General features: G+C 64.7%; 59 protein-coding genes (2 of these 59 only partly in view). 25 read left to right on the top strand and 34 right to left on the bottom strand.

Annotation, left to right across the window (positions count from 1 at the left end; translation table 11 throughout):
- On the top strand, positions 1 to 802 hold the 3' portion of the coding sequence (locus AC1DB0_RS13170; RefSeq protein ID WP_476757032.1) for a TRAP transporter substrate-binding protein. The gene continues 218 nt to the left of window position 1, outside the view; 802 of the gene's 1,020 nt are visible here — the last part of the coding sequence; the start codon falls outside the window, past its left edge; the stop codon is at positions 800 to 802.
- A 4-nt stretch (positions 803 to 806) separates the two neighbouring features.
- On the opposite strand, the gene AC1DB0_RS13165 is transcribed toward AC1DB0_RS13170, so the two are convergent.
- Together AC1DB0_RS13165 and AC1DB0_RS13160 are read right to left on the bottom strand one after the other, a co-directional pair.
- Positions 807 to 1,760 carry a M14 family metallopeptidase gene (locus tag AC1DB0_RS13165; protein WP_346552697.1) on the bottom strand — a complete coding sequence of 318 codons (954 nt, stop codon included), beginning with the start codon at positions 1,758 to 1,760 and terminating at the stop codon, positions 807 to 809.
- Positions 1,761 to 1,770: 10 nt separating this feature from the next.
- On the bottom strand, positions 1,771 to 2,769 hold the full coding sequence (locus AC1DB0_RS13160) for a Bug family tripartite tricarboxylate transporter substrate binding protein (RefSeq protein WP_476757031.1): 999 nt from the start codon (positions 2,767 to 2,769) through the stop codon (positions 1,771 to 1,773).
- Between the two features lie 146 nt (positions 2,770 to 2,915).
- On the opposite strand from AC1DB0_RS13160, the gene AC1DB0_RS13155 reads away from it, so the two are divergent.
- The 3 genes from AC1DB0_RS13155 to AC1DB0_RS13145 all read left to right on the top strand — a co-directional run bounded on the left by AC1DB0_RS13155 (position 2,916) and on the right by AC1DB0_RS13145 (position 5,039).
- Entirely contained in the window at positions 2,916 to 3,782 is an 867-nt protein-coding gene (locus tag AC1DB0_RS13155) for a MurR/RpiR family transcriptional regulator (protein ID WP_476758682.1), read from the top strand.
- Positions 3,783 to 3,963: 181 nt separating this feature from the next.
- Positions 3,964 to 4,218: a hypothetical protein gene (locus tag AC1DB0_RS13150; protein WP_054422307.1), complete on the top strand. Its 255-nt coding sequence runs from the start codon at positions 3,964 to 3,966 to the stop codon at positions 4,216 to 4,218.
- 227 nt (positions 4,219 to 4,445) lie between these two features.
- Positions 4,446 to 5,039 carry a BPSL1445 family SYLF domain-containing lipoprotein gene (locus AC1DB0_RS13145; protein WP_054422306.1) on the top strand — a complete coding sequence of 198 codons (594 nt, stop codon included), beginning with the start codon at positions 4,446 to 4,448 and terminating at the stop codon, positions 5,037 to 5,039.
- Between the two features lie 72 nt (positions 5,040 to 5,111).
- Here AC1DB0_RS13145 and AC1DB0_RS13140 read toward each other — a convergent pair whose 3' ends face one another.
- Positions 5,112 to 5,345 carry a hypothetical protein gene (locus tag AC1DB0_RS13140; protein WP_054422305.1) on the bottom strand — a complete coding sequence of 78 codons (234 nt, stop codon included), beginning with the start codon at positions 5,343 to 5,345 and terminating at the stop codon, positions 5,112 to 5,114.
- Between the two features lie 116 nt (positions 5,346 to 5,461).
- A complete protein-coding gene (locus AC1DB0_RS13135) occupies positions 5,462 to 5,932 on the bottom strand; it encodes an Lrp/AsnC family transcriptional regulator (protein WP_006226939.1) in 471 nt (156 codons plus the stop codon).
- A gap of 159 nt (positions 5,933 to 6,091) precedes the next feature.
- Here AC1DB0_RS13135 and AC1DB0_RS13130 point away from each other — a divergent pair, with 159 nt between their 5' ends.
- The 5 genes from AC1DB0_RS13130 (at position 6,092) to AC1DB0_RS13110 (ending at position 9,433) form a co-directional block, all read left to right on the top strand.
- A complete protein-coding gene (locus tag AC1DB0_RS13130) occupies positions 6,092 to 7,003 on the top strand; it encodes a DMT family transporter (protein ID WP_342066522.1) in 912 nt (303 codons plus the stop codon).
- A 76-nt stretch (positions 7,004 to 7,079) separates the two neighbouring features.
- Positions 7,080 to 7,304: a hypothetical protein gene (locus AC1DB0_RS13125; RefSeq protein ID WP_175169855.1), complete on the top strand. Its 225-nt coding sequence runs from the start codon at positions 7,080 to 7,082 to the stop codon at positions 7,302 to 7,304.
- 340 nt (positions 7,305 to 7,644) lie between these two features.
- Positions 7,645 to 7,857, top strand: a complete 213-nt coding sequence (locus AC1DB0_RS13120; protein WP_006218759.1) for a hypothetical protein — start codon at positions 7,645 to 7,647, stop codon at positions 7,855 to 7,857.
- A 148-nt stretch (positions 7,858 to 8,005) separates the two neighbouring features.
- Positions 8,006 to 9,115, top strand: coding sequence for an AGE family epimerase/isomerase (locus AC1DB0_RS13115; protein ID WP_427948983.1), 1,110 nt, complete (start codon positions 8,006 to 8,008; stop codon positions 9,113 to 9,115).
- Positions 9,116 to 9,217: 102 nt separating this feature from the next.
- Positions 9,218 to 9,433 (top strand): hypothetical protein, encoded by a 216-nt coding sequence (locus AC1DB0_RS13110; protein ID WP_082386981.1) that lies wholly within the window; start codon positions 9,218 to 9,220, stop codon positions 9,431 to 9,433.
- 131 nt (positions 9,434 to 9,564) lie between these two features.
- Here AC1DB0_RS13110 and AC1DB0_RS13105 read toward each other — a convergent pair whose 3' ends face one another.
- Entirely contained in the window at positions 9,565 to 10,500 is a 936-nt protein-coding gene (locus tag AC1DB0_RS13105; protein ID WP_476757029.1) for a LysR substrate-binding domain-containing protein, read from the bottom strand.
- Positions 10,501 to 10,620: 120 nt separating this feature from the next.
- Between AC1DB0_RS13105 and AC1DB0_RS13100 the strand changes: the two genes are divergently transcribed.
- The 8 genes from AC1DB0_RS13100 to AC1DB0_RS13065 all read left to right on the top strand — a co-directional run bounded on the left by AC1DB0_RS13100 (position 10,621) and on the right by AC1DB0_RS13065 (position 17,850).
- Positions 10,621 to 11,613, top strand: a complete 993-nt coding sequence (locus AC1DB0_RS13100) for a Bug family tripartite tricarboxylate transporter substrate binding protein (RefSeq protein ID WP_054422300.1) — start codon at positions 10,621 to 10,623, stop codon at positions 11,611 to 11,613.
- Between the two features lie 2 nt (positions 11,614 to 11,615).
- Positions 11,616 to 12,494 carry an N-formylglutamate amidohydrolase gene (locus tag AC1DB0_RS13095; RefSeq protein ID WP_476757028.1) on the top strand — a complete coding sequence of 293 codons (879 nt, stop codon included), beginning with the start codon at positions 11,616 to 11,618 and terminating at the stop codon, positions 12,492 to 12,494.
- A gap of 158 nt (positions 12,495 to 12,652) precedes the next feature.
- Positions 12,653 to 12,958, top strand: coding sequence for a hypothetical protein (locus AC1DB0_RS13090; RefSeq protein ID WP_476757027.1), 306 nt, complete (start codon positions 12,653 to 12,655; stop codon positions 12,956 to 12,958).
- 163 nt (positions 12,959 to 13,121) lie between these two features.
- Complete coding sequence (locus AC1DB0_RS13085; RefSeq protein WP_476757026.1) at positions 13,122 to 14,153, top strand: ABC transporter substrate-binding protein; 1,032 nt, start codon at positions 13,122 to 13,124, stop codon at positions 14,151 to 14,153.
- On the top strand, positions 14,140 to 15,156 hold the full coding sequence (locus AC1DB0_RS13080; RefSeq protein ID WP_054422296.1) for an ABC transporter permease: 1,017 nt from the start codon (positions 14,140 to 14,142) through the stop codon (positions 15,154 to 15,156). Before AC1DB0_RS13085 ends, AC1DB0_RS13080 begins: the two co-directional genes overlap by 14 nt.
- On the top strand, positions 15,150 to 15,965 hold the full coding sequence (locus AC1DB0_RS13075; RefSeq protein WP_346552702.1) for an ABC transporter ATP-binding protein: 816 nt from the start codon (positions 15,150 to 15,152) through the stop codon (positions 15,963 to 15,965). Before AC1DB0_RS13080 ends, AC1DB0_RS13075 begins: the two co-directional genes overlap by 7 nt.
- Positions 15,962 to 17,200 carry a c-type cytochrome gene (locus tag AC1DB0_RS13070; protein WP_476757094.1) on the top strand — a complete coding sequence of 413 codons (1,239 nt, stop codon included), beginning with the start codon at positions 15,962 to 15,964 and terminating at the stop codon, positions 17,198 to 17,200. The genes AC1DB0_RS13075 and AC1DB0_RS13070 overlap by 4 nt, the downstream gene beginning before the upstream one ends.
- A gap of 116 nt (positions 17,201 to 17,316) precedes the next feature.
- On the top strand, positions 17,317 to 17,850 hold the full coding sequence (locus tag AC1DB0_RS13065; protein ID WP_054422293.1) for an OsmC family protein: 534 nt from the start codon (positions 17,317 to 17,319) through the stop codon (positions 17,848 to 17,850).
- A gap of 11 nt (positions 17,851 to 17,861) precedes the next feature.
- Here AC1DB0_RS13065 and AC1DB0_RS13060 read toward each other — a convergent pair whose 3' ends face one another.
- Complete coding sequence (locus AC1DB0_RS13060) at positions 17,862 to 18,704, bottom strand: LysR family transcriptional regulator (protein ID WP_054422292.1); 843 nt, start codon at positions 18,702 to 18,704, stop codon at positions 17,862 to 17,864.
- A 115-nt stretch (positions 18,705 to 18,819) separates the two neighbouring features.
- Between AC1DB0_RS13060 and AC1DB0_RS13055 the strand changes: the two genes are divergently transcribed.
- Entirely contained in the window at positions 18,820 to 19,803 is a 984-nt protein-coding gene (locus tag AC1DB0_RS13055) for a bile acid:sodium symporter family protein (RefSeq protein ID WP_175169858.1), read from the top strand.
- On the opposite strand, the gene AC1DB0_RS13050 is transcribed toward AC1DB0_RS13055, so the two are convergent.
- Genes AC1DB0_RS13050 through AC1DB0_RS13040 form a run of 3 tightly spaced genes read right to left on the bottom strand, consistent with a single transcriptional unit; the run spans position 19,755 to position 22,307 of the window.
- Positions 19,755 to 20,003: a hypothetical protein gene (locus AC1DB0_RS13050; protein WP_476757025.1), complete on the bottom strand. Its 249-nt coding sequence runs from the start codon at positions 20,001 to 20,003 to the stop codon at positions 19,755 to 19,757. The two genes, AC1DB0_RS13055 and AC1DB0_RS13050, sit on opposite strands and share 49 nt — an antisense overlap.
- Positions 20,004 to 20,018: 15 nt before the next feature.
- Complete coding sequence (locus AC1DB0_RS13045; protein ID WP_476757024.1) at positions 20,019 to 20,408, bottom strand: Rieske (2Fe-2S) protein; 390 nt, start codon at positions 20,406 to 20,408, stop codon at positions 20,019 to 20,021.
- A 51-nt stretch (positions 20,409 to 20,459) separates the two neighbouring features.
- The gene (locus AC1DB0_RS13040) at positions 20,460 to 22,307 is read right to left on the bottom strand and encodes an ABCB family ABC transporter ATP-binding protein/permease (protein WP_054422289.1); all 1,848 of its coding nucleotides are present in this window, start codon (positions 22,305 to 22,307) and stop codon (positions 20,460 to 20,462) included.
- Between the two features lie 262 nt (positions 22,308 to 22,569).
- On the opposite strand from AC1DB0_RS13040, the gene AC1DB0_RS13035 reads away from it, so the two are divergent.
- The gene (locus AC1DB0_RS13035) at positions 22,570 to 23,397 is read left to right on the top strand and encodes an aldo/keto reductase (protein ID WP_054422288.1); all 828 of its coding nucleotides are present in this window, start codon (positions 22,570 to 22,572) and stop codon (positions 23,395 to 23,397) included.
- A gap of 167 nt (positions 23,398 to 23,564) precedes the next feature.
- On the opposite strand, the gene AC1DB0_RS13030 is transcribed toward AC1DB0_RS13035, so the two are convergent.
- Positions 23,565 to 23,762, bottom strand: a complete 198-nt coding sequence (locus AC1DB0_RS13030) for a hypothetical protein (RefSeq protein WP_054422287.1) — start codon at positions 23,760 to 23,762, stop codon at positions 23,565 to 23,567.
- Complete coding sequence (locus tag AC1DB0_RS13025) at positions 23,759 to 24,934, bottom strand: PepSY-associated TM helix domain-containing protein (RefSeq protein WP_476757023.1); 1,176 nt, start codon at positions 24,932 to 24,934, stop codon at positions 23,759 to 23,761. The genes AC1DB0_RS13030 and AC1DB0_RS13025 overlap by 4 nt, the downstream gene beginning before the upstream one ends.
- A 247-nt stretch (positions 24,935 to 25,181) precedes the next feature.
- Between AC1DB0_RS13025 and AC1DB0_RS13020 the strand changes: the two genes are divergently transcribed.
- Positions 25,182 to 25,895 carry a metallophosphoesterase gene (locus AC1DB0_RS13020; protein ID WP_427950583.1) on the top strand — a complete coding sequence of 238 codons (714 nt, stop codon included), beginning with the start codon at positions 25,182 to 25,184 and terminating at the stop codon, positions 25,893 to 25,895.
- Positions 25,896 to 26,027: 132 nt separating this feature from the next.
- Here the strand turns inward: AC1DB0_RS13020 and AC1DB0_RS13015 are convergent, their stop codons facing one another.
- Together AC1DB0_RS13015 and AC1DB0_RS13010 are read right to left on the bottom strand one after the other, a co-directional pair.
- Positions 26,028 to 28,631, bottom strand: a complete 2,604-nt coding sequence (locus AC1DB0_RS13015) for a penicillin-binding protein 1A (RefSeq protein ID WP_175169862.1) — start codon at positions 28,629 to 28,631, stop codon at positions 26,028 to 26,030.
- A 303-nt stretch (positions 28,632 to 28,934) separates the two neighbouring features.
- On the bottom strand, positions 28,935 to 29,762 hold the full coding sequence (locus AC1DB0_RS13010; RefSeq protein WP_447577429.1) for an AraC family transcriptional regulator: 828 nt from the start codon (positions 29,760 to 29,762) through the stop codon (positions 28,935 to 28,937).
- Between the two features lie 164 nt (positions 29,763 to 29,926).
- On the opposite strand from AC1DB0_RS13010, the gene AC1DB0_RS13005 reads away from it, so the two are divergent.
- Positions 29,927 to 31,159 (top strand): MFS transporter, encoded by a 1,233-nt coding sequence (locus tag AC1DB0_RS13005; protein WP_054422282.1) that lies wholly within the window; start codon positions 29,927 to 29,929, stop codon positions 31,157 to 31,159.
- Between the two features lie 285 nt (positions 31,160 to 31,444).
- Positions 31,445 to 32,689 (top strand): GGDEF domain-containing protein, encoded by a 1,245-nt coding sequence (locus AC1DB0_RS13000; protein WP_476758681.1) that lies wholly within the window; start codon positions 31,445 to 31,447, stop codon positions 32,687 to 32,689.
- Here the strand turns inward: AC1DB0_RS13000 and AC1DB0_RS12995 are convergent.
- The gene (locus tag AC1DB0_RS12995; RefSeq protein ID WP_156336437.1) at positions 32,679 to 34,586 is read right to left on the bottom strand and encodes a S9 family peptidase; all 1,908 of its coding nucleotides are present in this window, start codon (positions 34,584 to 34,586) and stop codon (positions 32,679 to 32,681) included. The two genes, AC1DB0_RS13000 and AC1DB0_RS12995, sit on opposite strands and share 11 nt — an antisense overlap.
- A 237-nt stretch (positions 34,587 to 34,823) precedes the next feature.
- On the opposite strand from AC1DB0_RS12995, the gene AC1DB0_RS12990 reads away from it, so the two are divergent.
- A complete protein-coding gene (locus AC1DB0_RS12990; RefSeq protein ID WP_054422279.1) occupies positions 34,824 to 35,279 on the top strand; it encodes a BPTD_2524 family lipoprotein in 456 nt (151 codons plus the stop codon).
- Positions 35,280 to 35,320: 41 nt separating this feature from the next.
- On the opposite strand, the gene AC1DB0_RS12985 is transcribed toward AC1DB0_RS12990, so the two are convergent.
- Positions 35,321 to 35,737: a PaaI family thioesterase gene (locus AC1DB0_RS12985; protein ID WP_342066509.1), complete on the bottom strand. Its 417-nt coding sequence runs from the start codon at positions 35,735 to 35,737 to the stop codon at positions 35,321 to 35,323.
- 104 nt (positions 35,738 to 35,841) lie between these two features.
- On the opposite strand from AC1DB0_RS12985, the gene dinB reads away from it, so the two are divergent.
- A complete protein-coding gene (gene dinB / locus AC1DB0_RS12980; RefSeq protein WP_054422277.1) occupies positions 35,842 to 36,924 on the top strand; it encodes a DNA polymerase IV in 1,083 nt (360 codons plus the stop codon).
- A 164-nt stretch (positions 36,925 to 37,088) separates the two neighbouring features.
- Here dinB and AC1DB0_RS12975 read toward each other — a convergent pair whose 3' ends face one another.
- The 19 genes from AC1DB0_RS12975 to AC1DB0_RS12885 all read right to left on the bottom strand — a co-directional run bounded on the left by AC1DB0_RS12975 (position 37,089) and on the right by AC1DB0_RS12885 (position 53,437).
- Entirely contained in the window at positions 37,089 to 37,550 is a 462-nt protein-coding gene (locus AC1DB0_RS12975; protein ID WP_054422276.1) for a GatB/YqeY domain-containing protein, read from the bottom strand.
- 95 nt (positions 37,551 to 37,645) lie between these two features.
- Positions 37,646 to 38,086 carry an excinuclease gene (locus AC1DB0_RS12970; protein WP_175169865.1) on the bottom strand — a complete coding sequence of 147 codons (441 nt, stop codon included), beginning with the start codon at positions 38,084 to 38,086 and terminating at the stop codon, positions 37,646 to 37,648.
- A 52-nt stretch (positions 38,087 to 38,138) separates the two neighbouring features.
- Positions 38,139 to 39,365, bottom strand: coding sequence for a beta-ketoacyl-ACP synthase (locus AC1DB0_RS12965; RefSeq protein WP_054422274.1), 1,227 nt, complete (start codon positions 39,363 to 39,365; stop codon positions 38,139 to 38,141).
- The gene (gene fabG / locus AC1DB0_RS12960; protein ID WP_346552708.1) at positions 39,365 to 40,096 is read right to left on the bottom strand and encodes a 3-oxoacyl-ACP reductase FabG; all 732 of its coding nucleotides are present in this window, start codon (positions 40,094 to 40,096) and stop codon (positions 39,365 to 39,367) included. The genes AC1DB0_RS12965 and fabG overlap by 1 nt, the downstream gene beginning before the upstream one ends.
- Complete coding sequence (locus tag AC1DB0_RS12955) at positions 40,093 to 40,554, bottom strand: hotdog family protein (protein ID WP_346552709.1); 462 nt, start codon at positions 40,552 to 40,554, stop codon at positions 40,093 to 40,095. The genes fabG and AC1DB0_RS12955 overlap by 4 nt, the downstream gene beginning before the upstream one ends.
- A complete protein-coding gene (locus AC1DB0_RS12950) occupies positions 40,551 to 41,750 on the bottom strand; it encodes a beta-ketoacyl-ACP synthase (protein WP_342066507.1) in 1,200 nt (399 codons plus the stop codon). The genes AC1DB0_RS12955 and AC1DB0_RS12950 overlap by 4 nt, the downstream gene beginning before the upstream one ends.
- Positions 41,747 to 42,406: a DUF3261 domain-containing protein gene (locus tag AC1DB0_RS12945; protein WP_476757022.1), complete on the bottom strand. Its 660-nt coding sequence runs from the start codon at positions 42,404 to 42,406 to the stop codon at positions 41,747 to 41,749. The genes AC1DB0_RS12950 and AC1DB0_RS12945 overlap by 4 nt, the downstream gene beginning before the upstream one ends.
- Before the next feature lie 8 nt (positions 42,407 to 42,414).
- Complete coding sequence (locus AC1DB0_RS12940; RefSeq protein WP_476757021.1) at positions 42,415 to 43,662, bottom strand: NAD(P)/FAD-dependent oxidoreductase; 1,248 nt, start codon at positions 43,660 to 43,662, stop codon at positions 42,415 to 42,417.
- Between the two features lie 41 nt (positions 43,663 to 43,703).
- On the bottom strand, positions 43,704 to 46,037 hold the full coding sequence (locus AC1DB0_RS12935; protein WP_476757020.1) for an MMPL family transporter: 2,334 nt from the start codon (positions 46,035 to 46,037) through the stop codon (positions 43,704 to 43,706).
- On the bottom strand, positions 46,021 to 46,725 hold the full coding sequence (locus AC1DB0_RS12930) for an outer membrane lipoprotein carrier protein LolA (RefSeq protein ID WP_441371144.1): 705 nt from the start codon (positions 46,723 to 46,725) through the stop codon (positions 46,021 to 46,023). Before AC1DB0_RS12930 ends, AC1DB0_RS12935 begins: the two co-directional genes overlap by 17 nt.
- On the bottom strand, positions 46,722 to 47,165 hold the full coding sequence (locus tag AC1DB0_RS12925) for an acyl-CoA thioesterase (protein WP_054422267.1): 444 nt from the start codon (positions 47,163 to 47,165) through the stop codon (positions 46,722 to 46,724). The genes AC1DB0_RS12930 and AC1DB0_RS12925 overlap by 4 nt, the downstream gene beginning before the upstream one ends.
- Complete coding sequence (locus AC1DB0_RS12920) at positions 47,158 to 48,081, bottom strand: LpxL/LpxP family acyltransferase (protein ID WP_476757019.1); 924 nt, start codon at positions 48,079 to 48,081, stop codon at positions 47,158 to 47,160. The genes AC1DB0_RS12925 and AC1DB0_RS12920 overlap by 8 nt, the downstream gene beginning before the upstream one ends.
- On the bottom strand, positions 48,078 to 48,830 hold the full coding sequence (locus AC1DB0_RS12915) for a glycosyltransferase family 2 protein (RefSeq protein ID WP_427946952.1): 753 nt from the start codon (positions 48,828 to 48,830) through the stop codon (positions 48,078 to 48,080). Before AC1DB0_RS12915 ends, AC1DB0_RS12920 begins: the two co-directional genes overlap by 4 nt.
- Complete coding sequence (locus AC1DB0_RS12910; RefSeq protein WP_476757018.1) at positions 48,817 to 50,751, bottom strand: ApeI family dehydratase; 1,935 nt, start codon at positions 50,749 to 50,751, stop codon at positions 48,817 to 48,819. Before AC1DB0_RS12910 ends, AC1DB0_RS12915 begins: the two co-directional genes overlap by 14 nt.
- A complete protein-coding gene (locus AC1DB0_RS12905; RefSeq protein ID WP_054422264.1) occupies positions 50,715 to 51,263 on the bottom strand; it encodes a COG4648 family protein in 549 nt (182 codons plus the stop codon). The genes AC1DB0_RS12910 and AC1DB0_RS12905 overlap by 37 nt, the downstream gene beginning before the upstream one ends.
- Complete coding sequence (locus AC1DB0_RS12900; protein ID WP_054422263.1) at positions 51,260 to 51,514, bottom strand: acyl carrier protein; 255 nt, start codon at positions 51,512 to 51,514, stop codon at positions 51,260 to 51,262. Before AC1DB0_RS12900 ends, AC1DB0_RS12905 begins: the two co-directional genes overlap by 4 nt.
- Positions 51,515 to 51,531: 17 nt before the next feature.
- Complete coding sequence (locus tag AC1DB0_RS12895) at positions 51,532 to 51,792, bottom strand: phosphopantetheine-binding protein (protein WP_054422262.1); 261 nt, start codon at positions 51,790 to 51,792, stop codon at positions 51,532 to 51,534.
- A 5-nt stretch (positions 51,793 to 51,797) separates the two neighbouring features.
- Positions 51,798 to 52,637 (bottom strand): lysophospholipid acyltransferase family protein, encoded by an 840-nt coding sequence (locus AC1DB0_RS12890; protein WP_175169871.1) that lies wholly within the window; start codon positions 52,635 to 52,637, stop codon positions 51,798 to 51,800.
- Positions 52,634 to 53,437, bottom strand: coding sequence for a beta-ketoacyl synthase chain length factor (locus tag AC1DB0_RS12885; RefSeq protein WP_476757017.1), 804 nt, complete (start codon positions 53,435 to 53,437; stop codon positions 52,634 to 52,636). The genes AC1DB0_RS12890 and AC1DB0_RS12885 overlap by 4 nt, the downstream gene beginning before the upstream one ends.
- Positions 53,438 to 53,572: 135 nt before the next feature.
- Between AC1DB0_RS12885 and AC1DB0_RS12880 the strand changes: the two genes are divergently transcribed.
- A protein-coding gene (locus AC1DB0_RS12880) for a 4'-phosphopantetheinyl transferase family protein (protein ID WP_476757016.1) crosses the window boundary here: on the top strand, positions 53,573 to 53,586 show its 5' end (the start). The gene runs 613 nt beyond the window's last position; 14 of the gene's 627 nt are visible here — the first part of the coding sequence; its start codon is at positions 53,573 to 53,575; the stop codon falls past the right edge of the window.

The raw sequence follows: 53,586 nt of genomic DNA, 5'->3' as shown, positions 1-53,586 counted from the left end.
GGGTAACGTGCGCAAGCAGGCCAGTCAGGTGCAAAGCGGGGAAGTGGATATTGCGCTTGGGTTGCGCGGCGCGGAAGGCGACCGCTTTCCACGCAGCGCCATCGTCGAATTGCCGTTCGTGGTGGCGGACGCGGGCAGCGGTTCCAAGGCGCTGTGGCGGCTGTATCAAGAGGGCGTGCTTGCCGAGGAATACCAGGGCTTCAAAGTGCTGGCGCTATTTGTGCACAACCCGGGGCTGGTTCACACCAAGGCCACGCTTGTGACTGAGCCTGCCGACTTGAAGGGCTTGCGCCTGCGTGCGCCCAACGCCACGGTCGCAATGATGCTTGAGCACGTGGGCGCCGTTCCGAAGTTGCTGCAACCCGACGAGATCATTCCCGCGCTACGCGCCCATCAATTGGACGGCATCGTCACGAACTGGGGCACGCCCATTGCGGGCTTCAACGACGAAATGACGCGGCATACGGCGGTGCCGTTCTATGCCTCTGCCTTCTTCATTGTGATGAAGCAGTCGCGCTTTGACGCGTTGCCTGCGGATGTGAGGCAAGCGATCGACAGCCTGTCTGGCGATGGGCTGGTGGCGCGTTTCGGGCCGCTATGGAATCAATGGGACCAGCCCTTTCACGATGGCGCACAGGCGCCGGGCAAAGTGATTTTGCGTCCGGACGCAGCGTTGCTTCAACGGTGGAAGGTGGCGCTGCATCCGGTGTCGGATGCGTATGTCAGCCAGCTCCAGGCCCAGGGCTTTGCGAACGCACGAGAAGTGTACGAACGCTTGCTGGCGGAACCGGCTGGACGCTGACGGCTTAGATAGCCACGGTCAGGTAGACGGCTTCGCGGCCCACGATCGGCATGCGCGTGGGCATGAAGATTGTGCAGTTGTCGCACGGCGAACGAATTTCTTCGGTGCCGTTCATGGCGATCAGCTCGTCTTTGTTGAAAGTTTCGAAACCGATGACAGGGCGCGTGAAGCGGAAGTCTTCGGACTTCACCATGTGCACTTCCAGCAGGCGGTAGCGTTGCGGAGCGGGCGGCGGTACGGCATCGGCGGGCGTGTCGATCAGGCCCGTGTGAGCCAGGAAGCGCAGGGTGACGTCGGTGGCAAGGTCGGCCGCAGACTTCGCGAAGTGCTGGCCGCATTCCACCACCAGCGCGCCGCCGCTATCGGAGTCGGGATCACCGTGGTGACCGTAGCCCATGACGCCCGTGCCAGGGAACTTGTGCTGTGGCATAACCAGGTGCACCAGCGGTGCGCCGACGGCTGCGGCAAGCGCTGTGTTGCGGTCCATCTCGTTATAGACCCAGAAGGGCTGCACCGGCGCACGGGTAGAGTGAATGTCCAGCACGAAATCGGCGGCGTCCAGCACCGGGCGCAATTCACGCGCGCGACGCAGCTCGGGGCTGTCTTCGGCGCCGTCCAGCATGGCGGCGGACCAGATGCGGTTCAGGTTGTGAACCAGTTGGCGGTTTTCATAAGGCTGGTTGATGTCGAAGGCCTCGTAGGCTTCAACGTGCGCAAAGCTGACAGTCAGTGTGCCGATCTTCGGCCGCACGCCCGTGTCCAGCAGGTGCGTGGCGGCGACCATGCCACAGATCTCATTGCCATGCGTGATGGCGTTGATCAGCACGTGGGGGCCTGGCACGCCGGACTCAAAGCGGTGCACGTACGGAATGCCGGTGTTGCCTTCGCGGTAGGCGGAGAGGTCGCGCGGCAAGACTTCAAGCGGCGCGGTGTCGGGTTCAAAAGCAGGGTTTTGCATGGGATAGGGCCTATTCTGGGCGGATGCCGGCGCGGTCGATCAGGTCTTTATACAAGCCCAACCGTTCGGACATCATGGAGGTGAACTGTTGCGGGGTCTGGTCTTCGGGGGGCAGGGCGCCGGCTTTTTCCAACGCTTGCGGCATGCCGTCCTGGCGGGCCACCGAGCGCACGGCGGCCAGCAGTTTTTGGATGATGTCGTCGGGTGTGCCGGCGGGGGCGGCCAGGCCAATCCACGACATGGAGTTCAATACCGGATAGCCCAGTTCTGCGAAGGTGGGCACATCGGGCAGCGCGTCCAGGCGTTTGGGTGCAGCCACCGCCAGTGCACGCATTTTGCCTACCTGGATATGCGGCAGGAACGGCGCCAGGTTGTCCAGCGCAAATTGCGCCTGGTTGGACAGCAGGGCATTGATCAGCGGCGCGCCGCCGCGGTACGGCACGTGCATGGCCTGCACCTGCACGGTGTTTTTCATTAGCTCGGCGTTGAGCTGCCCCATGCTGCCGATGCCGGCGGTGGCAAAGTGCAGTTCGTCGGGGCGCGCTTTCAGCAAGGCGACGAATTCCGCGAACGTCTTGGCCGGAACGTCGATGTTGGTGACCAGCACATTGGGCGTGCGGGACAACTGCGAAATTGATGTGAAGTCTTTGATCGGGTCGTAGCCCAAATCGTTGCGCATCAGCGGGTTGGCCAGGTGCGAGCTTTGCGACGACGCAACCAGCGTGTAGCCGTCGGGTTTGGCGCGGGCGACGCGTTGGCTGCCGATGGCGCCGCCTGCGCCGTCGCGGTTTTCAATGATGATGGTGGTGCCCAGCGCCTTGCCCAATGCCTCGGCGTAGATGCGGCCGATCAGGTCCACCGAACCGCCGGCAGGAAACGGCACAACCAGCGTAATGGGACGCGATGGGTAGGCATTGGCGCGCGCGGCCAGGGGCAGCAGGGCGGCGCCCAAGCCGGCAAGGACGAGGCTACGGCGAGCCAGCGAGGGCGCCGCGATGGGGTGCTTCATGAAACTCTCTTGTGATGGCAATCTGTTTGGACTATCTTGCAATACGCATTGCAGAATGAAATATAAGATGCAATGAATTTTGTGGAATTTAGGGTTATCACCTAGGTTCGCCTTTTGTCCTGTTGCAGCGCTATGTTGCCGCCACCATGAATCTGAACCAACGCATCGCCAGCTACGGCAAGAAACTCAGCAAGACGGAGTGCCTGCTGGTCGAGGAAATGCAGGCCCGCTATCCGCAAAGCCTGCTGGAATCCGCCACGGCATTGGCCAAGCGGGTGGGCACGAGTGCGTCAACGGTGGTGCGCTTGCTGGCCAAGCTGGGGTATGACAGCTATCCGCAGGCGCAGATGGAGGCGCGCTCTGAAGTCACGGCACGTCTGGCCTCGCCGGGCGAACGCGCGGATGCGGTGGGCGCAGACAACTTGTCGGCCAGGGCCTGCCTGCACAACGCATTGCTGCATGACCAGCACAATCTGCAAGAGACGTTCGCATCGATTGACGTAGCGGCGTTTGAGGCGGCGGTGCGTGTGTTGACCCAGCGCAAGGCGCGCGTCCACGTCCTGGGCTTGCGGCAGGCGGCGCCGCTGGCGAGCCACGCGGCGCTATACCTGAACCTGTGCTTGCCGTCCGTGCGGCACATGGGGGGCGCAAGCCCGATGTTTTTGGAAGACGAGTTGCTTTGGGTGGACGACAACGATGTATTGTTGGCGTTCACGTTCAGGCGCTATTCAATCGCCACTGCCAACGCGGTGAAGGTGTTCCGCGAGCGGGGCGGCAAGGTGCTGTTGGTGACCGATGCGCCGTCGGCGCCAGCCGCTGCGTCGGCGCATCACGTGTTGATCGCGCGATGTTCCAGCGCGTCGCCGTTTGATTCCTACACCGCGGCGTTTTCGGTCTGCAACGCGCTGCTTGCTGCGGTTGCCCAGCGACGCAAAAAAGAACTGGGTGCGGCGCTGGAAAGAGGCGAAGGCTTGTGGGAGTCGAAGTGGATTCGGCCGATGGGAGATGCATAGGGTTTTTGACCGCGATTGAAAAATCGGCCAAAAGTGCCTGAATTCAGGCCGATTTTGATGTCTGCAAGATGCATGTGTACTAGACGAGTTAGTGCCTGATTACCCGCTAAAAGCATTGCTTTTCAAGCAGTTTTTTTTTTGGCATATTGCGCCCGGATACTCAGATTTCAGGAGCGCAAGCATGAACGCGTGCCCGCAACGCCATATCGATGGATTTCAAGTGGGATGCGAAATCGTCAGCTTGGATGCTGGCGTGTTGGCCATCGTCGTCACGGTGAGCCGTACGGGCAATGGCGATTTTCAACAACGCTGGTCCTTGCCCAGATTCGTGACGTTTGCAGATGCGGCCGTCGCCCGGCGCCATGCCGACCTGGTCTTGTCCGGCATCGTCTCCGTAGACGCTGCAACCGGCGAGCCGCGGTACGGCATTCTGTAGCTACGCCATGATTGGCGCCCGTGGCTGGCCCAGGTAATTGCCCTACCAAATGTTGCTGAGCCGCCACCGCTGTTTTTCCTCGGTCAGGCGCATGGGTTCTGGAGATGGCTCACTTTAATGGGGGCGACATCAGGTAGGTTTTGTTTCGTTTATCACAATCGTGTGCCATGCGCGGTAGAGTTTGGCCGGTACATTGGTACCGGATGACAACAATAAAGGAGAGTTCCATGTTTGATACTTTTCCTGTCCTGCGTCGTGTTGGTCTAGCGGCAGCGACTATCGGTGTGGCAGGCCTGCTGTTTGCGGGTTGCACCACCACCAGCCCCAAGTCCACCGCAACAGCGACTGATAAGCGCGAGTCAATGAACAGCGCTGCGAACGCGACCCTCTCCAAGCTCTACGAAGCATCGCCGCAATCCAAGGAATTGGTGGCGCGCGCCAAGGGCGTCCTGGTCTTTCCTGACGTGTTGAGCGGCAGCTTCATCGTGGGCGCTGAACACGGCAATGGCGTCTTGCGGGTGGGCGGCTCCAATGCCGGCTACTACAGCACGACGGCGGGTTCGATTGGCTTCCAGGCTGGCGCGCAATCCAAGGCCATGGTGCTGTTGTTCATGACGGATGATTCCCTGAACAAGTTCCGCAACAGCAGCGGCTGGACCGTGGGCGCGGATGCGACAGTGGCTGTCGTGAATATCGGCGCCAATGGCCGCATCGACACCAACACGGCGCAGCAGCCCGTCGTCGGTTTCGTGATGAACAACGGTGGCCTGATGGCGGGCGTGTCGTTGGCCGGTACCAAGATTTCGAAGTTGAACTGGTAATCGGTTAATCGGTCACCCCCAAGCAAAACGCCGCGGAGAGTTTTCCGCGGCGTTTTTTTGTGGGTGGCTGGTTTAGCCGAGCAGGGTATCGCCGTTATTGCGGACGGCGCTTTCGCGTTGCATTTCGGCTTCTTCGATGTTCGGGTCCAGGCCGCGCCAACGCACGATGTGGCCGCGGTCTTGCTCGGGTTCCCAACCCAGCATGCCGTAGCGCGTGATTTCAGTTTCGCCTGTGTCGAATTCCACTTCAAAGTAGCCCTGACGATCGGGTAGCGTGCCACCGGGGAACCATTCTGTTTCGGGCATGGTTTGCTCCTTGCTAAGCGATGGGAGGGACGCCGGCGCGCAAGTGCGCACCGACGGATTCATTGTGCGGGCGCGGCCGTGATCCCGCAAGTTTCTGAAAGCGTCGCGCGGTATCTTCAGGCGAGCGGAACGGCGGTGGTGTAGAGCACCTGCTTGAGCGCAAAGCTTGAGCGGATACTGGCCACGCCCGGGATACGCGTGATGTGTTCGACGATTAAGCGTTCCAGCGCATCGACATCCGGCACCAGCGCGCGGATCAGATAGTCGGCATCGCCCGACATCAAATAGCACTCCATGATTTCGGGCAGAACGGCAATTTCGCGTTCGAAGACATCCAGCGCGGCCTTGCGCTGCTTGTCCAGCGAGATCTGGATGAACACGTTGACCTTCAGGCCCAGCTTGCGCGCGTTCAGCAAGGTGACGCGGCGATCAATCAGCCCTTCGGTTTCCAGCCGGCGCACGCGCGCCAGGCATGGCGAGGCCGACAGATTGACCCGCGCGGCGAGCTCGACATTGGTCAGACGCGCATCGCGCTGCAGTTCGTTAAGAATTCGGATGTCAGTGGCATCCAGGTTGATTTCCGGCATAAGTCACCTAAGGGCTTTGAATAGACAGTGCATTCGTGCTGTGCGTGCAGTGTATCGAAGTGAATTGAGGTGAAATATGCTGGGGTTTACCCTATAGACTATTCCTTCCTTTGGCTAATCGGCCAAAGCGCAGAATAATCCAGCAGTCATCGAGCAGTAATGAGTCAGCAAAGCACGTTGCGCAAGTTCTTGCCCCTGGTGGGCGCGGTCATGATCTGGGGCGGCAATTGGCCCGTCATGAAGCTTGGGCTGGCGCACATGAGTCCGCTCTGGCTGGCCGCCAGCCGGTTCGGGTCTGCTGCCTTGATCAGTGTGCTGGTGCTGGGCGTGATGGGCCGCTTGCGTCTGCCCAGCCGCCAGGAATGGCCATTGGTGGCGGGGGTGGCGCTGCTGCAGATGGGCGCGTTCACCGCGTTGGCGCTGTGGGCCTTGCAATATGTGGCGCCGGGCCGCGCGTCGGTGATTGCCTATGCGACGTCGATATGGGTGATTCCGCTGTCGGCGCTGATTCTGAAAGAACGGTTGTCGGCCGGGCAATGGCTGGCCACCGCGTTGAGCTATGCGGGTATTGGCGTGATCGTTGCTCCTGCCTTCAGCCCGTGGCAGGCGCACACGGTGATCGGTTTGGTCATGCTGTTGGGCGCGTCATTCGCCTGGGCGTGCAACATCATCCAGTTGCGCGGCAATCGTCATGTGCGATTGGGGGCAGACATGATTCCGTGGCAGACGGCAATTGCAACGGTGCCGCTGGCGGCGCTGGCCTGGATGCGAGATGGTGCGCCCACGTTCCTGACGGTGCCGGACGCCTGGCCCATCATCTTGTACACGGGGCCGCTTGCCACCGCGTTGACGTTCATCGTGGTGCTGGGCATGACGCAAAAGATGCCGCCGGTCGCAACGTCCATCGCGATGCTGTGCGTGCCGGTGATCGGGCTCATCGTGTCGTCAGTGGTTTTCCATGAACGCATTTCGGCTGATCTGGCGTTGGGCCTCTCGTTGATCGGTGTGAGCGTGGTGCTGTCTGCTGTGGCCTCGCGCTTCAAGCGGCCGCTGGTGCTGCGTCCGTCGTAGCGGGCCCATGCGCGGATGGGCGGATAGGGACTTGCCTCGTCGTGCTATCGTTTCGCAATTGAAGAGAGAGTCACGCATGGCATTGCATCGTTTCCAGAAGGGCGAACTGGGTCATTGGCTTCGGGCGGTTGCCGACCAAGACGAACCGGGCGCCGCACCCGCTGAAGTGCCTGCCGAGGTTTCGCAGGCGCTTGTGACGCTGCGCTGCATTGTGGCCAGCGCCGATGGCCATTGGCAGATCACTGAAAAGGGCAAGCTCGCCCTGCGCATGGAAGAACCGGGCGCCATTCACGTGCGCTAAGCGATCACAGGGCCAGCATTCGCTGGCCTATCGTCACCATCGCTGCGGTCCCCGATATCCCACTTGGCTCGCTGCGTCTTGCATCAAGACGTGCCGGTTTGCTGCATATCTTGCGAATATTTTCGCTGTATGTCGCGTATTTGCGGGTAAATCTTGCGCAGTACGGGAATCTCCTGAGACGGAATGTGGCAATTGGCATCCTCCGGACGTATCGCGCACATCGGGTCGCCAGTAAGATGAACTTGCGTGACGCTTTCAGGTCTATTTATTTACGCGGGAATTTGATCCCGCCACGTCACGCGTGGTTCACGCGTTTAGGTAACCGACTGGGAGGTAGCACATGCAGCATCGTGACCAGGAAGTTCTGATCGACGTTTCCACAGCGGCCATGGATACCGGCGGATATGGCGTTTTGCTGACGGTAACGGCCGAGGGCGGCACCGAAGTGGATGCCGCGTTTTCCCACTTGGGCAACTGCGCTTCCTTGGACGAAGCACGTGACCGCGCGGAAATATTCGCGCAGAACTGGGTCGAGGAAAACATCTTCCGATAGGGCGTACTTCCCTTGACGGAGCTGATCGGTTGAACCGGTCTGTGTGTGCATGACGCTTCGGAGAATACTCAAAAATTTGCGACGAAAATTTCGGTTATCGTTGCTGCTCCAAAACCTGGGGCCCTTTTTGGGTATGCGTCGTTCCAAGATGACTGCCGCACAGACCAATCTCTCTCTGACGGAGCATATCCGCGCGCTGCGCGAGCATTACGCCTCTGTCATCCTGCCCATGTGGATGGGGCAGGGCTTCAATAGCGCACTCGGTCTCCCATTTGAATCGCTGGATGGCGCAAGCGGCGAACCCTTGCCGCCCGCGCGTTATCGCGCGATGGCCTGCGCGCGTCAGCTGTATGTGTTTGCACAGGCGCCGGGCGCGGCCGCGGGTCAGCATGCGGATCGCCTGTTCGAATCGTTGCGCCGTGTGTTCCGTAGCGAACACGGGGGCTGGCGCTACAGCGTGGACGTCCAAGCGCTTCCGCTCGATGACACCCAGGATCTTTATACGCACGCGTTCATCGTGCTGGCCTGCGCTGCGTACTTTCAGCGTAGCCGCAACGCCGATGCGCGCAAGCTCATGCTGGCAACGGCCTCGACGATCGAGTCGCGCTTCAAGACGCAGGATGGGCTTTACCATGCTGCGCTCAGCCCCGATTTGACCCAGCCGCTGCGCCCGCCTGCGCAGAATCCCATGATGCATTTGACCGAAGCGTATCTGGCTGCCGCTCAAGTTGCGGAGCCGGCGTTGTTTGCTCAGCATCTGCGCAGCCTGGCGCAAGGCATGAGCCAGTTCTTCGTGCATGCCCCCACGCAGTGCATTTCGGAAGCGTTGCAAGGCACTGCCGATAACCGGCTGGAGCCAGGACATCAATTCGAGTGGTTGTCATTGGTGCAAGGCGCCGCCCAGGTTTTCGAAGGGCTGGATCTGGTTGAAACCTTGCCGCGCGCCATGCAATGGTCGCGCCTTCATGGCGTGGATGTGGGCGGGCCTGGCGTGTTGGCGTCGTTGGATGAGTCGGGGGCGGTGGTGGATGACACCCGCCGTATCTGGGCCCAAACGGAATACTTGCGCGCGCTGGCCGTAGTGGGCGATCTGCCTGCGTTGGCGTCTGGCTTGGCGGCTTTCCGGGCCAATTTCCTGCACCCCGGCGGCTGGTACGAGTGCCTGGACGGCACCGGTGCGGTGGTGCGCAGCGATATGCCTTCGACCTCGCCTTACCATTTGGCGACCTGCCTGGCGGCGTTACCAATCGTTGTTTAATTGCCGTATTAACAATTATTGTTGTTTGATTGACATAAATTGATAGAAAAATATTGGTGAAATCCCTTACAATTTGGCAACACTGTTTGTGGGGAAGCATCAATGAGCGTTATGTGTTTGGCTTGCCAACGCATTAACCCGGGACTTTCGGGCGTGGCCCCGCATTCGCACCTGGGACATCAAGGTTTCACCAATCCGACCCAAAAAGGGCGGGAAGAAAGCCGTGAAGACCACTTTCGGTGCCTAAGTTGCGGGGCAAAGTGGTTGCGCGAGACCGATAAGTGGGGCGTGGATCTCGGATTCAAGCTCGCACCCTGATCGCTTTAGGGCGGTTTTCGGTCGCTTTCCGTCGCATTACAAGCGGGCCTCTGAAAAGAGGCCCGTTTCATTTGGAATTATGTGGCCGTCAAAACTAGAAACTAAAAGTTTCTTAATATGACGATACGTTGCTATTCGGCTTGACCCGCCGCCACAACGTCAGGGTCCGCGCTGGCCGTTTGCAGCAGCCATTGGCGAAAGCAGGCCAGCGCGTAGTGGTCTCGCCGCTGCGTGGGTGCGCACAGGTGGTAGCCGCGGCTCAGCCGAATTGGCAGATCGGGGAACGGGGCGGCGACACGGCCGGCCTGAAGCTCATCGCGCACCAGGCAGCGTTGCAGGACGGCGATGCCCATATCGGCCATCACCGCCCGAATCAGGATGGACACCTGATCGAACCCATTGGACAAGGTCACGGCATCCCGCGGCACGCCCGCCGCGGTGAACCACTGCGCCCAATTGCCCATGCCATTCGTGTGATACAGCAGCGGCTCGCCCAGCAAACCGTGGGGCGTGCTCCACAGCCCTTGCGCCTGACGCAGGGCCAGACGACCGGGGTGGCAGATCACGACCATCTCGCGGCCGATCACGTAGTCGGCATCCCAGCCCGGCCATTGCTCCGGCGTGCCAGACAGAATGCTGGCGTCGGGCGTTGCGCCGGAGAAGTCCTCGTTGCGGCGGTAGGCCGCAAAACTCAGCTGAATGTCTGGATGGCGCCGATGAAAATCGGGCAGATGAGGCACGAGCCAGGCGCTGGCCAGCGTGGGCACCGTGGACAAGGTCAGGCGCAGCCGGCGGTCGTCGGCGCGCAATTCGGTGCTGAGCGTTTCGATGGCCTGCAAGGGCGCTTGCGCGCCGTCGTATAGCCGTTGGCCCATCTCGGTCAGGGTCAGCCCGTGCGCGTTTCGATGCATCAACGGCTGGCCGAAATGCGCTTCCAGGCGGGCGATGGCGCGGCTGATCGCGCCCTGCGTGACGCACAGCGTCTGCGCGGCTTGCGTAAAGCTGCCCAAGCGTGCCGCCGTGATGAAGGCATGCAGCTCGGACATGGAGGGCGAATGCAGCCGCATCGAGCATGACCTTTGGTAATGAAGGCGTGCAATATAGTCGTTTGAAAGCAGACCGTAAAGTTCGGACACTGGCGGCCGTGTTCGCAGACCCGCGAACGACCTCACCTTCGGAGTTGCTCCATGTCTCGCCGCCTGTTTGGCCGGTCCGCGCGTTGCGCGCTTGCCGGCATGTTCGCCACGTTGTCCTTTGCCGGCATCGCGCATGCCGCCGGTTATCCCGAGCGCCCCATCAAGCTGGTGGTGCCGTTTGCCGCGGGCGGATCGACCGATATCGTTGCCCGCCTGGTGGCGGAATACGCCGGCCGCGACTTGAAGCAGACCATCGTGGTCGAGAACAAGGCGGGCGCAGGCGGCTCCATGGGCATGGAGCAGGTGGCGCGGTCGACCCCCGACGGCTACACGATCGGCATGGCCACGATGAGCACGCACGGCTCGAACCCGGCCGTGTACCGCAAGATGAATTACGACCCCATCAAAGATTTCGCGCCCGTGGCGAATGTGCTGGCCGTGCCCAGCGTGTTTGCCATCAACCCGAATCTGCCCGCCAAGAACATGGCCGAATTCGTGGCGCTGTCCAAGAGCGCACCCGCCGACCGCTACAGCTTTGCGTCGCCCGGTATCGGTTCGCTGGGACACGTGAACATTGAGAACTTCATGATGCTGTCGGGCATCAAGCTGCTGCATGTGCCGTATCGCGGCGCGGGCCCGGCATTGAATGATGTGATGGGCGGCCAGGTGGATGCGATCACCGACAACCTGTCGTCGACCTTGCCGCAAGTGCTGGGCGGCAAGCTGCGCGCGCTGGCTGTGTTGGGCGCCGAACGTTCGCCGTTGCTGCCGGATGTGCCCACGTACATTGAGCTGGGTTACCCCGACATGGGCACGGGCGGCTGGTTCGGTCTGGTGGCCCCGGCTGGCACGCCGACCGCTGTCATCGACCGCTTGAACCAAGCCGTGCGCGCCGCGATGCAAGACCCGGAATTCCGCAAGAAGGCCGAGGACGTGGGTGGTACGCTGATGCCCACGACTCCCCAAGAATTCCAGGTCCAGATCGAACAGGCCCTGGCCCGTTACGCCAAGGTGGCCAAGGCCGCCAACATTCAGGCTGATTGACGATGACACACGCCGATTTCAACGCGGTATCCGTGCATGAACCCGAAGGACCCGCCTTGCCGCTGGTCTGTGATTCGCCGCACAGTGGCGAACGCTATCCCGATGATTTCGGGGCAGCCGCGACGCGGGCGCAGTTGCGCCAAGGCGAAGACACGCACGTGGACGCGTTGTGGTCGGCGGCCCCCGCGCTGGGTGCGACGCTGATTGCGGCGAATTTTCCGCGTGTCTACATCGACCCCAACCGCACGTTGCAGGATCTGGACCCGGAGTTGTTGGCCGAGCCCTGGCCCCACCCCCTGGACCCGGGCGAGAAGACGCGTCTGGGCAAGGGGCTGATCTGGCGCCGGATGGACAAGGCCACGCCCATTTACGACCGCAAGCTGAGCCTGGCCGAAGTGCGCCATCGCATTCAGGCTTATTACGAGCCTTATCACGCGGCCTTGTCGCAAGCGATCAGCCGTGTCGAACAACGCTTTGGCGCGGTCTGGCACTTGAATCTGCATTCCATGCCGAACGACGCCTACGAGCGTCTGGGCCGGCACAGCGAACATCCGCTTGCCGACTTCGTCTTGGGTGATCGTGATGGCACCACGTGCGAGCCAGAGTTCATCGCGCTGATCGAAAAAGCCCTGCGTGACCTGGGCTACACGGTGGCGCGCAATGATCCCTACAAAGGCGTGCAACTGATCGCGCAGATCGGCCAGCCCGCGCTGAACCGGCACAGCCTGCAAGTGGAGATTCGCCGCCCCTTGTACATGGACGAGGCGACGCGTGAACGCAACGCGGGCTTCGAAATTCTGCGCGGGCATTTGTCGACGGTGCTGGAACAGGTGGCGGGCTATGTGCGTGTGCGCATGGAGGCGGTTACGTCGACAAAATAAAATCGTTTGTATGTGCATTGCGCGCGCCGCACACGACTAAGCCGGGATTGATTCACATCAACCCCGGCTTTTTGTTGGGCGCTTAAGTTTTCTACCGGACGGCCGTTGTCGCTAACAATGAGCTGCGCCGTTTTTGGCCGCAGCGATTGGGGACCGCAATGCTAGAGAAGACGATCAACGGATTTTCAGTGGTGGCGTACGCGACGCAGCCCGAAGGGCGCACGCCCGCTCGCGCCTTTCTGGAGACGAGGCGCCTGCCGCCCAAGGTGAAGCCGGGCGAGGCTGTCGAGCAGGAAGACGCCGATGCCGCAGCGGTTGAGGACAAGCCCGAAGGCCAGCCCTTCGAGATCTTTGTCAGCCGGCGTTTTCGCGGCGCGATCGAAGCGATGTCGGCCGCGCGCAACGCGTTGGACCGCGTGAAAAGCGTGGATGAAGACGGCGTGCCGGACCATTTGCCCGAATAAGCACACGCAACACCCACGCGGGATTCCGCTAGCCTGAGGCGCGCTGCGCGGCCATCAGGCCCATATTGTTATCCCCACTTTGTATTTGTCGAACGCCTGAGCACAGGCTGATGATGCCGCATGGCAATCATCGCCATTCACAGTCTGCTCATAAGGAAGGTTGATGAATACGAACGTCCATTCCAGCGCGAATTCGTCGCGTGGAGTTTCACGCCGCGCGCTGTTGCGTGCGGCCGGCATTGCGGGATTGGTCGCGCCGCTTGGCATGCTGGGTTCACGCGTGCTGGCGGCCGATGCGTCGCCCCGAACGTTCAAAATTGCCTGGAGCCAGACGGCAGTCTGCCAGTCGCCGGTGTCGGTGGCGCTGGAACGCGGCTTCTTCGAAAAGTACAACCTGAAGGTCGAACGCATCAATTTCAGCGGGTCCACCGATCAACTGCTGGAAGCGATTGCCACGGGCCATGCCGACGGCGGCATCGGCATGGCGCTGCGCTGGCTGAAACCGCTGGAGCAAGGCTTTGACGTGAAGCTGGCGGTGGGCACGCACGGGGGTTGCATGCGTTTGCTGACGGCTGAAGACTCGCCCATCAAGAGCGTCAACGACCTGAAGGGCCGTCGCGTGGCCGTGTCCGACCAGGCCAGCCCCGTGAAGAATTTCTTTGCGATCCGCGTGGCGCAGTTGGGCATCGACCCGGAATCCGTGGACTGGCGCCAGTACCCGCAAGACCTGTTCGGCGAGGTGCTGCGCAAGGGTGAAGTGGACGCCATCGCGGGCGATGACCCCTTGATCTACACGCTGCGCGAAGACAACAAGCTGCGCGAAATTGCCACCAACATCGAAGGCGACTACGAGAACCGCACCTGCTGCGTGTTGGGGCTGCGCGGCGACCTCGTGCGCAAGGACCCGGAGTCGGCCGCGGCCATCACGCGTGCGGTGATTGATGCACAGCGCTGGACGGCATCAAACCCGGATGAAACCGCGCGCATCTTCGCGCCCTATGTGCCGGGCAAGGTGCCCGCCGAACGCGTGGCCGCCATCTTGCGCAGCCATAGCCACGGCCACGCATCGACCGGTGCCGCGCTGCGCGAGGAAATCGTGGGCTACGCCAAAGACTTGAAAACCATCAAAGTCCTGAGCGCCAACCTGGACATCAACAAGTACGCGCAAGTGGTGGTGCCCAATGTCCTCGGCTGACGCGTCGTTGCCCGTGCGCGGGGCAGCGCTGGCCGCCGCGCCGGGGTGGAGGCTGTGGAAGACCGGCGTTGCCGCCGCCGCGTTGTGGGCGGGCGTGGGAGCGGTGACGCTGGCATGGCCGAATGTGGAAGTGGGCTTTTCGTCTTGGGGCTACACGCGCGAATTTGGCGTGGCGGCGCTGGTGCTGGCAGTGCTGCTGTTGCTGTTGGCCGCGTCCGGCGCAGAACAGCCGCGCGCCGTGCAGGCGGTGCGGCGCGCGGGGCCGTGGCTGCTGGCGCTGGCCATCGCCGTGGGCGCGTGGGAAATCGCCACGGCGAAACTGGCGTGGCTGCCCAGCCCGTTCTTTGCACCCCCGCAGTCGCTGATTGAGGTCTACGTGACCGACTACAAGCGGCTTGCAGACAGCCTGCTGAATTCGCTGTGGCTGCTGGCCAATGGCTTTCTGCTGGGCGCGGCCGCCGGGTTTTTAACGGGTGTGGCCATCGGCTGGTCGCGCGGGCTGGGCTATTGGGTGCATCCCGTGCTGCGCTTTCTGGGTCCGGTGCCGTCTACTGCTTTGTTGCCGATGGCGTTCTTCTTCTTTCCCTCCAGTTGGTCGGCCGCCGTGTTTCTGATTGCGCTGGCGACGTGGTTTCCGGTGACTGTGCTGACGTGGTCGGGCGTGGCGGGCGTGAACCGCGCTTACTACGACGTGGCGCGCACCATGGGGGCGAACGAATGGTTCCTGGTGCTGCGCGTGGCCATTCCCGCCGCGTTGCCGCAAGTCTTCGTGGGCTTGTTCATGGGGCTGGGCGCCTCGTTCTCGGTGCTGGTTGCAGCCGAAATGATGGGCGTGAAATCAGGCTTGGGCTGGTACTTGTCGTGGGCGCAGGGCTGGGCGTCGTACGCAAATATGTATGGCGCGCTCATCGTGATGGCGCTGGTGTTTTCCGGTTTGATCACCTTGCTGTTCCTGGGACGCGACCGTCTTCTGGCCTGGCAGAAAGGAGTCGTGAAATGGTGAGCGCAGCGGTGACGGATGTGGCGGCAAAGACGGTAAACCCGCACGCGGTTTCGCGCGGCGCGGCGTTGGCCGTGCAGGGCGTGAATCATCACTTCGATCTGGAAGGCGCGGCGTTGCCGGTGCTGGACAACATCGACCTGGAGGTCAAGCCCGGTGAATTCGTGGCCTTGCTGGGCCCCAGCGGCTGCGGCAAGTCGACGTTGCTGCGGCTGGTGGCTGGGCTGGAGCCGCCGGCGCAAGGCGGCTTGCTGGCTGACGGTGCGCCGATTGATGGGCCATCGCCGTCGCGCATCGTGGTCTTTCAAGACCCGACGCTGTACCCCTGGCGCACCGTGTGGAACAACGTGGCGCTGGGCTTGCAGGCGCGCGGTTTGTTGAAAGCCGAACGTCACCGCGTAGACGACGCGTTGCAGCGCGTGGGCTTGGCGGACTTCAGCCAGGCGTATCCGCATCAGTTGTCGGGCGGCATGGCGCAGCGTGCGGCGTTGGCGCGCGCGTTGGTGAATGATCCGCGCATCCTGATTCTGGACGAGCCGTTGGGCAAGCTGGATTCGCTGACGCGCATCGCCATGCAATCTGAATTGGTCGAGCTTTGGCAGCGCACGGGCTTTACGGCCTTGCTGGTGACGCACGATGTGGAAGAGGCGCTGTTCATGGCGTCGCGCATTATTGTGCTGAGCGAACGGCCCGCGCGGATCAAGGACGAGATCATCAACGATCTGCCGTATCCCAGGCACCGTGGCGACCCGCGATTGGCGGAACTGCGCCATCGCGCGCTGGCCTTGCTGGGGCTGGATGCAACGTGGTGAGGCTGCTGGGGCTGGCGGTGGCGGCGCTGGCGTTATTGACGCTTGCCGCCGCCGTGGTGATCTGGCGGCAACCGCCTTCTGCGTTGGCTATTTCGCACTGGCCGTTCGCGTGGCGCTACGACCCGGATCTGCCCGTCAGCCCGCATACGTGGCGGCAGCTGTGGCTGGCGTTGGCGCAGAGTGGCGTGGCGCTGGTGTTGCTGGTGTGGGCGTTGTTTGTCCGACGCTGGCGGTTGGGTTTGCTGGTGGCCGCAGCGGTGTTGGCCGCAAGCGCGCATTGGCCGCGTCCGCAAATGCTGCTGACCGAGGCGCATCGCACGTCGTATCAGCGTTCACCCTTGGCATTTTCGGAGGCCAACGTGTTGCAGGGCGGGCGGCTATACCAGGCGCATTGCGCTGGGTGCCATGGCGTGGCGGCAGACGGCCGGGGGCCGCGCGCGGCCAGCCTGCCTGTGTGGCCCAGCGTGCTGGGCGCGGCGCTGTTTGATAACCGGCTGGAAGGTGATTTGCATTGGCAGGTGGCGCAGGGCGACGCGAGTGCGTCGATGCATGGTTTTCACGCGGTGTTGCGTGACGACGAGATTTGGCAGGTGCTGGACTACCTGCGCTTGCAAGCGTACGGCGCAAGTGGCGGCGTGGGCATGCCGGCCGTCCCCGCGCCCGTCGTGCCGCTGACATGCCGTGACGGACGCGCGCAAGATTTACGCGGACTGCGCGGCTTGCCGCTGCGCGTGGTGGCAGTGGCGCCCGGCGCGCCGGAAGAACCCCAAGACCCGCGCGTGCTGACGGTGGCATTGACGCGGGGGGCGGCGAGTGACGTCAACGCTGATTGCGTCGCGTCTGGCGCGGGGGCGTGGGACGCCTATGCGTTGGCCGCTGGTTTGAGCGCAGATACGCAGGCTGCTGGCGCCAACGCAGATACGCTGGCTGCTGGCGCCAACGTAGATACGCAGGCTGCTGGCGCCAACGCAGATACGCTGGCTGCTGGCGCCAACGTAGATACGCAGGCTGCTGGGGCCAACGTGGATGCGCTGGCCGGCGCGCAGTTCATGGTGGACCGGCGCGGTTGGCTGCGCGCGCGCCGTCTGCCAGGCGCGGCGCCCGCCTGGACCAGCGCCGACAACGTCTGCGGCCCGGGCGGCCGGATGGAGGGTGCGTCCGCCCGCGGCCTGGGCGATCTTTTGCAGGCGATGGACGACACGCCCATCGCCTTGCCTGACCGGCGGCTGCCTTAAAGGGCACCACGATTGGGCGCCACGAGTTGGCTCCACGAGTTTGCGTCACGAGTTTGCGTCACGAGTTGGCGCCACGATTTCTCTGCACTTTTCTCACTACAAGCGAGGGTTGCACGATGAGTACGTTGAACGAATACCTGGGTCAGAAACGCGCGGCCGTACTGGTGCGCAATGGGCGCGATCCCCAAACCGTGGAGCCCGTGAAACTGCGCGCCCACGTCAGCGCGGAAGGGCGCAGCGGCGTGCGGCGTATCCGCATTCGCGATCATCAGGTGGTCAGTGACAGCCCTGCCGATTTCGCGGGCTACGACCTGGGGCCGAGCTCGCCGGAGCTGTTGCTGGGGTCGTTGGGCAGCTGCCTGACGCATATCTTCCTGATCAAGGCGGCCGAGCTGGAACTGCCGCTGGAGTCGTTGGAAGTGGAGATCGAGGGCGATCTGGACCCGCGCGGCGGCAAGCCGGGGTTCGAGAAGGTGCCGTTCTTTCCGCACAATATCCGCTACACCGCGCACATCGTGTCGCCGGCGGATGACGCGGCGGTGCGCGCCGTGCATGAAGCGGTGGAGCAGTGGTGCCCGATTTTGAACCTGTTGAAGCAGCCGCAGCCGCTGGAAGGCAGCGTGCGGCATACGCGCCCCGCGGCGCAATAGGCGAGGGCGGTTCAGGTCAGCGTGCTGCGCATCAGAATCTCGGTCAGGGCGCGCGTGGGCTTGTTGGGCGCGGGGGCCGAGATGACGATGAATTCCACTTGCGGCAGCGCGGGCAGTTGGGCGCTGGCGGCGGGTGCGGCCAGCCCCGCCGTGGATAAGTGCGACGGCTGCACCGTGATGCCCAGCCCCGCGCGGGCGGCCGCCTGGCAGCCCGCGTAGCTGGTGCTGGTACACACGATCTGCCAACTGCGGCCGGCGCGTGCCAGCGCATCCAGCGTCAGCGTGCGCGTCACGCTGGGTTCACGCAGCAGGATCAGCGGCAGCGGCTCATCCGGCGCAATGCGCAGGCCGTCCTTGGCGCGCCATAGCAGCGCTTCCTTATGCAGCGTCTGGCCCCGGCGATCGCCGCGGCGGCGTTTGCCTATCATCACGTCCAGCCCATCGTCGTCCAGCAGCTTGTAGAGCTCACTGGTGACGCCGATGGTCAGGTCCAGCTCGACTTCGGGATGCGCCAGCCGGAACGCCGCCAATACATCAGGCAGCGGCCCCATGGCCAAGTCATCAGAGGTGCCCAGGCGAACCCGGCCGCGCAACCGGGGCGCATCGAACAGGCGTTCGGCGCGCTCATGCGCATCCAGGATGATGTCGGCGTGCACCAGCAGGCTGCGGCCGTCGCTGGTCAGCGTCAGCGAATGCGTGTCGCGCAGGAACAGCCGGCGGTTGACGGCCTGCTCCAGCTGCCGGATGTGTTCGCTGACGGTGGGCTGGGTCAGGCCCAGGCGCCGCGCGGCCTCGGTGAAACTGGGCGCGGCGGCGGCGGCCTGGAAGGTCTTGAGCCACAAAGGGTTGAGCATGGCGGCGTTGCCTGGTCATTGGATATTCCGATGACAGTTAAAGTAATCAGTGGCCTTCACGATGGCAAGAGGCACGCCTATAGTTCGCGGTAACTTTTCTGGAATCGCCTTTGCCATGCGCCGCTTTTTGCCCGACCAATTCACCCTGATCCTGATCGCCACCGTGGCCTTCGCCAGCTTTTTCCCAGCCGTGGGCAAGGGGGCGTCGTTCATGATGGTGGCCAGCAACGTCGCCATTTCGCTGCTGTTCTTTCTGCACGGCGCGCGCCTGTCCACCGACGCCATCGTGGCGGGCGTGAAGGATGTGCGCTTGCACGCGCTGATTCTGGCTTGCACCTTTTTGTTGTTTCCGGCCTTGGGGCTGGGCCTGCGGGCGCTGTTTCCGGGGCTGCTGACGCCGTCGCTGTGGCTGGGCGTGCTGTTCGTGTGCACCTTGTCGTCGACGGTGCAGTCGTCCATTGCGTTCACGTCGATGGCGCGCGGCAACGTGCCGGGCGCGATCTGCGCGGCGACCGCGTCGAACCTGTTGGGTACGGTGCTGACGCCGTTGCTGGTGGCGGTGCTGCTGCATCGCCAGGGGGGCGGCCATGGGCTGGCCGACGCGGGCCGCATTCTGTTGCAGCTGCTGTTGCCGTTCGCGGTGGGCAGCTTGTTGCGGCCGTGGATTGGCGCGTGGGCGCAACGCAATAGCCGGACCCTGTCCAAGGTGGATCGCAGTTCGATTCTGCTGGCGGTTTACACGGCCTTCAGTGAAGCCGTGGCGCAGGGCATCTGGCACGCGTTTCCGGCGATTGATCTGGCCACGATGGTGCTGGTGAACGCCTTGCTGCTGGGCTCGGTGCTGCTGATCACCACCTGGGGCAGCCGCAAGCTGGGGCTGTCCAAGGAAAACGAGATCACGCTGGTGTTCTGCGGATCGAAGAAGTCATTGGCGTCCGGCATTCCGCTGGCGACGGTGCTGTTTGGCACGTCGCAGATGGGCGTGGTGGTGTTGCCGCTGATGATCTTTCACCAGATGCAGCTGATGGTGTGCGCGGTGCTGGCGCGCCGTTATGCGGAACGCCAGCAGCCGGAGCAGGTGGCGGTGGCGAGCGCGTAGAGGATGTTGCCCGGGCTTGCCGGATCGGCGGGGTCCGTCCCATCGGTCAGGGCCAAACCGGCCTGGGCCGGGGCGGTCAGAGCGAAGGCGGCCAGGGTCGGGGTGGCCAGAGCGAAGGCGGCCAGGGTCGGGTCGGTCAGGGCCAAGCCGGCCAGGGCCGGGGTGGTCAGAGCGAAGCCGGCCAGGGTCGGGGTGGCCACAGGGCCAAGCCGGGTTTAGGCAGCAGCCTCGTCCCGCGGGCGAATCTTGCCCGTCGGCTGCCAGAAGACGCTGCCGTCGCGTTCGTCCACCGTCAGCGCGGTCAGCCGGCCATTCTTACAGGGGCCGCCCACGCATAGGCCAGTGTCGGGCTGATACGTCGCACCGTGGCGCGCGCACATGATCAGGTCGCCCGCGCGGGTGAAGAAACTGCCTTCCCAGTCGAGTTCAACGCCGACGTGCGCGCAGCGGTTCAGGTAGCCGTGCACGCGGTCCTGGTAGCGGACGAAGAAGGCGGTGGTCTGGCCCGCGCCGTCGGTCACCGGCACCTTGACGCCCAGGCCGCCATTGACAAGCTCAGCGGCGGCGCAAACGCGGACTTCGGGGGCGGCGGAGGAATCCTGCATGGCGGGGCCTTCAATGAAAGGGTGCGATCTTCGGGCAGGTGAAGGGGGTTGTCAATCCGCGGGCGCGTCAGGGCCGCTGTTGGCATTGCTGGCGGACGCGTCATGGGCGCTGGGCGTGCTGTCCTGCTGACGCGCCCACATGCCGGCATACGCGCCGCCTAGGGCCAGCAGCTGCGGATGGCGGCCGCGTTCCAAAATGCGGCCGTCGGACAGCACGATGATCTCGTCTGCGTCGGCCACGGTGGACAGGCGGTGGGCGATGATCAGCGTGCTGCGGCCCTGGCTGACCTCGCGCAGGTTCGCCTGGATTTCGCGTTCGGTATGGGTGTCGAGCGCGCTGGTGGCTTCGTCGAACAGGAAGATGGCGGGGTTCTTCAGAATGGTGCGTGCAATCGCCACGCGCTGTTTTTCACCGCCCGACAGTTTCAGGCCGCGCTCGCCCACCATGGTCTGGTAGCCGTCGGGCATGGTCATGATCAGGTCGTGGATGTGCGCCAGGCGCGCGGCGGCCTGGATTTCCGCGTCAGTCGCGCCGGGGCGGCCATAGCCGATGTTGTAGTGGATGGTGTCGTTGAACAGCACCGTGTCTTGCGGCACCACGCCAATCGCCGCGCGCAGGCTGGCCTGGGTCACGTCGCGCACGTCCTGGCCGTCGACAAGAATTGACCCGCTGTCAGCGTCATAGAAGCGGAACAACAGCCGGGCGATCGTGGATTTGCCCGCGCCTGAGGTGCCCACGACCGCCACGGTTTTGCCCGCCGGAATGGTGAAGCTGACGCCCTTCAGGATCGGCCGGCGCGCGTCGTAGCCGAAATACACATCCTTGAATTCGACCTGGCCGCCCGCCACGCGCAGCGGTTGGGCCTCGGGGCGGTCGGCCACTTCGCGGTCTTGGCCCAGCAGTTCGAACATGCGTTCCATGTCGATGATGGCTTGCTTGATTTCGCGGTAGATGAAGCCGAAGAAGCTCAGCGGCTGGTACAGCTGGAGCAGGTACGTGTTGACCAGCACGAAGTCGCCCAGCGTGTAGCGGCCTTCGGCGATGCCGGTGGCGGCCATCCACATGACTAGCGTCAGCCCCACCGAGATGATCGCGGCCTGGCCGATGTTCAGAATGGACAGGCTGACCTGGCTGCGCACGGCGGCGCGTTCGTAGCGGGTCAACGACGCATCGTAGCGTTGCGCCTCGTGCTCTTCATTGCCGAAGTATTTGACTGTCTCGTAGTTCAACAGGCTTTCGATGGCCTTGGTGTTGGCCTCGGAATCCGTTTCGTTCATCTGCCGCCGGAATTTGGTGCGCCATTCGGTAACGGCCAGCGTGTACGCCATGTACGTGATGACGGTGACGCCGGTGGCCAGCGCCAGCCACACGTCGAACATCTTCCACAACACAATGCAGACAAGCCCGATCTCGAAAAACGTCGGCAGGATGTTGAACAGCAGAAACGACAGCAGTGTCTGGATGCCCTTGGTGCCGCGTTCGATGGCGCGCGTCAGCCCGCCCGTTTGGCGCGACAGGTGAAAGCGCAGCGCAAGCGCGTGCAGATGTCGGAAGATCCGCAGACCGACCGCGCGGATGGCGTGCTGGCCGACGCGCGCGAAGATGGCGTCGCGCAATTCCGAAAACAGCAATGACAACACGCGTGCCGTGCCGTAAGCCAGGATCAGCCCCAGCGGCACGGTGACGGCCCCGGGCGCGCCTTTGCCGAGCTCGTCGATGGCGTGCTTGTAGATCAGCGGCACGTAGACGGTGGCGGCCTTGGCGGCGAACAGACAGAGCAGGGCCGCCACGACCCGCACCTTCAGCCCGGTCTGCCCGGGCGGCCACAGATAGGGAAAGAGGGTGCGCAGGGTGGAAAATCCGCCGCGATTCTTGGGCTGCGCGTCAGGGGAATTCATGGTTTTTCAGGGGTGCCGATGCATGGGCCAGAGGCCGTGTGACGGGCATTATCGGACACGGGCGCTATTATTTGGCAGATAACCCCTGGTACTTGTATACCCTGGCCGGGGGATGAGGTTCCGATATCGTGACGCGGGCGCAGCTCGGCAAGCCCGCTCTTTTTTCTCTTCAATCCTGGGTTAAGCCGGGCTGTGCCCAGGGTTGCGCGACCTGGCGCGTATTCGCCGCGCCAGTGTTGCGGTGCATGTTTCGGAGGGTCTTATGGCGAAGGTACCCGCAGTGAAATTGAACGACGGAAACAAGATTCCCCAGTTGGGGCTGGGCGTTTGGCAAGTGCCGGACGAGCAGGCCGCAGCCAGCGTGAAAGAGGCGCTGGCGGCGGGTTACCGGTCGGTGGACACCGCGGCCATCTATGGCAACGAGGCGGGCGTGGGCACGGGTCTGCGCGCATCAGGCGTGGCACGCAAGGATCTGTTCATCACCACCAAGCTCTGGAATGACCGGCACGGCTATGAAGACGCCCACAAGGCCATGGACGAAAGCCTGGAGAAGCTGGGCCTGGCCTACGTGGACTTGTATTTGATCCACTGGCCCGTCGCCGGCAGCACGAAGTTCCTGGACGCGTGGCGCGCCATGGTCGAGATGAAGGAAGACGGCCGGGCGCGTTCCATTGGCGTGTCCAATTTCACGCGGGCCAATCTGGAACAGCTGATGGAGGCATCGAAAGTGGTGCCGGCCGTGAATCAGATCGAGCTGCATCCGGGGTTCGCCCAGCCCGAGCTGCGCGCGTTCCATGCCAAGCACGGCATCGCCACGGAGTCGTGGAGCCCGCTGGCCCAAGGCGGCATCACCAAGGAAAAGGTCATCCTGGATCTGGCGGAGAAGCACGGCAAGTCACCCGCCCAGATCACGCTGCGTTGGCACCTGCAGAGCAATCTGATCGTGATTCCAAAGTCGGTCACGCCTGCGCGTATTCGCGAGAACATCGACGTGTTCGATTTTGAGCTGTCGGCCGACGAAATCGCCGCCATCGACGGCATCAAGGAAGGCGCGCGCCTGGGGCCAGACCCGGAAAAGTTCGGTAAGTAGGTAGGGGGCGCCTAGCTGGGGCGCCGAGCTGGGGGGCGCCGAGCCGGGGCGCCTAGCCGGGGGCGCCAAGTCAGGCGCCTAGCCGGGGGCGCCAAGTCAGGCGCCTAGCCGGGGGCGCCAAGTCAGGCGTCTAGCCGGGTGCGGGGCAGCGGGGCCCCGTCTCCGGCCTAGTGTTTCAGCGGGAACACCCAGTAGCGCACGATCACCACCAGCAGCACGGTCAGCGTGATCCACGACGCCCAGTGCCATGCGCCGGTGCCCAGCAGCGCGGCCAGCAGGCCGAATACGCTCAGCACGCCCAGCACGATCGGCGCGCCCCAGACGAACATGAAGCCGCGGCCCCCTTTGGTTTTGCTCTTGCTCATGCAGGGGTCCTTTGCGGGGCGGCGGCGGCCTGGTGCCGTTTCACGAGTTCGTTGATGCGGGCTTCGGTGGCGCGGCGGCGCGCCACCCACAGGTACAGGCCGCTGACGAGCACCACGATGGTGATCAGGTCCAGCAGCGCCCAGATGATCTTCAGCGGCAAGCCGGCGTAATCGCCAAAGTGCAGCGGACGCGAAACCTCCAGCGCGGTCAGATACCAGGGCATCTTGGCCACGGTGGTGAGCTCGCCCGTCTTGCCGTCCACCAGTACGGGCGTGTTCAGCTTGGACGTCAGCGGGGTGTCGCCACGCATCCAGGCGATGTAGTGGTGCGGGCTGCCGAAGGCGTTGCCGGGGAACGCKATGAACGACACTTCATTGCCGGGCATGGCCTTCTTTGCGGTATCGGCCGCAAGCTGCGCCGACGCCAGTTCGGTGGGCACGCTCTGGCCCTTGTACGGTTCCAGGATGCGGACGAGTTCAGTCGATTGCCACAGGCGGAACAGCGGCGTCGACAGCTCGTTGATGACGCCGGTAAACCCCACCACGAATGCCCAGACCAGCGTGACGATGCCCAGCAGGTTGTGCAGGTCCAGCCATTTAAGGCGCGTGGAGCGCGTGGCGCGCACGGTGCCGAATTCCAGTTTCTTCATGAAGGGGCCATACAGCACCACGCCCGACACGATGGCCACGCAGAACAGCAAGCCCATGAAGCCCAGGAACAGCTCGCCGGGCAGCCCCGCGAACAGGTCCACGTGCAGCGCCAGCATGATGCCCATGAACGAAAACTTGTCTTCGGCGTAGGGCGGGCCATCCAGCAGCACATCGCCCGTGCGGCCGTCCATGCGCACGGCGTGGCCAGACACCTGGCCGTCACCCGGCTTCTTCGCCATGCCGACATACACCTGCGGTTCATCGGGATCGAAGAACAGGTAATCAATGACTTCGCCCGGGTACATGGACTTGGCGCTGTTGACCAGCTTGTCCAGGTTGGCGCGCGGGGTGCCGGCAGGCACGTCCGACAAGGGCTTGGCGTCGTCGAGCCAGTGTTCGATCTCGTGATGGAACACCAGCGGCAAGCCGGTCAGACAGATGATGAGCAGGAAGATCGTGCAGACAAGGCTGGTCCATTTGTGGACCCAGTACCAAGTTTTGATGGTGGGCGCGGCAGTCATGGCGACGGCAGGAGGGCGGCGTGCGCGGCCCCCCTTTAAGGTATTTGTGAGGAAAGTCGAAACATTATCACGAATAATAGCGATTCTCGTAACGTAATATTTTGACCCCTCTGGCGACAGAGGCCAAGGCCTGCCGCAGGGTAAAGCAGGTTAAAAAGAAGGGTCGTATTTCAACAGGCACGAATCGCCCCGGCGAGCTACCAAGAGACGGATTGCGTCCGTTTGGCGCCGGTGGCTGCGGATCATCATGGAGCAGCGTTTTTTAAAAGTCCCGCGTAACGAACGTGGCCGCGATTTTGCGGTGGGCGACGTACACGGGCATTTTTCACGTTTACAGGAAAGCCTGGACCGGCTGGGCTTCGATCCCGGCGCTGACCGGCTGTTCTCAGTCGGCGACCTGGTCGACCGCGGCCCCGAAAGCGAGGCCGCGCTGGACTGGCTGGCCCGCCCGTGGTTTTTCGCGGTGCAAGGCAACCACGAGGACTACGCGATCCGCCACGTGCGCACCGGGCAGGTCGATGTGATGAACTGGCGCGGCTACGGCGGCGGCTGGTTCCTGGACCTGCCCGAAGACCGCCAGAAGGTCTACGCCGAAGCGTTTGCGCAACTGCCCATCGCGATCGAGGTCGAGACCGCAGACGGTGCCGTGGGGCTGCTGCACGCGGACTGTCCGGTGCTGTTCTGGCCGCGCCTGGAATCCGCCTTGCAAGACCGCTACAAGCGCACCAGCGCGGCGTGCCAGTGGTCGCGAGACCGGCTGCGGCAAATGAACCGGACGGGCATTCAGGGCGTGCGGGCGGTGGTGGCCGGGCATACGCCGGTGGCCGCGCCCCTGCAACTGGGCAACGTTTATCACATTGATACTGAGGGCTGGCGCGAGGGGTATTTCACGTTCCTGGACCTGGAATCCCTGGCGGCTTGGCCGCACGAGGTGGTGACGGAGCTGATGGCCGAGGAATAGGGCGTGTCTGCTGTGGCAACTGCGGCAACGGCGGCAACGGCGGCAACTGTGGCCGCTGTGGCCCGCGCATGAACCGCACTGGAAAAAAAATGGGCGCCGCAAGGGCGCCCATTGTGTTTGGCGGAGAGCCGGTCAGAGCGGGCGGGCCGTCACGGAGCCCACGGGGGTCACCGCACTGGCGCTGGCGGGCGCACCATCGGCGCCGAGCGGGGCGGCGACGGGCGCCGCAGCCGGTGCCGCGCCGTTATCCGTGCGCGGGACTTGAATCGGTTGCAGCGGCGCCTGGACGGCGCTGGTGTTCGGATTCTGCGGCAAGGCCGCGCCGGGCGTCGGCAGCGGCTTGACCGAAGTGTCCACGCCGTCGGTCGAGCGGTTGTTGTTCAGGAAGTCGGTCAGGGCATCGCCCGAAGACAGATCCAGCGACGCCACGGCCTGGCCCGGCGGGAATTCCGAGAAATAGTATTCGCCGTTGTCTACCAGCAGCCCGTCCGGACGCGGCGCGGGCTTGCCTTCCGGCACGCCCTTGAGCACCGGCTGCATGTAGTCCAGCCACGTCGACAGGGCCAGGCCGCTGCCGAATTCGTTGGTGCCCAGCGACTTGGGCTGGTCAAAGCCCATCCAGACGGTGGTGGCCAGCGTGGGCGTGAAGCCCGAGAACCACACGTCCACGGCTTCGTTGGTGGTGCCGGTCTTGCCGCCAACATCGTTGCGCTTGAGCACCTGATGCGCACGCGCGGCGGTGCCGCTGGTGGTGACGCCGCGCAGGATGTCGGCCATGACCCAGGCCGTGCGCGGGTCGATGGCGCGCGCGGCTTCATCGCCTGCGGTGACGGGCTGGGCTTCCATCAGGATCTTGCCCGAGCGGTCGGTGACGTGGGCAATCAGATACGGCGTGACGCGGTAGCCGCCATTGGCGAAGACGCTGTAGCCGTTGACGACTTGCAGCGGCGTGGCGCCGCCCGCGCCCAGCGCCAGCGGCAATACGGCCGGCCAGCGGGATTTGTCGAAGCCGAAGCGGGTCAGGTAGTCCTGCGCGTACTGCGGCGAAATCGCTTGCAGGATGCGGATCGACACCATGTTCTTCGACCGGTACAAGCCCTGGCGCAAGGTCAGCATGGGTTCGTACTTGTTGCCGTCGTTCTTGGGCTGCCAGTCTTTGGAGCCGGTCTGCGCGGCGGTCAGCATGAAGGGCTGGTCCGAGATCTGGGTGGCCGGCGTAAAGCCGCGCTCCAGTGCGGCCGCGTAGACGAACGGCTTGATGTTGGAACCTGGCTGGCGCCATGCCTGCGTCACGCGGTTGAAGTTGCCGCGGTTGTAGTCAAAGCCGCCGATCATCGCGCGGATGGCGCCGTCTTCGGGAACCATCGACACCAGCGCCGCCTGCAGCGCCGGCATGTTGATGATTTCCCAGTTGGTGCTGTCCTTGTCGCCGGTCTTGTGGATGTAGACCACCGAGCCACGGCGGATGCGCTGGCTGTCGCTGGCCTTCGGGTTCAGCGCGCGGGCCACCACGGCCAGCGCCTTCTTGTCGGAAATGGTGATGATGTCGCGCGAGCTGCGGGCCACCTTCACTTCGGTGGGGCTGGCCGACAGCACGACGGCCGCAAGCAGGTCTTCGCTGTCGGGCGTCTTGTCTTGCACGCCGTCCAGAATTTCGTCCAGCGCCTGCCCGTCGTTTTCGACGTTGTCAGGCAGGTCGATCTGGTCTTCCGGGCCGGGGTAAACGGCGCGGCGCGTGTAGTCCATCACGCCGTCGCGCACGGCGCGGTAGGCGGCTTCCTGGGCTTTCGAGTCGATCGTGGTGTAGACGTCGATGCCCTTGGAATAGGTTTCTTCCTGGAACACGCCGTACATCAGCTGGCGCGCCAGTTCGGCGGGGTAGTCGCCGTGCACCGCGAAGCCGCGCGCGCTGGAGCCGTCCGCGCCGCGGATGGTCAGGTGCTGCTTCAGGGCTTCGTCGGCCTGTTCGGGCGTCAGATAGCCCAGCGTTTTCATGCGGCCCAGCACATAGTGCTGGCGGATTTCGGCGCGCGGGAAGTTGGTGATGGGGTTGAAACGCGACGGGGCCTTCGGGATGCCCGCCAGCATGGCGGCTTCGGCCGGCGTCACTTCCGACAAGGGCTTGCCGAAGTACGTGCGCGACGCCGCCGCGAAGCCATAGGCGCGGTGGCCCAGATAGATCTGGTTCATGTAGAGCTCAAGGATCTGGTCCTTGGTGAGCTCGTTTTCAATCTTGAACGTGAGCAGCAGTTCGTAGAACTTGCGCGAATAGGTCTTTTCGGACGACAGGTAGAAGTTGCGCGCCACCTGCATCGTGATCGTGCTGCCGCCCTGCGTCTTGGACCCTTTGACCACGTTGGTCAGCACCGCGCGCGCAACGCCCATCCAGTCGACGCCGCCGTGGCTGTAGAAGCGGTCGTCTTCGGCCGCCAGCACGGCTTGGCGCATCACGGGCGGGATTTCGTCAAAGCGCAGCACATTGCGGTGCTCTTCGCCGTATTCGCCGATCAGGACTTTGTCCGCCGTGTAGATGCGCAGCGGCACGCGCGGCCGGTAGTCGGTCATCGCGTGCAGGTCGGGCAGGCTGGGCCAGGCCAACGCCAGGGCGAGCCCCAGCAGAACGGCGCCGCACACGGCGGCGCCGGCCGCGAGGATGCCCGCTTTGACCAGGAGTCGTTTCCAGGGAAGGCCCGATTTGCCGCCCGGGGTGGCGGTGGATTGCTGGGGGGTGCTCATTGCAGGCGATTCTAGGACAGAACGCTATAGACCGGCCAGGGCGCAATAAGGTTTCGGTAACCAAACTTGCCGGGGGCTGGGTGGGGGCGATTTGCCACGTAAATAAGGGGACGGGGTCTAGCATACGCGGGGCGCGGCGTTCGTGCGCGGGCGCGTGAAAAACCTTGATGAAATGCGCTGTGAAATGTATTGCGCGCGGTGACAAACGGCAAGGCCCCAAGCGTGCTTTTTTTGCGCACCCGGCGCGGGTTTGGGGGGCTCGCGCGCGCTTGCGCCGAGCTTAAGCGCGGTTTTATTAGGTATTCAGCTTGCGTTCAGCGCATCGGCATTTTGCAGATATCGCTGGGGCGGCGCGCCCAGCGCCCGATGGAACATGGCGCTGAAGGCGCTGGGGCTGCGGTAGCCCAGATCGGCGGCAATGCGCGCCACCGGCACGCCCAGCGACAAGCGGCATACCGCATCCGCCAGTCGCACTTGCTGCACCCATTGGCGGTAGTTCAGCCCCAGCTCGGCCTGAAATAGCCGAATCAGCGTGCGCGCGCTGGCGCCCACGTCACTGCCCCAGGCTTCGATGCTGCGTTGCAGGCCCGGCTGGTCCAGGATGGCCGTGCAAATGGTTTGCAGACGGCGATCGCGCGGCCATGGAATCTGGATGGGCACCACGCGCGCCGCCGCCAGTTCGGACAGAATCAGCGACGCAATCTGCTCGACCCGGCCTCCCAGCGGATAGTCGATGGGCTCGGCGGTCAGCGCCAGGATCAATTCGCGCAGCAGGCCGCTGACCTCCACCACCTGGCATTGCGGCCAGAAGCTGGCGGCGGCATCGGCCTGAATGTAGAGCGACCGCATCGACACCGGCCCCACCATGTCCACCCCATGCGGCATGCCCGCCGGCACCCAGAGCGCGCGCAGCGGCGGCAGCGCCCAAAAACCGCTGGGCGTGGTGACGCGCATGACGCCGTCGACGGCATACAGCAGTTGGGCGCGGGGGTGGGAGTGCGCGCCGGTCTGGGCGCTGGCGGGAAATTCCTTGGCCATCGCGGTGACCACGCGGGGGCGATGCTGATAGTCCTGCGCATTGACGCTGCGGTCGGGATCGGGGCGCTGAGGCAAGGGCAGGCGGATGGGCATGATGTCACTTCCGACAAAAGGATGAGTCGAACGGTGAAAGGAGAATGCCGGCATTTTGTCACTTGTGCGACGAAAGTTGGCAGATCAATCTGGCAGCGGATTCCTACACTGTAGACGGAGCCCGGCACCGTTGCCGGGCCGTCTTTTCTCTTACGCATACGCCCATGCCCCCCGCCCAGAATCCCGCCGCAGTTTCGCCTGCCTCCGACTCTTCCACCGCCTTCAAGGTCTTGGGCGCCATCAGCGTCGCGCACCTGATGAACGACATGATCCAGTCGATCCTGTTGGCGATCTATCCGATGCTGAAGGAATCGTTCAGCCTGTCGTTTGCGCAGATCGGGCTGATCACGCTGGTGTACCAGCTGGCCGCCTCGCTGTTGCAGCCCTTCATCGGCTTCTACACGGACCGCAATCCCAAGCCGTATTCGCTGCCGGTAGGCATGGGCTTTACGTTGGCGGGGCTTCTGCTGCTGTCGGTCGCCCCGTCGTTCGGCTGGCTTCTGGTGGCGGCGGTGCTGGTGGGCACGGGCTCGTCGGTGTTCCATCCCGAGTCCTCGCGGGTGGCGCGCATGGCGTCGGGCGGGCGGCATGGCCTGGCGCAGTCGCTGTTCCAGGTGGGGGGCAACGTGGGTTCAGCGCTGGGGCCGCTGCTGGCGGCGCTGTTCATCATTCCGCACGGGCAGGGCAGTGTGGCGTGGTTCTCGCTGGCGGCGCTGTTTGGCATCGTGGTGCTGACGGGCATCGGCCGCTGGTATAGCGCCAACCGGGTCCGGCTCAAGCCGCGCGCGCGCAGCGCAGGCGCCGAAAACGGGCTGAGCCGCAATCAGGTGCTGGGCGCTTTGGCCGTGCTGGGCGTGCTGGTGTTCTCCAAGTACTTTTATCTGGCCAGCCTGAACAGCTACTTCACGTTTTATCTCATCGACAAGTTCGGCTTGTCGGTGCGTGAGGCGCAGCTTTACCTGTTCCTGTTCCTGGCGGCGGTGGCGGTGGGCACGGTAGTGGGCGGCCCGGTGGGCGACCGCATCGGCCGCAAGATCGTGATCTGGGTGTCGATTCTTGGCGTGGCGCCATTCACGTTGCTGCTGCCCTATGCGAACCTGTTCTGGACGGCGGCGCTGGTTGTGATCATCGGCATGGTGCTCGCGTCAGCCTTTTCCGCCATCGTGGTCTATGCGCAGGAGCTGGTGCCGGGCAAGGTGGGCATGATCGCCGGCCTGTTCTTCGGGTTCGCCTTCGGCATGGGCGGGGTGGGGGCGGCCGCGTTGGGCAAGCTGGCGGACGCCACCAGCATTGCTTATGTGTATCAGGTGTGCGCCTATCTGCCGCTGCTGGGCGTGGTGGCGATTCTGCTGCCGAATGTCGAAAGAAAGGCATCCGGGGGTAAGCCCGCAAAGTAGAAGTTTTAACTGTCAAATACTGCAAAGGGTGATCCACACGCCCTGAGCTTGGCGTATTCTTCGCTGCATACCGTGCAATCGTCTTGGCGCGGGTAGTAAAGGTTCTGGACACTGACACCGGCCGTCGCGACCGAAAAGCGTCGCGACCCCGGTGGTTTCTTTTGTCCTGCTGGTAACAAAAAGCATCAAGCATGCTGACGTGTAACGCGTCCCCACCCATGAACCCAGTGCAACGGCAGATCCAAGCGACGGCGAACGCTAAACAGGCGCCCGCCGGCAGAAACCATGACGACTTCCTTATTCTTCTTGATGTGGGGGCTGGCTACGGCGTTGGCATTGCCGTTGCTCTTGCCTTTCCACACGCGCGGCGTCGGCGGCATTCAGGCTTTTACCGCAGCCAATGCCCTGGCCGTGGTGTCTCTGCTGTCATATGCGTCGGCCGAGATCGTGCCCCCTGGCATTTACATCATGCTGTCCAACGCCGCCTGGGTCTGTGCGGCAAGCCTGGTGTATGTGGGCGTGCGCCAGTTCTTTGGCCTGCGTCCGCAGATCGGGCGCATGGTGTGCATCACCCTGGCCTGTTTGGCCGGATTTGCGGTGATGCTGTATGGCCATGACGCAATGAGCGGCCGCATGCTGCTGTTTTCGGCCTACACCTGCGTCGTGATGACCGCCACGGGTCAGATTGTGTTCCAGCAACGCAAGCGCATTGCCACGCGCGGCGTAACGCTCTATCTGATGCTGGCGATCTTCGGCCTGGCCTTGCTGCATGCGGGACGCGTGTTGGTGTATGGCACCGGCCTGGCTGAGCCCGTGTCCATGCTGCACCCTTCGGCGTGGGGGTTGTTCTACATCGTATGCGGGTCGGTGACGGTGCCGGCGTTGTTTCTGGCGCTGCTGCTGATGGTGCAGACCCGCTTGTCTGAACAGATGCAGGCCGCCTTGACGTTCGACAGCCTGACCCACGTGTATTCCCGGCGCACCATTCTTGACGAGCTTGAGCGCGAATTACAGCGTTGCGGGCGTTCGGGTTGCCAACTGGCGGTGCTGGTGTTGGACATCGACCATTTCAAATCCATCAACGACCGCTACGGCCATGCCGCGGGCGACACGGCGTTGCGTCATTACGCGAAAGTGGTGCAGAACGCGGTGCGCGGAACCGACCGCTTGGGCCGGCTGGGCGGCGAAGAATTTGTGCTGMTGATGGTGGATTGCGACCMGGCGCGCGCGCTGGTGCACGCGCAGCGCGTGTGCGATGCCTTGCGCGATGCGCCGTTGTACCTGCAAGGCGTCGAGGTGCCGATGACCACCAGCGGTGGGTTGGCGTCTTACCAGCCGGGTGATAGCGCCGACGTGATTTTGGCGCGTGCCGACGTGGCCTTGTACCGCGCCAAGGACGAAGGGCGCGATCGCGTGGAGATGGCGTTTACCGGTTTGGGCGCAGGCCGCCCGCAAATGGGCGGCCTGGCCAGCGGCGCGGCGGCAAATGCGCCCGTCGCCGCTCAGCAAGCAGCGGGGACTACGGTTTGAGGTGTTCCGTCAGGAACTTCTCCATGGCTTCGTAGAACTCGAACTTGTTCTCGTCGTTGTGGAAGCCGTGGCCTTCGTTGTCCTTGACCATGTATTCCACTTCGACGCCGCGCGCTTTCAGCGCCTTGACCATCTGATCGCTTTCGTCCTTGTTGACGCGGGGGTCCTTCGCGCCTTGGGCAATGAACAGCGGCGTTTTGATCTTGTCCGCATGCAGCGCGGGCGAGGTCGCGGCCAGCCGGTCCTTGTCGCGTTCCGGGTGGCCCACCATGTCCTGCATCTTGTCGAGCATGGGCTTCCAGTACGGCGGAATCGACTTCATGAACGTGAACAGATTCGACACGCCCACATAGTCCACGGCGGCGGCGTACAGATCAGGCGTGAACGTCACACCCGCCAGCGTGGCGTAGCCGCCGTAGCTTGCGCCATAGATGCCGATGCGTTTGGGGTCGGCGATGCCTTGCTGGATCAGCCATTGGACGCCGTCGGTGATGTCGTCCTGCATCTTCAGGCCCCATTGGCCGAAGCTGGCTTCCCAGAACGCGCGGCCGTAGCCGGTGGAGCCGCGGAAGTTCATCTGCAATACGCAGAAGCCGCGGTTGGCCAGGAATTGCGTTTCCGGGTTGTAGCCCCAGCCGTCGCGCGCCCACGGGCCGCCATGCGGGTTCACGATGCAAGGCAGGTTCTTGGGATCGCGGCCTTTGGGCAGCGTCAGGTAGCCGTGAATGGTCAGGCCATCGCGGCTTTGATAGCTGATGGGCTGTACCTGCGACATGTCGCTTTCCGGAATGGCCGGGTTGATGTCGGCCAGCTTGGTCAGCGTGTCGGAGGCGGCGTCGTACAGGTAGCGCGAGCCCGGCGTGCGGTCGTTGTAGGCGGCCACGATGAAAACGTTCTCGTCGCGGTTGGAGCCTTGCAGCGCGATGTCGTAGCCCTTTAGTTTTTCAGACAGCGTCTTGAACAGGGCTTCGGATTGCGCGTCGAAGAATTTGTATTGCGGCTTGTCGGTCTGGTAGGCCGCCAGCGTCAGCACGCGGCGCTTGCGCGAATAGCCGGCGCCGTCGAGATCAACGGTGTCGGGCGTGAAGACTTCTTCTTCGGCGTCGGGCTTGGCCGGGTCGATGACCACCAGCGAGAGCCGGTCGCGGCCGCGGTTGCTCAGCGCGTACATCTTCTTGTCGTCGAACGTGAAGAACGACGGGCTGACGCTGGTGCGGTAGTCGGTCGTGATCAGCGGACGGAATTCGGACGCTTCGTCGTCGCGGTAGAGCAGGGTGGTGTTCAGCCCGTCGCTGGTGACGGCGGCGCGCACCTTGCCCGCGTGGTCCGTTTGCCAGCCGACGATATTGCCCGGGTTCTGCGCCACCAGCACGGCGGCGCCCGTGTGGACGTTGACGCGGTACACGTCGAAGACTTCGGGGTTGCGCTGGTTGTGGCTGATCAGGACGTGGTCGGGATCATCTTCCAGATCGTCTTCGATGCTGGCGCGCGCGCCTTCGTAGGGGGTCAGGTCGGTGACCTTGCCGGTCTTGGCGTTGACGGCCAGCACGTGGTAGTTCTCATCGCCGCCGAAGTCCTTCTGGTAGAGCACGACGTCGCCGCCCTTCCAGAAGTAGTTGCTGATGTCGCGGGCGGTTTCGCTGGTGATCTGGCGCGGTTCGCCGATCAGCTTGCTGCCTTCCAGCGGCTGCACATAGATGTTCATGCGGGCCGGGTTGCCGTCCACGCTGGTGGGCTGCATGAAGGCTAGCGTCTTGCCGTCTTCGGCCAGGCGGAAAAAGCCGCGCTCCGGATTGCGGAAGAAATCTTTCAGGGGGTAGGCGCGGGGCGGCGGCTGCGTGGCGCAGGCGCCCAGCGTGGTGCCGACGATGCCGGCGGCCAAAATGGTGCGCGTCATGAATGCAAACAAGGGAAGACCTCCGTGATTTCAATGCCTTAGCTTGCGGTTGGCACGGCTGCGGCATTGTTGCGGATATGGCGCGGGCCGGCATTTGCCGGCCCCGCGAAAGCCACGGGCGCCAGGCGCCAGCGGCTCGTCGATAATGCCATAGTCGCGCGGGCGGTGTCGAACCGGCCCTACTTATGCCGCCGTACGGTTTGCGGGATAATCGCGGCAATTCATCTGGAGAATTACATGTACAGGAATCTGGTCGCGGCATCGGCGCTGGCCCTCGGCCTGGCGGGCTGCTCGCTGGGCATTTCGAAAGACAGCGCGGGGCCTCACAGCGAGTTCAAGGCCCCGGTCGCGTTCAAGGACGCCTACGCCACGGTGATCCGGCAGTCGAACAACTGCCTGCGCAGCACCGACAACGCCTATCGTGTGATTTCTGATCTGAACGAAGGCGCGCAGTCGGGTGTGGTGCGCGTGCTGGCGCCGTACACCGACAATGAAATGTCGCGCGTCGAGCTGAAAGCGGCGGGCGCAAAAAGCACCGACGTGCGCATCGTGATGTGGGGCAAGGGCACCTGGGATGCCGCGGCGATGCAGGCGATGCAGGACGCGATCTACTACAGCATCACGTCGTGCAGCACCTACATGCCGCTGGACCCGCGCCCGGCCGTGAAGCCGTCGCGCGACCTGCCGAAATAAACGGATGGCGGCGTCCGGCCGGACGCCGCCTCTGGCGCGGCTTAATCGCCGCCCGGGCGGCGGCGGATGATCTTGAAGGTGGCGGTGGCGCGCGCGACCAGTTCGCCATCGGCGCGGCGGATATCGCCTTCACAGAACGCGATGGACGCGCCACGGCGCAGGCAGCGCGCTTCGATGACCAGATTGCCCGTGCCGGGAGACAGGAACGTGGTGTTCATGTCGATGGTGGCCATGCCTTCGGTGGCGTCGGCCGAGCCACGCGCCGCCGCGCTGAGCGTGAAGTCCAGCACGCTCATCAGCGTGCCGCCATGCACGTCGCCGCGGCTGTTGGTCAAGTCCTGGCGCCAGGGCAGCGTCGTGCGGGCATAGGCCGGCGCAATGCTTTCAGGCACCAGGCCGATGAAGCTCATGAAGGGAATCGTCAGGCCGAAATAGTCGGTTTGGGCGGGTGCTGTCATGGGTAGGCGTGGACGCAAGGGATAAGCGGATAAGCCGGTCATAATATATTTTTTTGGTGTGGGCGCCATTGCCTGCTGCGGGCGGCCACGTTGTCTTGAACGGAATGTCTGAACTCTTGCGCAAGATCGTGCATGTGGACATGGATGCGTTTTACGCGTCTGTAGAGCAGCGCGACAATCCTGAACTGCGGGGCAAGCCGGTCGTCGTGGCCTGGACTGGCCCGCGTTCGGTCGTGTGCGCCGCATCCTATGAGGCGCGGCGCTTTGGCGTTCACTCGGCCATGTCGGCCATACGCGCTGAACGGCTCTGTCCGCAAGCCATCTACGTGCCGCCGGATTTCAACCGCTACCGCGAGGTCTCGCGCCAGATACGGCAGATCTTCGCGCGCCACACCGACCTGATCGAACCCTTGTCGCTGGACGAGGCCTACCTGGATGTCACCGTCAATAAATGCGGGCTGCCGTCAGCCACGGAAGTGGCGCTGGTCATTCGCCAGCAGATTCGCGAAGAGACCGGGCTGACGGCCTCGGCCGGCATTGCGCCCAACAAGTTTCTGGCGAAGATTGCATCCGACTGGAACAAGCCCGACGGCCAGTTTGTGGTGCGCCCAACCAAGGTGCTGGAATTCTTGCAGCCCTTGCCCGTGCGCAAGGTGCCGGGCGTGGGCAAGGTGACGCAGGCGCGGCTGGAGCAATTGGGCATTCAGACGGTGGGCGACCTGGCCACGCACAGCGTTGAAGAGCTGACCCATTATTTCGGCCGTTACGGCAGGCGCCTGTATGAGCTGGCGCGCGGCATCGACGAGCGCGAGGTGCAGACCGATCAGCCCTTGCAGCAGGTGTCGGCCGAGACGACGTTTTCAGAAGACATCCGGCTGGACGCGCTGGGCGACGCCATTGACCGCATGGCGGACAAGGTGTGGGATCAGGCGCTGAAGAAGGGGGCGCTGGGGCGCACGGTGGTGCTCAAGCTGAAGACCGACCGCTTTCGCATCCTGACGCGCAGCCAGACCAGCCCGAACCCGCCGGGGTCGGCGGCCGAGCTGGCCGCGGTGGCCAGGCTGCTGTGCGAGCGCGTGGAATTGCCGCCGGAAACGCTGTACCGGCTGGCGGGCGTGGGGATGAGCAACTTTGCCGACCCCGCCGAGCAGTCGCGCCAGCCGGATCTTTTCGGCGGCGCGTTTTAGGGGCTAAAAGCGGGGGCTAAAAAGCGGTGGCTAAAGCTGCGGTGGCTAAAGCAGCGGTGGCTAAAGCGCGGCGGCTAAAGCGCGGCGGCTAAAGCAGCGGTGGCTAAAGCAGCGGTGGCTAAAGCAGCGGCTGATGCCGCGGCCATAGCCCCCGCGGCAGGCGATCAGGCCAGACGGGCCTTCACTTGGGCCGACAATGCGGTCATGTCGGCACGGCCGGCCAGCGCTTGCTTGAGCAGGCCCATGACCTTGCCCATGGCGGGTGCGCCCGTCACGCCTTGCGCGGCCACTTCGGCGAACGCGGCGTCGATGGCGGCGGCGACTTCTTCAGGGCTTGCGGCCTGCGGCAGGAATTCCTGCAGCACCAGCAATTCAGCCTTTTCCTGTTCCGCTGTTTCGGTGCGGCCGGCCTGTTCGAACGCGGCGATGGACTCGCGGCGTTGCTTGACCTGCTTTTCGATGATGGCGGTGACTTCGGCGTCGTTCAGTTCGCGGCGTTCGTCCACTTCTTTCTGCTTGACGGCAGCCAGCAGGAAACGCAGCGTGGTCAGGCGCTCGGAGGCCTTGGCGCGCATGGCGTCCTTGACGGCGTCCGAGAGGCGGGTCTTGAGCGTAGCAGTGCTCATGGGGAAACCTTTAATGTGGTGTTGCGGCAATCGCCAAGTGTAAACCGGGCGTGCTGAATCGGGCGTCGCCTGAATCGGCTTTCCCAGACTCGGCTTTACTTCACCTGGGTCAAGTCGCCGCGCAGCGCCACGCCCGCCACCGTGGCGCCCGCATGGCATTCGTAATCCGTCTTGCTGGTGGACACGTTCTTGCGATAGTAGCTAACGATATTGGTCACCGCATTGGCATTGGCCTTTTTGGCGGCTTCGTGCAGGGCGATCACGGCGGATTGCGCCACCCATTCGCAGGCCACGGCGTCCTTCTTGGCGATGGCGTTGGTCTTGCGGTTGGTGACCACGCCCGATTCCAGCACCTTGCCCTTGGGGCCCGTGCCGGCCAGGTAGAACTTGACGCTGCCGTCGATCTTGCCTGCCGCCAGCGCGGCGTCGATGGCGGGTTGCAGCGGCAGGAAGACGGTGCGATCCGCAGCCAGCGCCTGGGCCGAGCAGGCAAACGACAAGGAGAGGGCGCCGAACAGCTTGTAGGAAATCTTCATGACTTCTCGTTCCAAAAGTGAAGGTTGAAATACGCGCGCGCGTTGTCGGCGCTCAAGGCCAGCGGCGGAAAATAAGGGACGTATTTATCCCGCCAAACGCGAAATTGTTGTTCATGACGTATTCGTTATTCATGTGGCGGCCCTCGCCCTGCAGGTAATCGAGCTCGCCGCAACGCGGGTCGATATTGCGCAGGTTCAAGGTGGGGGCGTACCAATCGCGGTTCATCATTTCGATGCTGAACCACGACTCCAGCACGCCGCACGCGCCCAGCGTGTGGCCCAGAAAACTCTTCTGCGAGCTGATCGGCATGCGGCTGCCAAACAGGTTGTGGGTGGCTTGGGTTTCGGCGATGTCGCCTTGTTCTGTAGCGGTGCCGTGGCCGTTCACGTAGCCGATCGCCTCGGGCGGCAAGGCGGCATCAGCCAGCGCCATTTCCATGGCGATGCGCATGGTGGCGGCTTCGGGGCGGGTGATGTGCGTGCCGTCGGAGTTGCTGCCAAAGCCCACGATTTCTGCGTGGATGCGCGCACCGCGCGCCAGCGCGTGGTCCAGCGATTCCAACACCAGCATGCCGCCGCCTTCGCCAATGACCAGGCCGTCGCGGTCACGGTCATACGGGCGCGGCGTCAGTTCCGGCGTGCCGTTCTGCTGGCTGGTGGCGTAGAGCGCGTCGAACACCAGCGCTTCGCTGGCGCACAACTCTTCCGAGCCGCCCGCCAGCATCATTTCCTGACGGCCGTAGCGGATGGCTTCGTAGGCGTAGCCGATGCCCTGGCTGCCCGACGTGCAGGCGCTGGAGGTCGGGATGATGCGGCCTTTCAGCTCGAAGAAGATGCCGACGTTGGCGGCGGTGGTGTGCGGCATCATGCGCACGTAGGAATTGGCGTTCAGGTCTTCCGTGACGCCGTTGAGCAGCATGTTGCCGAAGGCGCGGATTTCGGCGGTGCTGCCCACTGATGACCCGCAAGCCACGCCCATGCGGCCATCGGTAATGCTGGGGTCGCCCAAGAGCGCGGCGTCGGCCAGCGCCAGTTCGGCGGCGCGCACCGATAACTGCGACACGCGGCCCATGCTGCGCAGTTGCTTGCGGGTCCAGTGCGCGGGCACCTTGAAATCTTCAATCGGGCCTGCCAAACGGGTATTCAGTTCGGCAAAGCGCGACCAATCGGGCATGTAGCGGATGGCGCTGCGGCCCGATGCAAAGGCTTGCTGGACGCTTGCCCAATCGGAACCCAGTGCGCTGATGCCGGCCATGCCGGTGATGACGACGCGTTTCATCAGCACAGCCCTCCGTTCACAGCGATGACCTGGCGCGTGATGTAGGCCGCACCGGGCGACATCAGGAACACCACGGTGGCGGCAACCTCTTCGGGCCGCCCCATGCGTTGGGCCGGCACGGCTTTCAAGATCTCTTCCACGGGCACGTGCTCGTCAATCATGTCGGTGTCGATCAGGCCGGGGGCCACGCAATTCACGGTGATCTGGCGCTTGGCCAGTTCAACCGCCAGCGCTTTCGACGCGCCGATCAGCCCGGCTTTGGAGGCGCTGTAGTTGACCTGGCCACGGTTGCCCACCAAGCCCGACACCGACGCCATGCAGACCACCCTGCCTGCCGCACGGCGCCGGATCATGGGCATGGCAAGCGGGCTGAGCACGTTGTAGAAGCCGTCGAGATTGGTGCGCAGCACCTGGTCCCAGTCGTCGCCCGTCAGCGCGGGGAACGCGCCGTCGCGAGTCAGGCCGGCGTTCAGCACAACACCGTAATACGCGCCGTGCGCGTCAACGTCTGCTTGCAGGACGGCGGCGCATTGGGCGCGGTCAGACACGTCAAATTGCAGGACGCGGGCTTGCCGGCCGCGCGCCTGGACTTCGGCCTGTACGGCTTCGGCTTGTTCGCGTTGCTGGCGGCAGTGCAGCACCAGGTCATGGCCTGCGTCGGCCAGGGCCAGCGCGATGGCGCGGCCGATGCCGCGGCTTGAGCCGGTTACGAGGATGGGGGCAGCGCTCATTGAAGGGGGGCTTCCTGAATAAATGCGGTGGGGTCTTTGGGCTGATAGACATTCAGCCGGGCCAGGGCCAGCAGGCGGGTCTCGTCGCGCAGTTCGCACTCGAAGACGCTCATGCCGCTGGCGTCGATCAGGCCGCGTTGGACGTGGATGGATAGCGCCGCGCCTGCGGGCAGGCGGTCGATATGGCATTCGTAGCGGCGCGTGCCAAGCAGAAAGCCCAGCTTCACGGCGTCACCCGCCTGGCGCGCCTGGCAACCGGCCCACGCGCCCACGGCTTGCGCCATGAGCTCCATGCCCAGCCAGGGCGGCAGCGAACCGTCGGGCAGCGAGTACGGGCCGGGTCTGACGACGGCGCGGGCGCGCAGGCTGTCATCGTCATAGCCGTCGACGTGGTCGATCAAAATCATGTTGCCGGCGTGCGGCAACAGGCTGGCCACGGGCCAGGGGCAGGCGTTCATGAGCGGGCTCCCAGGATCAGGCTGGCGTTGTTGCCGCCGAAGGCAAACGAGTTGCTCATGGCGATGCGCGCGCGTCCGCCGGCGTAGTGTTGCTGGCCGGTGCTGAACGTCAGGGCGGGCAACGCCGGGTCGCCTTGGCCGTCCCACACGTGGGGTATCAGGCGGCCGTCGGCATTGCGTGACGACAGCGTCATCCACGCCAGCGCGGCTTCCATGGCGCCGGCCGCGCCCAGCGTGTGGCCGGTCAGCGCCTTGGTCGACGCGCACGGCACGCCGTCGGGGAACACGGCCTGCATGGCGTGGCTTTCCATGGCGTCGTTGTGCGGGGTGCCAGTGCCGTGCAGGTTGACCCAGCCGATGCTGGCGGGCGTCACGTTCGCCGATTGCAGGGCCGCCAGCATGGCCTGCCGCGCGCCTGCACCCGTGGGCTCGGGCGCTGACATGTGCCAGGCGTCGGAACTGGCGCCGCCGCCCAGAAGCGCCACGGCATCGGCGTCGGCGGCCTCGCGCTCCATCACGAACAGAACACCGGCTTCACCGATGTTGATGCCGCGGCGGTTGGCCGAGAACGGCAGGCAGAGCGCGTCGTCCACGGCTTCCAGCGTGGCGAACCCATTGATCGTCAGGCGGCACAGCGTGTCTGCGCCGCCGCAGACGACGGCGTCGCACAGGCCGGCGGCCAGCAGCCGGCGCGCCGACAGCAGCGCGCGGGCGCTGGACGTGCAGGCGGTGGACAGCGTGTAGGCCGGGCCGGTCACACCCAGGTGCGCCGCCAGAAACGAGGCGGGCGACGACAAGGCCTGGCGCCGATAGTCGTAGCGGGCGGGCCAGGTCCCGTGCGCCGCCAGATGGCGGAAGTCGGGCGCGTTGTCGTTCACGCCCGACGTGCTGGTGCCCAGCACCACCGCCACGCGGTCCGCGCCGTAGCGGGCGATGGCGCGTTGCAGTTGCGGCGCGATCTGGTCTGCGCACGCCAGCAGCAATTGGTTGTTGCGGCTGTGATGCTGCGCGGGCAGGGCGTCAGGGATGGCGGGCAACACGCCTGCGTAGCCGCCCAGCGTCAGGCTGCGGCCATCGACCCAGCCGGTTTGCGCGCGCATGCCCGAGGTGTCGCCGTTGAACGCGGCTTGCGCGACCGTATCGACGCCTGCACCTAGCGCGCAGACGATACCCGGGGTGCCCAACCAGCTGTTCATGGTTGCTCCTTGAGCGGCGAGATGCGCCACGTGACGCCGCTAGCGGTGGTAATCGAAAACACGTCGGCGTTTGAGACGTTTGTTGTTGTGGTTTGCGAATTCGTGGCTTGCGCATTGGTGGCTTTCGCGTTGGTGGCTTGCGCATTCGTGGCTTGCGCATTGGCGGCGTCCGCGTTATTGGCTTGCGCCCAGCGGACCTTCCAGCGCACCGCGCCCCGCTCCAGCAGGCTGCGTTCGGCCGCGCCGCCGCTGCCTGTCTGCGCACGCCAGTTGCCCGCGCCGTAGGCGGCATCCAGATTTTCTTGCGGCGTCCACGCGAACATCAGCGCGGCGAACAGGTCGCGCGCCTGCGCATTGGGCCGCAGGAAGCCGTCATTGCGCCATTGCCCGTGTTCCAGCATCTGGCGCGCCTGCGGCACGCCCATGGGGTCGAACAGCGACCAACGCAGCGCCGCGCCTTCGCGCTGCACGACCAGCATCGAGTCCAGTGCCGGTTGGCCCGGCGCTTCCTGCACCACATGCAACTGGCGCGGAACGGAAAAATCGGCATCGCGCGCAGGCATGGGCGGCGCGCCTGCGCAGCCGGCCAGCAGGGCGAACGTCATTGCCACGGCCAGCGTGCGGCAAGAGAGCAGGAAGGACGGAATGGCGCGCATCGTTGGAATCAGACCGGTTCCGCTTGCGCGTCGGCGCTGCGGCACAGTTCGCTCAGCATGCGCAGACGGCGCTGCGGGCTGGCGACGAAGGGGTTGCTCGCGTCCCAGGCGTAGCCGGCAAGAATCGAGCTGATCATGCGGCGGATTTCCGGCTGCGCGTTCTTGTAGAACACGACGTCCTGGAATTCGCCGCTGTACCAGCCTTGCACGTAAGCGCGGAACGTTTCCACGCCCACCATCAAGGGGTCGGCAAAGTCCGCTTGCCAATCCACGATTTCACCGCCCAGCTGGCGGTGCAAGGCGTCGGTGGCCAGTTTCGACGAGCGCAGCGCAATGGTGACGCCGGAGGAAAACACCGGGTCCAGGAATTCGGCGGCGTTACCCAGCAGCGCATAGCCCGGGCCATGCAAGCGCGTGACGCTGGCGGAATAGCCGCCGATGGTGTTGGCGGGCGTGTCCCAGACCGCGTTGGCCAGCACGCGCTTCAGGTTGGGGGCGGCGTCGGCCATGGCGCGCAAGGTGGTCATCAGGTCTTGGTCGGGGCCGCCGAAAAGGTCTTGCCCGCCCACCACGCCGAACGAGCAGCGGCCGTTCGAGAACGGAATCAGCCAATACCAGATGCCCGGTTCTTCGGGGTGCACGCTGATCAGGATCTTTTCGCGGTCAAAGCCGGCGTCGTCGATGCGGTCTTCGATGTGCGTGAAGATGGCCTTGCGCGGCGGCATCGACGACGGGCGTTCCAGGTCCAGCAAGCGCGCCAGCACCCGGCCGTAGCCGCTGGCGTCCAGCACAAAGCGGCTCTTGATCTGGCGGGTGACGCCGTCGGCGTCGCGCACGTCCAGCACGGGGCTGTCGCCGTTGAAATCCGCCGCCGTGACTTCTTGCAGATAGCGCACTTCAACGCCCTGGCGGGCGGCGTCGTCGGCCAGCACCTTGTCGAACGTGGCGCGCTGCACCTGGAAGGTGGTGCCGGGGCCGGGGCTGAATTTGTCGCGGAAATCGAAGTAGGTGTATTCATCGTCGCGCGCGAAGGCGGCGCCGTTCTTGACCTGGAAGCCTGCGGCCTGAACGGCGGGCATCATGCCGGCCTCTTCCACGAATTCCAGGCAGTGCGCCAGCAGGCTTTCGCCAATGGAAAAGCGCGGGAACTGCTGGCGTTCCAACATCAGCACATCGTGCCCTTGCCGCTTGAGCAGGGCGGCCGCGACTGCGCCGGCAGGGCCTGCTCCGATAACGACGACTTCACGATGTTCCATGCGAGATGCTTCCATGTCAGTGTGATGAGTGGGGGTAAAGGTCAGGCGGATTGCGGTGGGCGTATCCACGGGGCCCACAGCAACGAGAACGCAACGCCTAGCGCCACCGCCAGCCCGAAATTGGCGATGGCGGGCGTTTGGCTGATGGCCAGCAGGCCGAACGACAACAGCGTGGTGACGGCGCCCAGCAAGATGCCGACAAGGCTGGCCGCCGCGCCCGCCACGCGTTCGTACATGAAGATGGCGTAGTCCACTCCGATGGCGGACACCAGCAGCAGGCCGAACAGGCTGAACAACGTCAGCGGTTGGCCCAGGTATCCCAGCGCGGCCAGCGCGCAGGCGGTGGCGGCCAGCGGCACCGCCAGAATGCGCCAGGTGGCCGCGCGCCCCAAGGTCAACAGCAGCAGCACGGCGGCCACGCCGTAGGACAGCAGCTTGAGCTCGGCGGCTTCAATGCGGGTGGCGGCGAACATGCGGTTCAGGTCGCCGCTGCGGTCCACCAGCACGACGCCCGGCAGGCCTTCTGCAATGCCCTCTAGCGCGGCGGCGTTGCGCAGGCCCAGTAACGTGACCATGCCTGCTGCTTCGCCGTCGTGCACGCCCAGCCATTGACCGCGCCAGCGTTCGGCCAATGGCCCTTGCAACGCGTCGTCGATGGTGATTGCGGGCAGCGTGGCCATGGCTTGCAAAGTCTGCTGCAAGGCGTCAAACGGAATACCGATGTCTGTCAGCGGCTTCCACACGTCAGGCTGCGCGGCCAAGGTTGCCAGGCGTGCGCCTAGCGCTTGTTGATCGGCTGCCGGCGACACCAGCTGGCTAAGCGCGTTGTAGGCGGCAAGATCGCCGTTCTTGACCAGCGCATCCAGCTTTCGGCCCACTTGCGCTTGACGGCGCAACAGCTCGTCGGCGTTGGCGGCGCGAACCAGGAAGAACTGGCTCGTCGGCGTGAAGCCGGTGATCTCGCCAATCTGGCGCGCCTGTTGCAAGAGCGGCGCGGGCAGGCTCAGCCATTGGCGCAAATCATCCTGGATGACCAGCCGGCTGATGCCGCCCACCGTGGCGGCGGCCATGATCAGCGCGCCGATGCCCAACAGCGCGCGCCGGCTGGCCAGACGTTCGCGTGCGCGCAGCGCGGCGTTGGCGGCGTGCAGCAGCGGCGGCCAGGGGCGCGGACGCCATCCGTCCATCCAGGCCGGCAGTTGGCAGACCGTGCAGGCGTAAGCGCCCAGCAGGCCAGCGGCGGAAAACACGGCGGTCTGCGTCAAGGCGGGGAAGGGGGTGAAGGCCAGCGCGATGTAGCCGACCAGGCTGGCGGCCAGGCTGATCGTCAGGCCCGGCAACACGCGGCGCAACGCCGGCCACGCGCGCCAGTCGGGCATGCCATAGCTTTTGCCGAGCCAGTGCATGGGAAAGTCCACGGCCACGCCGATGAGGCTGGCGCCAATCACCAGCGTCAGTACATGGATCGACCCAAACACCGCCACGCAAGCCACCGCGCCCGTCAGCAAGCCCACCGCTACCGGCACAAACGCCAGCAGCGCGCGCACGCGGCGCAAGGCCAGCAGCAAGACCAGGATGATGCCGGCCATGGCGCTGGAACCAATCCACGAGCTTTCCGCTACCGCCTGCTGGCGGCCGGACGCAGCGTACAGCGGCCCGCCCGCCACGAGCAGTTCCGCGCCATCCGCGCGCAACGCTTCGCGGTCTCGCTCGATTTGTGCCGACATGCCTTGCGGCGCATCGGTGTCGAACGCGTCGGCGCGCGTTTCAGCGCGTACCAACACCCAGTGCTTGCCGCCGTGCTCGGCTTGCAGCATGCCCGTGCTCATGTCGTACTGCACCGCGCCGCCCGGGCGCAGCGCTTGTTCGGCGCGGCGGGTCAAGCCCAGCCAATCCTGGTCCACGGGCACCAGCCCCGATGACGAGAACGGGTCCGACAGCTCGCGCGCGCGCCGTTGGGCGTAGGCGGTGGGGTCGGACAGCAACTGATCACGGTCGGCCGCAGGCAGCATGGCCAAACGGCCGGCCAGCAATTGCGCGCGCACGGCGGACAGGTCCACGTTCAGCTCAAGCTTGACCGACGCGAACAAGCCGCTGCGCGTCCAGCGTTCGGCGAGCAACTTCGCGGGCGCGGCCGGGTCCGCCGCGTCCGCTCGGGCCGCAACCAGCGCCAGCACTTGGCGCGACAGCGGCTCCTGGATGCGGGCTTCGGCCAATTGGCGCGTGGCGTCTGCGGTGGCGGCGTGCGGCACCAGCTCCATCAGGTTGGCCGACACCGGCCAGCCGTGGCGGCACTGCCAGGCGCCTACACACAGCACCAGCAGCAAGCCCAGCTTGAACAGCCGGGGCAGCCAGCGTTCAATCGGCAAACGCACGTTGCTCCTCGGGGGTCAGCGCGTCGGCGGCAGCGGCGTCCGTCATTTGCAGCACGCTGCGATCGCCCTGGGTTTCGCGCAGTTCGATGCGGTCGACGAGCTTGCCGCCGTTGATCTGAATGTTGTCGAAAATCTGGCGCAGCAAGGCCGAACGCGGCGTCAAGAGCAGTTGCCAGGCATCGGCCTCGCCGGTCAACGCCAGGTCAAAGTTCTCTTGCAGCCCTCGGGTATCGCCCGCCAGCACCGACAGGAACAACCGGTTTTCACGGCCCGAGCCGGTCTGTTGCGGCAGCGCCTGCCACACGCCGGCCTCGTTGCGCCGCGAAATGCCATTGGCGTTGATGCGCAGGTCTTGGGCGATGGGCGTGCGCAGCAGCCACAACAGCCCCTTGCCAGCAGCCAGCGTGAAGTCGCCACGGCTCGTCAGCGGTTGCGGCAGTGAACGCAGAAATTTCTGCTGCACGAAATGGCCGCGCACGATGGGCGTGGCGCGCAGCTGCGTTTGCAAGTCGTTCAGGTCGAACGCGTGGGCGGACCAGGGCAGGGCGGCGAGCGTGAGCAGCAGGGATCGCAGCAGGAGCGGCAGCAGGAATCGCTGGTGGATTCGCCGTTGGAACCGCAGTTGCAATATGCTGCGCGGCATGTGTGCCGCAACGGCGCGTTGGGCGAATAGCGTCAACATCTTCATGCCGTGGCCTCCAGGGCTTGCAGCTTGCGTTCCACCGCCTCAACAAATACGGCAGGCGAGGCCAGCTGCATTTCACGCGTCTCAATGCTGACCGCGACTTGTTCGGTGGTGGCGCGCGTCAAACGCGTGCCGGTGGCCGAATCCAGAATCAGGTAGTTGATCTTCAAGCGGTTTTCCCATTCCACCAGTTCGGCGCGCACGGTCAGGCGCTGGCCGAACTGGGCGGGTTGCGCGTAGCGCAGGTGCAGGTCGATGACCGGCCAGGCGTAGCCGCTGGCGCGCATGGCGTCGTAGTTGTGGCCCAGCAGGTCCAGCAATTCGCAGCGCGCCTGTTCCAGATACTTCACGTAGTGGCCATGCCAGACCACGTGGATGGAATCGACATCGAAAAAGGGCACGCGGATCTCGACTTCGGCGCCGATCAGGCCTCGTTTACGCATCGTCTTTCCAGAAAGGGTAGAAGTTGAACCATTGCAGCGGCGCCAGCCGGCAGTGCGCGGCCAGGCGGTCGGCATAGCGCTGCGCCCAATAGGCGATGCGTGCCTGCCGCGTGGCGCGCGTCCATTCGATACCGTCGGATAGCCGTTCCATGGCCACGCGATACCGCGCGCCGTGCCGCGTGCAGAACAGCACGTTGACGGGGCAGCGCAACAGGCCGGCCAGCAGCCATGGGCCTTGCGGCAGCGGGGCGCTTGCCCCCAGAAACTGGACGGGCGTGGTGCGGTCGCCTTGCAGCGGCACACGGTCACCGGCGATGGCGAGCCATTCGCCGCGGTCCAGCCGCTGCGCCAGGTCCAGCATCACGGGCGCATCCAGCTCGCTGACTTGAATCATGCGCAGCCCGCCGCCCGCTTCGCTCAGCAGGCGGTTGAAATGCACAGCGTGTTTGTTGTGGACCAACACGTTCAGGCGCAGCGCGCCCGAGCGTTCGGCCAAGGCGCGGCACACTTCAATGTTGCCCAGGTGCGAGCCCACCAGAATCTGGCCCCGGCCCGCGCCCATTTGCGCGTGCAGGCCGTCAGGGTCGGCCATGTCCAGATCCGCCATCGTGATCTTGCTTTGCCAGACGTCCAGCTTGTCCAGCATGGCGTCGGCAAACGCCAGGTACTGGCGGTACACGGGCAGGGTGCGCGGCAGCGGCACGGGCAGGTCGCCCGATTGCGCCAGCCGCTGCTGGTATTGCGCGATGGCGCGGCGGGCGCGGCCGCCGAAGGCGTAGAAGTACAGCACCACCCCCCACACCACGGGCGCAACCACGCGGCGGCCCAGCTTGCGGGCGGCCCACGCGGTCAGGCGCATCAGCAGCGGGCTGCCGCGTTCGGGCTGAGCCGCCCAATGCGGATCGGCGGCGGTCAAGGCGCGAGCCCTCGCGTCAGACGGCGCCATAGCAGGGCTGGCGAGCGGGCCAGCATGCCGAAGAACAGCCGCGCGTGCATCCGGCTGATCAGCAGGTTGTCTTGCAGGCCCTTGAAGTGCGAGACGCCGCCTTCGGGATAGACCACGCGCGTGGGCAGCCACGCCATGGGAACGCCACGCCAATGCAGGCGCACCAGGATGGCGATGTCGAAATCCATGCGGCGGCCCACATGCGTGCCGTTGATGACGGGCAGCACTGCCGCCAGCGGGTACACGCGAAAGCCGCACATGGCGTCGGGAATATCCAGCGACAAGGTGTTGATCCACACCCACACGCGCGTGAGCCAGCGGCCATAGAGACGGCTGCGCGGCACGTCGTCGCCGTAGACGGGCGCGCCGCAAATAACGGCCTGCGGCTGCGATTGGGACGCGCGGGCGAACGCCGCAGCATCCGGCAGCGCGTGCTGGCCGTCGGCGTCCACTTGCAAGGCGTGGGTGTATCCCAGCGCGGCAGCGGCGCGCAGGCCATCTTGCACGGCGGCGCCCTTGCCGCCGTTTTCGGCGCGGCGGACCAGATGCGTATGCGGCAAGGCGCCCAGCGCGTCCAGCGCCGCGGCGCAACCGGGTTCGGAGCCATCGTCCACCAGCACGCAGGGCAAGCCTTGCGCGGCCAGTTGTGCGTGGACGGCGGCAACCGTGGCGCCGTGGTTGTAGACCGGGATGACGGCGCAGAGCTTATAGGCCGTCATGGCCATCCGCCTGAAGAATGCGGCCCGACGAGCAAGGCGCATCGTCCACCGTGCACGTGAAATACAGCTTCTGTTTGGCGTCGTCCCAACGCAGTGCCAATTGGGCAATGTCGCCGGGGCGCAGCAGGCGTTGAAACTTCAATGCCTCCATGCCGCCGAAACGCAAGCCAGGGCACAAGCCGCGCTGGGCCAGCGACATCGCCCAACTGATCTGCGCCACGCCCGGCACGACAGGCACCGACGGAAAATGCCCGCTGAAGTGCGCCAGGTCGTAGGGGATGTCCAGCGTGTAGCGGCGTTCGTTGTCGGGCTGGCCAGGCAGTTCCACGGCAACCGGCTCCACGGGGCGGGGGCCGGCGGCGATGTCAAACACGGACTGCGGCAGCTTGCCTTGCGCGTTGGCGGGCAGGTGCCGGAAGAAGCGCCAGGTGCGCGGAATGGCGAGCGATTCGAAGCCCCCGGCCAGATGCGCGCGCAAGGCATCCACCAACGTTTTGCGGCCCTGGTTGCGCAAGGCATGCAGGCCCGCGGCGGACAGGGCGATCAGGCCGGTCAGACGGGCGCTGCCGCGGTGATCCGCGCGTCCGGGTTGCCTCGTGTCACCGGGGCCGTCGGGTTGAGCTGGCTGGCCGGGTTGGCCCAGCCGGGCGTCGGCCACGAAGGCATGGCGCATCAGCGCCTGCTCCAGCATGGGCAGCGAGATGCGCTTTTCCTCAATCTTCACGATGCGGTCCAGGCGGCCCAGCAATTGGAAGCCGCCGGACGTGAGCTGTGCGCCGTCGGACGTCTGCTCATCGGCCGCGTTCACCCAAGGCGATTGCACGTGCAAGGCACCGTCCGCATTCAGGCTGACCACCGCGCCGGGCAAGGGCTGCCAGTCGGCCGAACCGGTGCGCCACGCCACCGCGCCCGTTTCGGAACTGCCGTAGATTTCGGTGGGGCGCAGGCCCAGACCGCGTTCGATATCGTCGGACACGTCGGGCGGCAGCGCGCCGCCTGATGAATGGATGCGGGTCAAGCGGCCGCGCAGTTGCGCCCAGTCCAGACGCTGCCCCAGCCGGCGCAGCAGCGCGGGGCTGGCGATCCAGGTGAAGGACGGGTAACGCAGGCTGGCCTGTTGCAGCTCTTCGGGATAGAGCCGTTGGCGGCGGTCGATCTGGCGGCCCGAACACAGGGGCCACAACACACGAAACGGCAGGCCGTACATGTGTTGGGCGGACACGCTGCCCAGCACGGGCGCGCTGGAGTCCGGCCATTGCTGTTGCAAGGCCTGAACCTCTGCCGCCAATTGCCGCCACTGTTTGCTCAACGGCTTGGGCGTTCCGCTGGACCCGGATGTGCACAGCACAAGCGTCACGGACGGGTCCAGCGCGGCGGGGGGCAATGCGGCGTGGTCTTGCAGCGTGTCCAGGCGCCATTGCCGGGTGGCGGGCACGGGCAGGTCGATATCGGTTAGCCAGGCATCGACGTCCGCATCCAGCGCGGCGCAGGTTTGCGCCTGCGCGTCGCCAGGAAGCACGGCGACGACGCCCGCGCGCCAGCACGCGAACAGGGCGATGGCCAGTGCGGCGGCGTCGTCGAACCAGAGGGCGACACGGCGGGGGCCGCGCGCCTGCAACGCGCCGGCGGCGAGCAGGCTGGCGTGCGCGAACGCCGCGCGCGTCAACAGCGGGTGATCAGCGACCGGGGCGGCTGCGGCGGCAGGGGCTGCGGCGGCAGCAGGGGCGGCAGGGGCAGCAGGGGCGGCAGGGGCAGCAGGGGCGGCAGGGGCGGCAGCGGCAGCGGCGGCAGCAGGGGATGCAGCAGCAGCGGCAGCAGCGTCCCCGGCGTTATCCGCGTCCGACGCCGGCAGCAACAGGTGGGGAAGCGGTGTCCAGCGCATGATCAAACCGCCCGCGCGGCTGCGGGGCGCAGCAGCCATTCGCCCGCGATCAGCAGGCCCATCAGGCCGTAGCTGGCCGCGCCGTTATAGGCGACCCACCAGCTCCACGGCGCCCACGCCGCCAAGCCCGCCGCAATGCCGCCGTTCACCGCAAAGAACACGCACCACGCGCGCGTGACGTTGCGGGTGTAGCGCACGCCTTCGGGCGGCAGATCGGGGTGGCGCAGACGCGCCAATTGTTCGATGACCGGGCGGCCAACGCGCAGGCTGATGCCGAAGACGGCAAGCATCATGGCGTTGACCAGCACCGGGTACCAGCGCAGCCACGCCTGTGAATTCGAGACGGCAAGGATCAGGCAAAAGGCAACCGCCACGGCGGGCAGCAAGCGTCCGCCGGGCTGGGCGCTGCGCGCGGTTAGCCCGCGCGCGAGCCACAACAGGGCGAGCGGCAGCGCCAGCCACGCCGGGCTGACGCGCCCCAGCGTTGCGTAAACCACAAAGGGATACGCCACGCCGGCAACGGCCAACGCGGCCGCAGCCCCGCGCCTCATGCGTCGGGCGCCTGCTTTTGCCACATGGCCTGGACGACGTCCTCAACGGTGCGCACCGTGCGGAAGTCGTTGGCGTCCAGCTTGCGGCCGGTCTGGCGGCGTACGTGGTCGATCAGGTCGATGGCGTCGATGCTGTCGATCTCAAGGTCCGTATAAAGATTGGCCTCGGGCGTGACGCGTTCCGGTTCGATTTCAAACAATTCGACCAGCGCATCGCGCAACGTGTTGAAGATGTCCTCGCGGGTATGCATCGTGGACTCCGTATGCGTTAATCGCGCCGTTGCGCGGTGACAAAGGCCGCAAGGCTATTGATGCTGGTGAAGTGTTCGCGCATATTGCGCGTTTCGGGGTCGATGGTGATGCTGTAGCGCTTTTGCAGCGCCAGGCCCAGTTCCAGGGCATCTACCGAGTCTAGGCCCAAGCCGTCACCAAAGAGCGGGGCGTCGGACGCGATATCGTCGGGGGTGATGTCTTCCAGCCCCAGCGATTCGATGACGAGCGTTTTCAGCTCAAGTTCCAATTCATTCATCCCGCTTAGACTCCGCTGCCACCGTCAGGGGTGGCGTGTTCGTTCATGAGAGCACCGGCCGGCGCGGTGCGCGCCAGTTCGGCTTCGAAATAGGCATGCAGCCAGGCATTCATCTTGCGTCCCGCCGCCGGCAGCGGGTGCGCGCTGCTCCAGACGGCCGGATCAATATCTTCGCCAACCTGAATCACGTAACGCATCCGGCGCGCCGGAATGCGGTACCAGGGTTCGCCTTTGGTCAGGCTGCGCGGATTCATCTGGATGACGACGGGCGTGACGACCCGCGCGCCGCGCAGCGCAATGGCGCAGGCGCCACGGTGAAATTGGGGCAAGGCGTCCGGCGGCGTGCGCGTGCCTTCGGGAAAGACGATCAGCGTTTCGCCGTTGCGCAGCACGTCGGCGGCGCGGTCGAACATGTCGAAGCTTTCATCGTTGGTGATGTAGCCGGCGTTGGCGATGGGGCCGCGCGTGAAGGGGTTGGTGGCCAGCCCGTGCTTGACGATGCAGTTGGCGTTCTTGACGTGGCCCACCAGGAACACGACATCAAGCAGCGACGGGTGGTTCGCCAGAATCATCTGGCCCGGCTTGCCCAGGCGTTCCGCGCCCTTGAACTCCACCGTCAGGATGCCCACGCGGACCATGAACCGGATGAAAAGACGGAACGTGCCGTTCAACGCCCAGCGGGCGCGGCGCTGGCGGTCCAGCCTGTCGCCCGGAAAGAGCCGCTGCGGCGGGAAGACCAGCACGCGCAGCAGCAGGCCGCCCAGGCCGAACATCGTGAACGCCATGCCGGTGGCGACCAGGCGCCAGAGCCAGAAATCCTGGCGGGGTTGCGTGGTGCTAGTCATGCAGTACGGGTCCAGGTCCAGCAGCGGACGTCGTTCGCGTGCCGCCATGTGGGCGTGCAAAGCGTCAGGTGGCGCAGCAGATTCAAGGGGTTGGGCCAGGCGGGCGCCGCTGCCGGGGCGGGCAGGGCGGATGCGCTGGCCGATGCGTTGACCGATGCATTGACCGATGCATTGACCGATGCATTGGCCGACGGGTCAGCCGCTGTATTAGTGGATGCCGTCAGCGTCCAGTCCGTGCCCGGACGCAGGTGAAACGCGGCGGCGTAGGTATAAGGCGCGTCGTCGATCCAGGGAGCGTAGGGCGCGGGCGGGCGTTCTTCGGCCAGCACGACGAGCACGTCTTCATGCCCCTCGCCAAACAGCATGGCGGCTTCCAGGAAGGCGTGCTCCAGCCCGTCGTCTTCCACAGAAAGCGCGATGGACTCGGTGGTTTCGCGGCGTATGATCGACCACTGCGCGGCAATGGCGTTGTGCACCGACAAGCCGAACGCCGTGGGCGACAGCGGCTCATCGGCCGCCAGCGCTTGCAGCAAACCGAAATTGCGCGTGGTTTCCCCATGGCGCGAGGCGAACACCAGCGGCATGGCGGGGCGTTCTGCGGCTAACGGCCAGGCGCACTCGAACACCGCGCGGGCCAGCGGGCTGAGCCGGCGGCGCTGCATGGGCGGCAGAAAGTCGAGGCGGGGCGCGCGTTGTTCACCAAGGGGGCAGTAAGGATGTTCGGCCCACTGTAACCAGTCAGCGGGGGAGTCGATTCCTTGCGCCCAACCTTGCCATTGCGCGATTGAGAACGTCAACATAGCGCGCGATTCTACTATGGCCGCGCGCCTGGATTTTGTTTTTGATGGTTACGTTGTATTCAGTTACTGCCTGTGGGCGTGGTTTTTTTGGTCAATAATTAGTTACTTAATTCCGTGGAATTTCAGGAACTATTCATGTATTGGGCGGA

Source organism: Achromobacter sp. 10T422 (assembly GCF_056394065.1).
This window is presented reverse-complemented; position numbering and strand designations above follow the sequence as displayed.

Coding starts and splice junctions, on each gene's coding strand:
- AC1DB0_RS13165 (WP_346552697.1), bottom strand. CDS start 1,760: ATGCAAAACCCTGCTTTTGAACCCGACACCGCGCCGCTTGAAGTCTTG.
- AC1DB0_RS13160 (WP_476757031.1), bottom strand. CDS start 2,769: ATGAAGCACCCCATCGCGGCGCCCTCGCTGGCTCGCCGTAGCCTCGTC.
- AC1DB0_RS13155 (WP_476758682.1), top strand. CDS start 2,916: ATGAATCTGAACCAACGCATCGCCAGCTACGGCAAGAAACTCAGCAAG.
- AC1DB0_RS13150 (WP_054422307.1), top strand. CDS start 3,964: ATGAACGCGTGCCCGCAACGCCATATCGATGGATTTCAAGTGGGATGC.
- AC1DB0_RS13145 (WP_054422306.1), top strand. CDS start 4,446: ATGTTTGATACTTTTCCTGTCCTGCGTCGTGTTGGTCTAGCGGCAGCG.
- AC1DB0_RS13140 (WP_054422305.1), bottom strand. CDS start 5,345: ATGCCCGAAACAGAATGGTTCCCCGGTGGCACGCTACCCGATCGTCAG.
- AC1DB0_RS13135 (WP_006226939.1), bottom strand. CDS start 5,932: ATGCCGGAAATCAACCTGGATGCCACTGACATCCGAATTCTTAACGAA.
- AC1DB0_RS13130 (WP_342066522.1), top strand. CDS start 6,092: ATGAGTCAGCAAAGCACGTTGCGCAAGTTCTTGCCCCTGGTGGGCGCG.
- AC1DB0_RS13125 (WP_175169855.1), top strand. CDS start 7,080: ATGGCATTGCATCGTTTCCAGAAGGGCGAACTGGGTCATTGGCTTCGG.
- AC1DB0_RS13120 (WP_006218759.1), top strand. CDS start 7,645: ATGCAGCATCGTGACCAGGAAGTTCTGATCGACGTTTCCACAGCGGCC.
- AC1DB0_RS13115 (WP_427948983.1), top strand. CDS start 8,006: ATGACTGCCGCACAGACCAATCTCTCTCTGACGGAGCATATCCGCGCG.
- AC1DB0_RS13110 (WP_082386981.1), top strand. CDS start 9,218: ATGAGCGTTATGTGTTTGGCTTGCCAACGCATTAACCCGGGACTTTCG.
- AC1DB0_RS13105 (WP_476757029.1), bottom strand. CDS start 10,500: ATGCGGCTGCATTCGCCCTCCATGTCCGAGCTGCATGCCTTCATCACG.
- AC1DB0_RS13100 (WP_054422300.1), top strand. CDS start 10,621: ATGTCTCGCCGCCTGTTTGGCCGGTCCGCGCGTTGCGCGCTTGCCGGC.
- AC1DB0_RS13095 (WP_476757028.1), top strand. CDS start 11,616: ATGACACACGCCGATTTCAACGCGGTATCCGTGCATGAACCCGAAGGA.
- AC1DB0_RS13090 (WP_476757027.1), top strand. CDS start 12,653: ATGCTAGAGAAGACGATCAACGGATTTTCAGTGGTGGCGTACGCGACG.
- AC1DB0_RS13085 (WP_476757026.1), top strand. CDS start 13,122: ATGAATACGAACGTCCATTCCAGCGCGAATTCGTCGCGTGGAGTTTCA.
- AC1DB0_RS13080 (WP_054422296.1), top strand. CDS start 14,140: ATGTCCTCGGCTGACGCGTCGTTGCCCGTGCGCGGGGCAGCGCTGGCC.
- AC1DB0_RS13075 (WP_346552702.1), top strand. CDS start 15,150: ATGGTGAGCGCAGCGGTGACGGATGTGGCGGCAAAGACGGTAAACCCG.
- AC1DB0_RS13065 (WP_054422293.1), top strand. CDS start 17,317: ATGAGTACGTTGAACGAATACCTGGGTCAGAAACGCGCGGCCGTACTG.
- AC1DB0_RS13060 (WP_054422292.1), bottom strand. CDS start 18,704: ATGCTCAACCCTTTGTGGCTCAAGACCTTCCAGGCCGCCGCCGCCGCG.
- AC1DB0_RS13055 (WP_175169858.1), top strand. CDS start 18,820: ATGCGCCGCTTTTTGCCCGACCAATTCACCCTGATCCTGATCGCCACC.
- AC1DB0_RS13045 (WP_476757024.1), bottom strand. CDS start 20,408: ATGCAGGATTCCTCCGCCGCCCCCGAAGTCCGCGTTTGCGCCGCCGCT.
- AC1DB0_RS13040 (WP_054422289.1), bottom strand. CDS start 22,307: ATGAATTCCCCTGACGCGCAGCCCAAGAATCGCGGCGGATTTTCCACC.
- AC1DB0_RS13035 (WP_054422288.1), top strand. CDS start 22,570: ATGGCGAAGGTACCCGCAGTGAAATTGAACGACGGAAACAAGATTCCC.
- AC1DB0_RS13030 (WP_054422287.1), bottom strand. CDS start 23,762: ATGAGCAAGAGCAAAACCAAAGGGGGCCGCGGCTTCATGTTCGTCTGG.
- AC1DB0_RS13020 (WP_427950583.1), top strand. CDS start 25,182: ATGGAGCAGCGTTTTTTAAAAGTCCCGCGTAACGAACGTGGCCGCGAT.
- AC1DB0_RS13015 (WP_175169862.1), bottom strand. CDS start 28,631: ATGAGCACCCCCCAGCAATCCACCGCCACCCCGGGCGGCAAATCGGGC.
- AC1DB0_RS13010 (WP_447577429.1), bottom strand. CDS start 29,762: ATGCCCATCCGCCTGCCCTTGCCTCAGCGCCCCGATCCCGACCGCAGC.
- AC1DB0_RS13005 (WP_054422282.1), top strand. CDS start 29,927: ATGCCCCCCGCCCAGAATCCCGCCGCAGTTTCGCCTGCCTCCGACTCT.
- AC1DB0_RS12995 (WP_156336437.1), bottom strand. CDS start 34,586: ATGACGCGCACCATTTTGGCCGCCGGCATCGTCGGCACCACGCTGGGC.
- AC1DB0_RS12990 (WP_054422279.1), top strand. CDS start 34,824: ATGTACAGGAATCTGGTCGCGGCATCGGCGCTGGCCCTCGGCCTGGCG.
- AC1DB0_RS12985 (WP_342066509.1), bottom strand. CDS start 35,737: ATGACAGCACCCGCCCAAACCGACTATTTCGGCCTGACGATTCCCTTC.
- dinB (WP_054422277.1), top strand. CDS start 35,842: ATGTCTGAACTCTTGCGCAAGATCGTGCATGTGGACATGGATGCGTTT.
- AC1DB0_RS12975 (WP_054422276.1), bottom strand. CDS start 37,550: ATGAGCACTGCTACGCTCAAGACCCGCCTCTCGGACGCCGTCAAGGAC.
- AC1DB0_RS12970 (WP_175169865.1), bottom strand. CDS start 38,086: ATGAAGATTTCCTACAAGCTGTTCGGCGCCCTCTCCTTGTCGTTTGCC.
- AC1DB0_RS12965 (WP_054422274.1), bottom strand. CDS start 39,365: ATGAAACGCGTCGTCATCACCGGCATGGCCGGCATCAGCGCACTGGGT.
- fabG (WP_346552708.1), bottom strand. CDS start 40,096: ATGAGCGCTGCCCCCATCCTCGTAACCGGCTCAAGCCGCGGCATCGGC.
- AC1DB0_RS12955 (WP_346552709.1), bottom strand. CDS start 40,554: ATGAACGCCTGCCCCTGGCCCGTGGCCAGCCTGTTGCCGCACGCCGGC.
- AC1DB0_RS12950 (WP_342066507.1), bottom strand. CDS start 41,750: ATGAACAGCTGGTTGGGCACCCCGGGTATCGTCTGCGCGCTAGGTGCA.
- AC1DB0_RS12945 (WP_476757022.1), bottom strand. CDS start 42,406: ATGCGCGCCATTCCGTCCTTCCTGCTCTCTTGCCGCACGCTGGCCGTG.
- AC1DB0_RS12940 (WP_476757021.1), bottom strand. CDS start 43,662: ATGGAACATCGTGAAGTCGTCGTTATCGGAGCAGGCCCTGCCGGCGCA.
- AC1DB0_RS12930 (WP_441371144.1), bottom strand. CDS start 46,725: ATGAAGATGTTGACGCTATTCGCCCAACGCGCCGTTGCGGCACACATG.
- AC1DB0_RS12925 (WP_054422267.1), bottom strand. CDS start 47,165: ATGCGTAAACGAGGCCTGATCGGCGCCGAAGTCGAGATCCGCGTGCCC.
- AC1DB0_RS12915 (WP_427946952.1), bottom strand. CDS start 48,830: ATGACGGCCTATAAGCTCTGCGCCGTCATCCCGGTCTACAACCACGGC.
- AC1DB0_RS12910 (WP_476757018.1), bottom strand. CDS start 50,751: ATGGCTGCTGCGCCCCGCAGCCGCGCGGGCGGTTTGATCATGCGCTGG.
- AC1DB0_RS12905 (WP_054422264.1), bottom strand. CDS start 51,263: ATGAGGCGCGGGGCTGCGGCCGCGTTGGCCGTTGCCGGCGTGGCGTAT.
- AC1DB0_RS12900 (WP_054422263.1), bottom strand. CDS start 51,514: ATGCATACCCGCGAGGACATCTTCAACACGTTGCGCGATGCGCTGGTC.
- AC1DB0_RS12895 (WP_054422262.1), bottom strand. CDS start 51,792: ATGAATGAATTGGAACTTGAGCTGAAAACGCTCGTCATCGAATCGCTG.
- AC1DB0_RS12890 (WP_175169871.1), bottom strand. CDS start 52,637: ATGACTAGCACCACGCAACCCCGCCAGGATTTCTGGCTCTGGCGCCTG.
- AC1DB0_RS12885 (WP_476757017.1), bottom strand. CDS start 53,437: ATGTTGACGTTCTCAATCGCGCAATGGCAAGGTTGGGCGCAAGGAATC.